Raw genomic sequence first — 56079 nt, 5'->3', positions numbered from 1 at the left:
TTCCATCCCCTGTGTTAACCCGAAAGTCCCCGTAGGAAGTAGACCACGTATCAACGCGGGATCAGAGTTTTCTGACCAGCGCGTGGGGCCTCAGCAGCGAATGTGACCGACGCTCATTGCCGGTTGGTTGCCCCGGTGCTGTTACACACGCGCCGCACTGGCGGCCAATTCCTGCCGGGTCTGCCGTTCCGCCACATCCAGCTCGCGACCCAGTGAGTCGGCCGCCTCCTGGAAACTACGTGACAACAGCTGTGCGTGAACCCAATACGAGTACCAGGGATAGGCCAGTGCCACCATCAGGAAGACCACAAGCCCGACCCAGAAACGGGGGTCGGCGTTGTCGTCCGGCGACCCGTCGGGGGTGCGGCTACTGCGGCGGAACCGAACGTTGCCCCAGTCACGCTCTTTGGCGGGTTCGTCCACGACTTCTCCCCGAATCAATAACGCATGAGTTAAGCGACCTGCTTGAACGAATTGCTAGGCCTTGCCAAAGTAGAAATGATCAATGCCGACGACCAAACTGACAACCAGAGACGCCACCACGTAGCATAGGAATTGGTCACGGAATGAAAGTTTCAATCGACGGCTTGCCAAATAGGTGAGCATGAAAAGCGTGGCGACCACAAGCGTTGGAATGGTCCATAGACCAAGGCCAAGGTCTGAGCTGACCCGAGCCTCATCGTTTGCGTTGAAGATGCTGACGATGGCGGCGAGAAAACGCATAAAGAACGCGATATAAAGCAGTGCGAAGCCAAACAAAAGCCGTCGATTATAGACAAGAATGAATCCGATCACGCCTTGCACAATCGTTACTATCGGTCCCGCAGCTGAAATGAGGATCGCATCCGCATGTGTAAGGTCGCCCTTCGGCCAAGCATGATTCGGACCGACCATCATTTCGTATCCTAGGGCGACTCCAGTTATCCAATGCGCGAACTCATGAACTGCGAAAGTTGCTATGCCCACCGCAAAGAGCACGAGAGAGAACCGAACGTCTAATGTGCTTTTTTTGAGTCGCATCGAAGTCCCCTGTAAGGCCTAACTATGGTTATCAATAGGTTCCGCCTCATAACGCAACTCAAGCGGCCCCGATCGTCCCATCCTGTTCCGGTGCCAGCCCTAGCGCGTTCAGCATCTCAACCATTTTCGGCAGCCGCTTTTTCCAAGCCCCCCCGCGGTAAACCTTGTCGTAATCTCATCAAGTGAGAGCGGAACGGGACTGTTGGCGAGGACGTCGGCGACGGCGCGGGCCTGGCCTACGGGCCAGTGTGGCGGGTCGATGAAGGCATCGGCGGCGGCGTTGTCAGAAGATCGGTTATCTGCGTCGTCGGCCACGATGGGTCCCCTGCCCTGCGGTTTTGTAATGCAGTTAGCAGGATACGCGTTTGTTTCAGCCACCAGCCAACAACGCCGTATCAAGTTCCGCGGCACGTTGGAACGCCGGTCGGGCTTTCGCGCGCTCGATGTACTGCTTGATCACCGGGCTCTCCGGCACCAGGCCAAAGCCGGTCGTCCAAGACAACGCGACGCCCCAGAGCACGTCGGCGGCGCTGAAGTTCTCGCCCAGCATCCAGGGACCGCGGGCGAGCTGCGCTTCCAGCACCGCCAACATCGAGTCGTAGTCGCGGTACGGCGACATCATCGCCGCCGCGGCTTCACGCTTCATTGAGCGATCCACCACGGCAGGCTCGAAGCACGATGCGTAATACACCATCCAGCGCAGGTAGCTGCCGCGCTCGGGGTCGCCAATGGCCGGTGCCAGTCCCGCCTGCGGGAAGCGGTCCGCCAGGTGCAGGTAGATCGCGACCTGCTCGGTCACCACCGTGTCGCCGTCAACCAGCGTCGGCAGTTTGCCCAGCGGATTGAGCGCGAGGAATTCCGGCCGGCGCTGTTCACCGGCCTGCAGGTTCACCAGCTCGATCCGGTAGTCGACGCCCAACTCCTCCAGCATCACGCGGACGCCGGCGGAACGGGAGTGTGGATGGTGGTAGAGGGTCAATGCGGGGGCGATGGTCATGCCGTGCTCCTTTGATGGTTTAAGCCTCCAGCGCGATGGTAACCGCGACCAGGTCACCGGTGTTCTAGCCGATCAACGCCGCGCCACTTAACTCAATCGGCAACCTGCTCAAGCTCATGCCCGTTTACCCGGAGGAGCGGCTCACGCGGGCCTCGTGCGCCCCTGTGGATCCACACGCCATCGGTCTCGGTCGTCGAAAGATATGAGCGCGTCCCACCCGGGGAGTCGGCCCCCGCGATGCCGCCAAATACCCGATGTCGACGCAGTCGCGGCACGGGCACGCCGGCTGGCTCCACATCATGTCTCGACACCTTGTAGACATACGTCTTCCGTCGCTCCGGCCCGCACCCTTTGTAGCTTGTTCGGAAACCCGATTCACAACCGGTCATCTTCAGGTAGACATCGTCACCCTTCCAGCCCAGCAGCCAAGTCTCGAGCGCGGTCATGCTCCTCTCCCCTGGCGGATCGACCGCGTGCTTGTACAGGATCTTCCCCGACGTCAGGTCGACGACATACACATCCACCATCTGGGCGGTGATTTTTGCGAAGCCGCCGCTGGGGAGTGCAGAAATTCCGGTGGCCCGCTGCACAACATAGCGCTCTGCCGATATGGCTACCTTCGACTCGTCATCGGCAATGGCGTAGTCAAGCTCGAGCCTGCTTGTCGGCTCCCCGTACGTGCACGACGTCAAGACGAGGAAGGCCGCGATGGTGATTGCAGTTTTCATGGCTGGTCAGACTCTCCGATCAACGCGCCATGCAGCGCCGGTAACGGTCATCCACGCGGTTCGCAAACCACGCGGTGGTCAGCTCGCGGGTGATCTTGGGGCTGTCCAGCGTAATGCCGGGGATCATCGCACGTGGCAGCGGCTTGCCGGCGCGGGCCTCGGCGAGCGCAAACACCCGCTCGAATAGCGTGGTGCTGTTGAAGTCCAGCCGGTCGCCGTGCTCCAGCGCGTCGCGGATGGCGTGGTCGTCCATGCCGAGTTGACCGCCCAGCGCACGCACCGCGCGCTCGGTCTCGCCCGGCCGGTCCAGCGACGCGCCCGGTATCAGCAGGTCGCCGTCCAGCGCCAAGGATTGCCCGCTCGCCAGCGCCACCGCGTTCTGGAATGCGGCGTTGCGGCTGGCGTACCAGCCGGCGTTGAAGTCGGCGAAGCGGTGCACCTTGCGTGTGTACGGGGTGGCGTAACCAAGCAAGTGGTCGATGCCGAAATACAGGCCGCCGCGACGGGTGAATACCTCGTCGCGGATGCTGCCGCCGGTCGGGTACGGATAGCCGTCAGCGCGCGACTCGGCGAACGGGATCGACACCTGCATCGGGCCGCCCGTCTGCACCGGGTTGAAGCCGTCGAACAACCGCTCGCCCAGCGGCACGCGACCGGTCAGGTCTTCGTAAAGCTCGCTCAGCTGGCGTTCGGTGCGCGCCGCGCGCAGCCGCTCGTCGTAGCTGCGGCCGTCCGACGAGTCCAGTTTAAGCGCGGCCGTGACCATGAATTTCGGCACGTGCACCGCCGCGGCACGCCGTACGATCTCGGCACGCGCAATCGCCGGCAGGTTGGCCACCGGCGGGTCGGCCTGGTAGCCGGATTCCTGCTCGATCACCGCCAACACCGCGCAGATGTTCTCCTCGATCGGATCGATCTCCTGCGCCGCGAATGCCGCTTGGATGTCGGCCGCCCAGCCGGCGCGGTCGTCGACCTTGGCCGGGATCCGCCGGGCGATATCGGCACGCACCACATCGGCCGCGGGCCCGGTGAGCCGCGGCGCAGTCACGCAACCGGCCAGCACCAGCAGCAATCCGAGGGTGGCACCCCAGCGCAGGCGCCTCAAAACACCGACAGCCCGGTCATGTAAGCAAAGCGGTGCAGCGCATAGCCGCCCAGCAATGAGTTGCCCTTCTCGTCCAGTCCCGGGTACCAGACGCACAGGCTCATCACGTGCGGCACCACCGCGACGATGCCGCCACCGACGCCGCTCTTGGCCGGTAGGCCGACGTAGAACGCGAAGTCGCCGGCGGCGTCGTAGGTGCCGGCGGTCATCATCAACGAGTTGATCCGGGTGGACAGTTGATCGGTCACCACCCGCGTCCCGGAGATGCCGCAATGACCGCGTCGGGCCAGGTACTGCACGCTGCGCGCCAGATCCACGCAGTTCATCCGCAGCGAGCATTGCAGGAAGTAGAAGTCGAGCACGGCGTCAACATCATTGACGATGTTGTCGTAGCTGCGGATGAAATTGGCCGTGGCGATATTGCGGAAACCGCTCTCGCGCTCGGACCTGATGACCACCTCGTCAGCGCCCACTTCGACGCTGCCCGAGCGTGCCCGCATGAACTCCAGAAGCGCCTGCTCGGGGTGCGCGTAATTGGACAGGATGACGTCGGCCACCACCAGCGCGCCGGCGTTCATGAACGGATTGCGCGGGATGCCCATCTCGTATTCGAGCTGGATCAACGAGTTGAACGGGTCGCCGGACGGCTCCCGATCCACGCGGTCCCACAGCGCATCGCCGACCGCCTCCAGCGCCATGGTCAACGTGTGGACCTTGGAAACGCTCTGGATCGAGAAACGCTCGCGCGCGTCGCCGACCTCGTGCACGTTGCCGTCGCGGGTCACCAGTGCCATGCCGAAGCGGTCCATCGGCACGTTGGCCAGCGCGTCGATGTAGTCGGCCTGCTTGCCTTCGCCGAAACGGGCGCGAACCTCCTCATTAATGGTGCCAAGGATGTCCGGCAGGTCGAGCTCACTGAGATCGAACTGGGTCTGGATGGGTTCGTGCATGGTGGTGATTCAACTCCGGTGGCCGACCATGATGACGCCGGCGGGTGGACAGGCCAACCGCCGGCGCAACGGACTCACCGGTTTGCCGTGCAGCGGCTTACCAGATCCTGACGCGATCGGCCGGCGCGATCCACAGTGCGTCGTCCTCGGTGACATCGAACGCGGTGTACCAGGCGTCGATGTTGCGCAGCGGGGCAAAGGCGCGAATCTGGCCCGGTGAGTGGGTGCCGTTGGCCAGTTGCTGGCGCAGGGCGTCGTCGCGCCACAGGGTGCGCCAGACCTGCGCCCAGCCCATGAACAGGCGCTGCTCGCCGGTGAAGCCGTCGATCTCCGGTGCCGCGTTGCCGTCGAGCGAACGGCGGTAGGCCTCCAGCGCGATGGTCAGGCCGCCGAGGTCACCGATGTTCTCGCCCATCGCGACCTTGCCGTTGATGTGCATGTCCGGCAGTTGCGGAAACTCGTAGGCCTCGTACTGGGCGCCGAGCCGCTCGGCCTGGACGTCGAACTGGGCCGCATCATCGGCCGTCCACCAGTCGCGCAGCAGGCCATTGCCGTCGGACTTGCGGCCCTGGTCATCAAAGCCATGGATGATCTCGTGGCCGATCACCGCGCCGATGCCGCCGTAGTTCACCGCCGGGTCGGCATCGGGGTCAAAGAACGGCGGCTGCAGGATGGCGGCCGGGAACACGATCTCGTTCTTCACCGACGAGTAGTAGGCGTTGACGGTCTGCGGGGTCATGCCCCATTCGCCCTTGTCGACCGGCTTGCCGATGCGCACGCGGTCGTGCTCCCACTCGAAGGCGTAGGAACGTTCGGCATTGCCGAACACATCGTCGTTGGCGACCTGCAATGCGGCGTAGTCGCGCCAGGTGTCGGGGTGGCCGATCTTCAGCCCGAAGTTGGCGAGCTTCTTGTGGGCCTCGGCCTTGGTCGCGGGGCTCATCCACGCCAGCTGGTCCAATCGCGCACCCATCGCCGCCTTCACGTTGGCGACCAGGTCGTCCATCTTGGCCTTGGCGTCGGCCGGGAAGTACAGCTCGACATAGTCCCGACCGATCGCCTCGCCCATCGCCGACTCGGCGAAGGCGACGGCACGCTTCCAGCGCTCGCGCTGCTCAGGCTGGCCGGACAGGAACTTGCTGCGGAAGCCGAACTCGGCATCGACAAACGCCTTCGACAGCAGCGGCGCGGCGTTGTCGGTGGTCTGGAACGCCTGCCAGGCGTTGAGGGTGGCCAGGTCAGTGTCGGCGAAGATCCGCGCGATCACCGGGAACGCGGTGTCCTGACGGATCACGGCGCGATCGGCATAGTCGACGCCGGCGGCCTTGAAGAACGTCGCCCACGGGAAGCCCGGCGCAGTGGCGTCGATGTCGGCCAGCATCACCGGGTTGTAGGTCTTGTCGCGGTTGCGACTCTCGGCGCGGGTCCAGTGCGCCTCGGCGATCCTGGTCTCCATTGCCATGATGGCGTCGGCGTTGGCCTGCGGTTGCTCCCAACCGGCCAGTTCCAGCATCTGCGCGATGTACTCGACGTAGCGCTCACGCTGCGGCGCGAACTTCTCATCCAGGTACATCTGACGGTCGCCCAGGCCCAGACCGGATTGGCTGAGATAGAGCGCGTAGGTGTCGGGGCTCTTCTGGTCGTCGGAGACGTAAGCGCCAAAGAAGCTGCCGCCAAAGCCGGCGTTGCGCTGGCCCATCAGGGCGGCAATGGCGTCCTTGTCATTGGCGGCGCGGATGGCGTCCAGGTGCGGCTGCAGTGGCGCGGCGCCAAGCGCCTCGATCGCCGTCTCGTCCATGAAACCGCGGTACAGCGCGGCGACCTTGGCCGCATCGCCGCCGGTGGCCGGGTCGCCGAGCGCGTAGCCCTCGACCAGCTGGCGCAGACGCGCCTCCGACAAGTCGCGCAGCACCAGGAAGGAACCGTAGCTTGACCGATCGGACGGGATTGGCGTGTTCTGCGCCCAGTTGCCGCTGACGTAACCGAAGAAGTCCGCTCCCGGGTCGACGCTGGTATCCATGCCGGCCAGGTCGATACCCCAGGTGCCAAAACGCGTCGCGGCAATGGCCGCATCACCACCACCGGTGTTATCGCTGGCCTCGAACAGGGTCTGGATTTCGCAACCGTCATCGACGCAGCGGTCCTGGGCGGCCAGTGGTGCAGCCATCGTCAGCGCGACCGCGGTCGCGACACAAAGCAGGGTCTTGTTCAATGTGGTTTCTCTTTGGAATGAGCGGGCGGCCCTGGGCCGACCTGATGTTCTACCTTAGCCGGGAGCATGCCGGGCAGTGCCAAGAGTTGGCCCGTGGCAAACGTGAGGTGTCCTACCCGCGGAAGGTCTGCAGGTGCACGCTGGTCTCGCTGGCGCTGATGCCGGGGATCTTGCGGATGCGCTCGAGCACCTTCGACAGCTCGGCCAGGTCGCCCACGCGCAGCTCGGCCAGCAGGTCCCAGCGCCCGTTGGTGTCGTGCAGCTCGGCCACGCCCGGCTCGCCCAGCAGCGCACGTATCACCGAATGCTGGTTGCCCTTCACCGCGATGCTGGTCCAGCTGCGGATCTCCTCGGGCGCGGCATCCGGCCGCAGCCGGACGGTGTAGCCGACGACCACACCGTCGCGTTCCAGCCGTGCCATGCGGTTGGTAACGGTGCCGCGCGAGACGCCAAGCACTTGCGCGAGCTGCGCGACCGGGGTGCGGGCATCGTGGCGCAGCAGGGCAATCAAGCGGTGGTCGAGGTCGTCCATATACGCATAGTGTCAGATTATTATGACGAATTGCTATAAATATGGCGTAAAGCGTACGTTATTGCCGTTTCGCTCTGACGCCGAAGTCCGGACAATGGATCGGGTCAGGACGCCGTGCGTCCCCCTGCTCAATCCCACATGTCCAAGAGGAGTCTCCATGACCACCCTGCTCACCACCCACGATGTCGCCAGGATTGTCGCCACCCACGGCCTGCCGACGATGCTCGGTCGCATGGTCGAGTACATCGAAGCCGACTTCGGCCGCTGGAACGACTTCGACAAGACCGCGCGCACCGCTGCCCACTCCGAGGTCGGCGTGATCGAGTTGATGCCGGTCGCCGACGACAAGGAGTACAGCTTCAAGTACGTCAACGGACACCCGGGCAACTACCAGCACGGTTTGTCGACGGTGATGGCGTTCGGCGCCCTGGCCGATGTCGACACCGGCATGCCCACCGTGCTCAGCGAGCTGACCTTGACCACCGCGATCCGCACCGCCGCGACTTCGGTGATGGCCGCCAAGCGGCTGGCCCGCAAGAACTCGAAGGTGATGGCACTGATCGGCAACGGCGCCCAGAGCGAGTTCCAGGCGCTGGCCTTCCACCACCTGCTGGGTATCGAGGAAGTGCGTCTGTTCGATGTCGACCCGGGCGCCATCGACAAGCTCGCCGCCAACCTCGCCAGCGCCGCACCCGGCCTGCGTGTGGTCCGCTGCAGCAGCACCGCCGAGGCCGTGCGCGGCGCCGACATCGTCACCACCGTCACCGCCGACAAGAAGAACGCCACCATCCTGAGCGCGGCGATGATCGAGCCGGGCATGCATGTAAACGCCGTCGGCGGCGACTGCCCGGGCAAGACCGAGCTGGATCCGCAGATCCTGCTGCGCGACGACGCACGCACCTATGTGGAGTTCGAACCGCAAAGCCGCATCGAAGGCGAGTTGCAGCACATGACCGAGGACTTCCGGGTCACCGAGTTCTGGCGCGTGGTCGGAGGCGAAGCCGAGGGCCGCACCAGCGACGCCGATGTCACCATCTTCGACTCGGTCGGCTTCGCGCTGGAGGATTACGCCTCCTTGCGCCTGATGCGCGATTGCGCCGTCGAGCTGGAGCTGGGCCGCAAGATTGACCTGGTGCCGGTGATGGAAGACCCGAAGGACCTGTTCGGCCACCTGGTGGGGACGGCGCTGGCGCAGGAAGCTAAAGCAGCCTGACAAATCGCCACAAACGTTGCGGCAGTATTAAAAAACAACCTTACGAAACATCAGTCCGCGGACGCGTAGACACGCGCGTCCGCGGATGGCTTGCCGGGTAATCAGGCAGCCGAGGCCACGTGCCCGTTGTTCAACTCTTCCTCGGTCGCTTCCCTCACTTCAACCACATCGACCGCGAAGTGCAGCTGCTGGCCGGCGAGCGGGTGATTGCCATCGACGACCACTTCTTCAGGGTCCACCTTGGTCACGGTCACCAGCAGCGGGCCTTTCTCGGTACGTGCCTCGAACTGCATGCCGGGCTGCACCGACTCCACGCCTTCAAACGCACTGCGCGGCACGGTCTGGATCAGCCCCTCGTGGCGTGGGCCATAGGCCTCTTCGGGCGCGACATCGGCGGTGAGGCTGTCACCGGTCTTCTTGCCCAGCAAGGCTTTTTCCAGGCCCGGGACAATATTGCCGGCACCATGCAAATAGGCCAGAGGCGTATCCGTGGCGGATTTGTCGATCACCTCGCCAGCGTCATTGGTCAGGGTGTAATGAAAAGCGGCAACGCGTCGTTCTTCGATTTCCATGGGAAACCTCTCTTAGGGATAGTCAGGGGATGTGCCGGTCGATTCACGGCGAGAGTGGGTGCTACCCCACCAGCCTAGAAAAGATGCACCGCAAGTGCAACCCGTCGCCACCTGTATCCGCAACACGCCTACTCGCGCATCGCCTCCAGCCGACGCGTTGGTCAGTGGCCGGATCATCCTGCGGAATCGACGCTTCGGCGCACGCGCTTCCAGATATCGGCTGTCGCATGCTGCCGGGGTTCAACCGACGCCAGCATCGCCAGCGCATGCGTCTCATCCATTCGGCCGTGCTTGCACAGCAGGGCAAGCGCGCCGACCAGTCTCCCGAACCGCAATGACCGACCCAGCGAGTCAGACGTAATCCCATGGCGAGAGTGATCCAACGCCTGACAAACCCGTGGCGGCAGCTCCCACGTCCCTGAAACCCGAAACGCCGCCGGAGCCGCCCATGCATCCAGCAGTGCGGTGACCACATCCGCATCCGGAACCAACCCCGGTTGCCGGTTGTACTGGTCACGTACCACCCTGCCGACGATGATCAAGCCCAGCCCCTGCAACAGGCCCAGCAGTTGCGCGGCGAACGCATCGTCACGCTCGACCAGCTTTGCGTGATCGGTCGCCGCGGCCGCCGACAGCAACGTGTACTCCCAGATCAGGTCCGCGAAGGCAGCAAACGCGCCAACGTCGCTCGTCCCCATCACCGGTTGCATCACCGCCGCCGCGATCAGGTGGCGGATGCCATCGGTGCCAACCATCGCCACGGCATGGGTAAAGTCCTCCACCGGCCGGGACTGCACGCAATACAGCGGGCTGCTGGCGATGCGCAAAAGGTTCCCGGCCAGTACCGGATCCTTGCCGATGATGTCCGCCATCATCCGTCCTGAGGATTTGGGATCATTGACGGTGCGCATCAACTGCGGCAGCACCTGCGGCCGGCGGGGCGTGTAGCGCGGTTGTGTCTCGATCTTCTGTAGCAGCGATACCGATCGCGCCACCACAGCGGCGTGTGCAGAGCCGGCCACCACCGCGCCGCGGCTGAACGTCGTGGCGTCGAAGGCAATGGCGTAAAGCTGATGGAGTACCTCACGGTCCTCGGGATAGCCCCTGCCAGGCACCCCGATGCGTTCATCAGCGCCCTCCTCAGCGCCCATATCGGGCCGGTTGCCTGCGTGCTCAACATCCGTCCTGATCGATTCCGACACAGGCGCCGCTGCTGCCCGCCGGCGGACCGCCCATAGCGCAAAGCCGGCGACAAGCACCACGGCAAGACCCGCAAGCAGAAGCAATGGCGTTGGCATCATGGACAGGAAAAATCGGAACCAACCGCATCTTACCGTCAACAACCCCCGAGTTCGCCCGTCCTCAGCGCACGTCATCGTCCCCTCGGAGCTCTGGTGCCGCCTATCGCGCGCCGACGATCATCCAGCGGTCGTGACGGGCGCGCAGACCCAGCGTGACCAACCGCGCACCAAGAAAGCCGAAGACAAATGCCGCCATCAGCCACGCCAGCCCCGACGCACCCGACGGCGCGGCCACCAGGACGGCAGCGGCCAGCGGCACGAACACCGCCAGGTTGATGACCCCGGCGATGGCCAGGTAACGAAGGTCACCGGCGCCAATGAGAACCCCATCCAGCACCCACACAACGGCGCCCAGCGGAACCGAGATGCCGAGAATGATCAGGGTCGGCGGCAGCAATGACGAGACCTCCTCCGCATTGGTAAAAACGCGGCCCAGCACACCGCTGGTGGCAATCAGCAGTACCCCGAGCACGACGCCCGCGAGCACGCCCCACTCCAGGCAGCGGCGCAGGATCGCCTTGACGCTGGCGACATCGCCCGCCCCCAGACTTCGACCCACCAATGCCTGGGCGGCAATCGCCAGTGCATCCAGCGCGAAGGCAAGCGTTGCGAAAATCGTCATCGCGACCTGGAAGGCCGCCAGCTGCGGGGACCCAAGGCCGGTCGCCACGTATACCGCCAGCACCATCGCGATGCGCATGGTGACCGTGCGCAGGAAGAGCCAGCCACCCGAGGTCGCACCCAGCAGGATCCCAGCGCGCTTGGGCCAGACGCTGGCACCCTCACGTCTCGCGTGGCGGCCGATCACCACCAGGTAGACCGCCGCCATCGCCCATTGCGCGACCACGGAGCCGACGGCGGAACCTGCAATGCCCTGGTCAAGGCCGTAGATGAACCAGTAATTGAGCACGATATTGGCGGCAAACCCGCCCCCCGCCACGATCAGCGGTGTGCGCGTGTCCTGCAGTCCGCGCAGCAGGCCGGTGCCGGCAAACACCAGCAGCATTGCCGGGATACCGGCCATAGAGATGCCCAGATAGGTCACCGCCGCAGCATTGACACCAGCGTCGGCACCAAATGCGGCCACCAGACCGGGCGTTGCAGCCCAACCCGCGCCCGCCAGGACGATGCCAAGGCCCAACGCGAACCACAACCCGTCGATGCCCACCGCCACCGCACGCTGTATGTCGCCGATGCCCAACCATCGGGCCACCGCAGGGGTGGTGCTGTAAGCGAGGAACACCATGAGGCCGATGATGGTTTGCAGAATGACGCTCGCCAACCCGAGACCGGCCAATGGCACCTCGCCCAGATGCCCCACCATCGCCGAATCCGCCAGCAGGAACATCGGCTCGGCCACCAGCGCACCAAACGCGGGAACGGCAAGGCGCAGGATCTCGCGATCCATCGGTTGACGGCTAAGGATTCGGATGTGTCACGCCTTGCTTTTTGATCGGCCGGTTCGCGCCATCTTGGGTTTTTTGGGTCATCTGGGCCAGTGCTACAGTGCCTTGCCTTCTTTAGCCATCGCGAAATGAGCACCATGACGAAGACCCCCGCACCCTATCCGATCGGCACGCCAGGACAGCCCTGGGGCCCTGCCGAAGTGGCGACCTGGCTGTCGCAGCAGACCCCCAAGCGCAGCTATGAAGCGGACGTACTGAGCGTCATCGAGACCCTGCGGACACGCTTCGACGTGGTGCACTACGGCCAGCTTGACTACCACCCCGACAAATTCCCGCTGTTTGCGGTCAAGACCCGCAACTGGAGCGACGAACTCCCGTGCGCGCTGGTCACCGGCGGCGTGCACGGCTACGAAACCAGCGGCGTGCATGGCGCGTTGCAGTTTCTCGACCAACATGCCGCCAGCTATGAGGGCCGCGTCAACCTTGTCGTCGCCCCATGCGTCAGCCCCTGGGCCTACGAGATGATCCACCGCTGGAACAAGGATGCGATCGACCCGAACCGCTCGTTCCGCGACGACAGCCCGGCGCAGGAATCGGCCGCGCTCATGGATTTGGTCGCGCCCTTCCGCGACCGGTTCCTGGTGCATATCGACCTGCATGAAACCACCGATACCGACGAGTCCGAGTTCCGCCCGGCGCTGGCCGCCCGCGACGGGATAACCATTGAGCCGGGCGAGATCCCCGACGGTTTTTACCTGGTCGACGACAGCGATAACCCGCAACCCGAGTTCCAGCAGGCCGTGATCGATGCGGTAGCGAAAGTCACCCACATCGCCCCGGCGGACAGCAACGGCCAACTCATCGGCTCGCCCATGGTCGGCCCGGGAGTTATCGCCTACCCACTCAAGCAACTCGGGTTATGCGCCAGCGTCACCAACGCGCCGTACAAGACCACCACCGAGGTCTACCCCGACAGTCCACAGGCAACGGCGGCACAATGCAACGCCGCGCAGGTGGCGGCCGTTCGTGCGGCGATCGATTTCGCGCTGGCGCAGTAATTTTCGCCGAACTTAGGCGAACATAACTTCTTGTTCACAGACGTTTCTGTATGATGCGCCTTCCCTCCTCCTCTTGCCCTTATCACTGGGCCTTGTCGCACGCCTCAGCCGTGCCGGGGAAGGAAGTAAGTCATCGATCCGCGATGGGCGTCGAACGCCCTTCGCCGAACGTCACGCCGTGGCGCGCCAGATGCCTGCCACGGCGGACCCGCACAAGGAGTAGCAATGTCCAGCCAGAACGCCGGCAAGTCCAATAATCCGTCACACCTGTTCGCTTCCAGCAGCGGCAAGAACCAGAACCGCAGCATCACCAGTGACCATATCGCCGACCAGCTCGCGGCCTTCAAGAAACGCGGTGGCCGCATCGAAGTCCTCGGCAATACGCCGCTTCGAGCCAACGTCACCGCATTCCGCTCCAAGGGCAATGCCCCGCGCAAGCCAAGCGCCACCGCCGACAAGGCCGCAAGCAAGGCCGTTGGCTGACCGATCCATGCCGGGCAGTTATTCAAGCCCGCGCCCTGCCGTTACCCAGTTGCGATATCAATCGCGGCAACCCTAAAGAATCCTCCGGCACGGCCGATAGAACATGCGCACCGGCATTCCCGACCGGTCACGGATGTCCCATGTTCGACAGTTGGTTTCCAGGCACGTTGCCGGGGGCCGCCGGTAACGCGGCGGACTGGCGGACACGCATGGTGGAAGCCGTGACCGTGCTGGAAGTGGCATCGGTGCTGGTCGGACGGGCCGGCAGCCTGCCTGGCGTCCGCCGCGCAAGGCTGTTTTGGGAGCTCGATTTCTCGCAGCCGATGGTCGACCAAGTGCCCGCCCCCGATCCGCGGGAGCTCGCACTGATGGATGACGCGGGCGCGACGGGAGCGCCCAGCACCAGTGCAGATGGCCGCCACCTTGCGATTCCCCTGCCCGCAAGTACCGCGGTGATGCTGCTGGAACTGGCGCCCAGCGTCGACATCGGCGCCATCACGGCGCAGCTGGCCTCGGCACTGCGGGTTGTCGACCGCAAGCTCGATAGGCGGTTGCGGATGTCCGAGCTGGAGGGCGAAGTGGTCCGGCTGCAATTGTCCGAGCAGGTCCAGCGGGCGTTGTTCGCGATCTCCGAGCTCGCCGGGTCCGACCGCGACATGGCCGAGGTGCTGCGGGGTATCCATCGCATTGTCGGCACGTTGATGCATGCCGAGAATTTCTTCATCGTCATGCGCGACCTGGAACTCGATACCCTGCGCTTGATCTACTTCGCGGACGTCAAGGATCCACAGCCGTTCGATGAGCTCCCCCTGGACGAAGTCAAGCATTCCGCGACCTGGTACGTCATTCGTGATCGAAAGGCGCTGCGTGGAGACAATGAGCGTCTCAGGGCCCAGGCCAGCGGACCGATGCGGTTGGTCGGCTCCGACAGCCCGGCCTGGTTGGGGGTGCCAATGCTGCGCGAGGGCGTCGCCCATGGCGCCATCGTGGTCCAGAGCTACCAGCAGGGTATCGGGTATAGCGAGGCCAACCAAACCCTGCTGGAATTCGTCGCCAGTCACATCCTGACCACGCTGGAACGAAAAAGCAGCACAGAGCTTCTCGAGCGCAGCGTCAAACTGCGGACCCAGGAGCTGGCGCAGGCCAACTGCGACCTGCAGTTCGAAGTGGCCGAGCGCGAGCGCACCCAGCAACTGCAGACGGCCTTGTTCCAGATCGCCCAACTCGCCGTCGATGACATCGACGAGAATCAGTTCTACCGGCGCATCCACGGCATCATCGGACAGCTGCTCAACGCCGAAAACCTCTTCATAGCATTGTTGTCCGACGACGGCTCGATGCTCGAGTTTCCCTATCACGTCGACCCGCATTCCAAAGACTGGTCGATGAGCAGACCACTGGCGCGCGGACTGAGCGAGTACGTGCTGCGTACCCGCCAGCCGTTGCTGGCGACGGCGACGTTGCTACGCGAGCTCGAGCACAGGGGCGAAATCGAGCACCATCCCGGCTTTGGCTTCCCGTCGGAAAGCTGGCTTGGCGTACCGCTGATTTCCGGCGACGAGACCATCGGCCTGGTCGCGGTACAGAGTTACGATCCGGCGGTTTCCTATAACCTGCCCGACCAGGAGCTGCTGGGCTTTGTTGCCTCCCAGATCGCCAATAGCCTGCATCGTCGCCGCGTTGCCCGGTTCCGCCAGCAAGCCTACGAACAGTTGGAAGACCGGGTCGATGAACGCACCGTCGAGTTGCGAGAGCAGATTCGCGAGCGCGAGCGGATCCAGCAGCAATTGCGTCACGAGGTCATGCACGATGCCCTGACGGGACTGCCCAACCGCAGCCATTTGCGCGAACGGATCGAGGCGGCGCTGGCCCAGATGGCGGGCCAGCCCAAGCGTCGTTGCGCCCTGCTGTACCTCGATGTCGACCGCTTCAAGGTCATCAACGATAGTCTCGGACACTTGGCCGGGGACGCGTTCCTGCGCGAGATCGCGTGCCGGCTGCAGGCATCGGTACGCAAGCCGGATCTGGTGGCGCGGCTGTCGGGAGACGAGTTTGCGGTGCTGTTGAATGACATCCCGCCCGATGGCGGGAGTCCGCGGTCGACGCCGACGGCCGTCGCCCAGCGGGTACTGGACCTGATCACCGCGCCGATGGAGATCGCCGGCCGCACATTGGAACCGTCGGCCAGTATCGGGATCGCGATCGGCAACAAAAATCACACCCAGGCCGATGAGCTGATACGCGACGCCGACGCCGCCCTGTATCGCGCCAAGGCGCTGGGTCGCAAGCGCTGGCAGATGTTCGACGATTCGCTGCAGCGGTCGGCCGTCGACGTGTTGACGATCGAAGCCGAGCTGCGCCAGGCGCTGCTGCTGGATCAACTGGAGCCCTACCTGCAACCGATCGTGCGTTTGACCGATGGCAAGGTGGTCGGCCACGAAGCATTGCTGCGCTGGAACCATCCGCGGCGCGGCGTCCTGTGTCCGGGCGACTTCCTTCAGGTCGCCGAGGACAGCGGCCTGATCCAGGCAATCGACTGGCGCGTGTTCAAACGCAGCATGGTGCACATGGCGGCGATGGACGATGACACCTATCTGACCATCAACGTTGCCCCGCGCCACCTGCGCCAAAAGGACTTCGCCAAACGTCTATTGCGGCTGGTCTCGCATACCGGCATGTCACCGACGCGTCTGGTGATCGAGATCACCGAGGGTTCGCTGCTCGACGACCCTGAACACATGCGGGCAGTACTGGATCACCTGTTGGCTTCGGGAGTCCGAACCGCGCTGGACGACTTCGGTACCGGATACTCATCGCTGAGCTACCTGCACACCTTCCCGCTGCGAATGCTCAAGATCGATCGGACATTCCTCGCCGCACTCGGTAAGCAGAGCAACACCGCGCCGGTGGTGTCGGCGGTCATCGCACTGGCCCGGGCGTTGGACATGGTGGTAGTCGCCGAGGGCGTAGAAACCGAAGAACAGCACCGGATCTTGATCGCACTGGGTTGCGAGCTCGGGCAAGGCTACCTGCTGGGTCGCCCGTCGTCGTTCGCCGATGACCTGCCGGATCCGTCCGACGCCCAGCACGCCGTAGCCAAGGCGTAGGGTCGTGAGCATGCAGCGGCCGCATGACTAAAGGCCGGCGAGCATGGAAGCGTGGCCCACTAAACTTCAACCCTTCAATGTCGCGCCAACTCTTTGGGGAATGAAGTGATCAATCGCTGCCTGTTGCCGATATGCGTGTTGTTGATGGGTTTGGGAATCAACGGCGTAACCGTGGCCCAGGAGCCGGTGGACCTGGACATGGTCAACCGCATCCGACAGGAGGCATTCCACCGTTCGCAGGTGATGGCGACCTTCAGCCACTTGACCGAAACCATCGGCCCGCGGCTCACCAATTCCCCGCAGATGGCCCAGGCCAATGCCTGGACCCGCGAGCAGTTCACCGACTGGGGCCTGGCTGACGTCCACGACGAAGCCTTCGATGACTTCGGCCGTGGCTGGGAGTTCAACAACGCCAGCGTGCAGATGCTCAGTCCGCGCACGCTGCCACTGCATGCGCTGCCTGAGGCGTGGACCCCGGGCACCGACGGACCGGTCGACGGCGAGGTGATGGCCGTCACCATCAAGAAGCTGGCCGACCTGGACAAGTACAAGGGAAAGCTGGCGGGCAAGATCCTGCTGCTGGATGAAGCACGCGACTACAAACGCGGCGACAAGCCCGATTCGAGCCGCCACGAGGACAGCGGTCTGGTCGAGCTGGAGGTATTCGCCGTACCCAAGGACAAGAAGGAAGATCGCGCCGAGCGGATCAAGAAGTACACCGAACGCCTGGCACTGAGCAAGGCCAGCAACAAGTTCTTTGTCGACGAAGGCGTGCTGGCCACCTTGAGCATCAGCAGCCGGGACAACGGCATCATTCGTGCCACCGGCGGTGGCTCTCGCAAGGCCGGCGAATCGGTCGGCGTGCCGGCACTGGTGATGGTGGCCGAGCACTACAACCAGCTCGCGCGCGCGGCCGAGCGCGAACAGCCGGTCAGGTTGCGGGTCAACGTAGAGGCGCGCTTCACCGACGAGACCGACCAGCCCGGTTACAACACCATTGCCTCGATCCCGGGCACCGGCCGCAAGGCCAATGAAATCGTGATGCTCGGTGCCCATATGGACTCGTGGCACACCGGAACCGGCGCGGCCGACAATGCGGCCGGAGTCGCGGTGATGATGGAAGCCATGCGCATCCTCAAGGCCGTCGACGCGAAGCCCGACCGCACCATCCGCGTCGCATTGTGGAGCGGCGAGGAGCAAGGGCTGGTGGGGTCGCGGGCTTACGTCACCGACCATTTCGCCGCCTACCCCGAGCCCACCGACCCGGGGCAGAAAGCCCTGCCGACGTCGCTGCGGGACCCGACCGGCGCCCTGCAGAAGACGCGCGACTACGATCGTTTCTCCTCCTACTTCAACATGGACAATGGCTCGGGTCGCTTCCGCGGCATCTACGCTCAGGAAAACCTGGCGGCGGTGCCGATCTTCCAGGCCTGGCTGGCACCATTCCAGGACGTCGGCGCCACCACAGTGACCACGCGCAATACCGGCAGCACCGACCACATATCCTTCGATCACGTCGGCCTGCCCGGCTTCCAGTTCATCCAGGACCATCTGGACTACTTCAGCAACGTCCATCACACCGACCTGGACACCTGGGACCACGTCGAGCCGGAGGATCTGAAGCAGGCCGCGGCCATCGTCGCGTCATTCGTTTACCACGCCGCCATGCGCGAGGAGCGACTGCCGCGCAAGCCACTGCTGGAGAACAACTAGTATCGTTGTGCCCAAGCACTCCGCGAGGGAATCAACCATGTGTTTTCGCCTGTTTGTCGTTGCCTTGCTGCTGTCTGCATGGACGCCCGCAGATGCGCAACAGAAAAACCTGCGCGCGTACGGAATCACCATCGGGGTGCTGCAGCCGGGGCAGTGGAACGCGATCACCGACGTGCCGGGCGTCGAGGTCGGCCACAAGACGCTGGTGAGTGGCGACGATGTCCGCACCGGCGTCACCGCAGTGCTGCCGCACGCCGGCAATATCTTCCAGGGCAAGGTTCCCGCCGCCGTGTACGTGGGCAACGGATTCGGCAAGTTGGCCGGGACGACGCAGATCGAGGAGCTCGGCACCCTCGAGACACCGATCATCCTGACCAATACCCTCAGCGTGCCGGTCGCGGCCGATGCGCTGATCGACCACGTATTTTCCTTCCCCGACAACGGCAACGTGCGCTCGGTCAACCCAGTAGTCGGGGAAACCAACGACGGCTACCTCAACGACATCCGCGGACGCCATGTCACCAGGCGCGACGTACTGGAGGCGATCGAGTCAGCCGCCAGCGGTCCGGTCGCGCAAGGCAACGTCGGTGCCGGCACCGGGACGGTCGCATTCGGCTTCAAGGGCGGCATCGGTACGTCGTCGCGGAAGCTGCCCGAGAACCTCGGTGGCCATACCGTCGGTGTACTCGCGCAAACCAACTTCGGCGGCGTGCTGAGTGTCGATGGCGTGCAGATCGGCAAGTCGCTGGGCAAGTACTACCTGAGCGACGAACTCAACGACTCGCCCGACGGCTCCTGCATGATCATCGTCGCCACCGACGCGCCGCTGGACGCACGCAACCTGGAGCGGCTGGCCAAGCGCGCGATGCTCGGTTTGGCCCGGACCGGCGGCATCGCGTCCAATGGCAGCGGCGACTACGTGATCGCGTTCTCGGCCAACGAATCGGTGCGCGTGCCCTACCAATCCGACAGCCCGCTGCGCGAGATCGCTGTCCTGCGCAACGACGCCATGTCGCCGCTGTTCATGGCTGCCATTGAAGCGACCGAGGAAGCCATCCTCAACTCGCTGTTCCACGCCGAGACGATGACCGGCCGCGACGGCCATGAGGTCGGCGCGTTGCCGGCCGACGAGGTGCTGCAGATCATGCAGGAGCGCGGGTACCCGGTTACTCGACCGCGATAACGCCCTTCATGACCGCCGAGTGGCCAGGAAAGCTGCAGAAGAACTCGTACGGGCCGTCGCCCTGCAGCTTGCTCACCGGAAAGCTCACCGAGGTGATTTCACCGCCACCGACCACGTCAGTGTGCGCGATGACGCGCTCATCGCCCGGCTTCAGGTAGTCGGCCTCCACGCCGGCACCCATGCCGTCGGCGGCAACCGCCTGCATATCGGCTGCAGCAGTGATCACGACGTTATGGCCCATTGCGGCGACCGGCATCTGGCCGGTGTGCTTCAGCGTGATCTTGAACTCGCTGCACGAGGCGGGAATGGTGATGGAGCCGACGTTGTACTGCATCGCGTCATTGCCCTCTATCACGGTCGCGCAGTCGCTGACCACGGCGGCAGGCTTGTCGCTGCCCGGCGCAGCCGCGGCCGGGGTCGGCGCTGCGCCGGCAGTCTCGGCCGGTGGCGGCGTGTTGGCCGGCGCGGTTTCCACCGCAGCAGGCGTATCGGCGGTGATATCGGCCGTGGTGTCGGTGGTGCTGGGCGCCTTGTCGCCGCAGGCCACCAGAGCCAGTGCGCAAGCGGCTGTCAGAAAAGTGATCCGGGTATTCATGTGGACGCTCCGTGTGGGGAATTTTCCGCCCATTGTTCGACGCCCGCCGTTGCCATGAGATGAATTCCGCAACAAGCCTGATCGTTCCCGCTTCAGGGGCCGCACGTCAGCGTACCGTCATAGCTCCGCTCGGCGCCGTCGGCCCGCTGCACCTTGAGGGTGGCAACATGCTGCGTCGCCTCGTTGCCGGTGGGCTGTGAATCGCCGCGCTGGAGCTCCACCACAAGGCCCTTGCCGGACAGGGTGATGCCATCAGCCAGGTCGTTGAATCCACCCGCCCGGCCGTTGCCCAGCATCTCCACATACCCATTGTTGTTCAGCACGCCGCGAACCATCCCGTCGGGAACCACGTCCGCACGCGCCAACAGCAGCATCGCGCCGCCGGCATCGGCAAAACTGCAGGCCAGCTCGCCTGGCAGATCGACGCCGTCCAACTGGTCGGCGCTCAACGGCTGCAACGCGATCTGCGAGCCGTCGCCGCCACGCGTCGGCCCCTCCGTGGCCGGGACCACCGGCGCGTCCGCTGTCGGCTGCACGTCTGGGCCGGTCTCGTCTGCCGCATCGTCCGCAACAGCGACGGCTTCACCGCCGGGACTGCCACCGTCCGGCAGACTGCGTTGATCGCTGCAGGACACCAGCGCGGGCACGAACAGGCACAGCAGGAGGAGTGCATTTCGCAGGGGCATGAGCTAATTCCACAACAGGAAGACAGGGGTAAGGATGCACATCGCACGACAACGCCAGGTGACAAGCTTGCCGGATCGGGATTGCGCAAAGTCCATGGATCCCCGCCTTCGCGGGGATGACGAGCACAGTGCGGGGGACGAGCACAGTGCGGGGATGACGAGCACAGTGCGGGAATGACGACGCAAAAGCGCAGGGATGACGAGCAAACGCAGGGTTGTTCAGATCTTTCCCTGATTCCGATGCGCGACAAACAGCGTGATGTCGTCGAACGGGGCGACGTTGCGCGCATGCGCCTGCACGGCGTTGCGGATGTGTTCGACGGTGGCCTGTGCGGAACCGGGTGGCGGTGACAACAGCGCCAACAGCCGCGGTTCCGAAAACATCACACCGCTGGCATCGCGTGAATCGGTGACGCCGTCGGTGAATGCGACCAGCGTTTCGCCTGCGGCCAGTGTTTCGCGCCGCGCGTGGAACGTCATCGCCGGGAACATGCCCGCGGCCGGGCCGGTCGGTGCCAATCGTGCGCGGACGCCAGCAGGTCCGCATACAACGGGCGCCTCGTGTCCGCAATTGACGTACACCAGCTCGCCGCTGGCCGGGTCGAGGGTGCCGAGGAACAGCGTGGCAAACATGTTCGCGCTGCTGTGGGTGCGGGCGATGTAGTCGTTGACGCTGTCGACCAGTTGCCGCAACTCGATCATCGGGTCGCCGTCGACGCTGAGCATGCGTTCGGCCAGCGCGCGCACCAGACTGCGGAACAGGGCCATGAACAACGCCGCCCCCACGCCCTTGTCGCACACGTCGGCCACCACGATCGCGATACGGCGGCCACCGTGCAGTTCGAAGGCGTCGTAGAAGTCGCCACCCACGCGCCGCGCCGGCTGGAACCACGCCGCAAGATCCCAGTCGGCGGTGGCCGGCAACCGTTCGGGCAGGAAGCCGGCCTGGATGTCGCGCGCGATGTCCATCTCGCGCTCCAGGCTGCGGGCATGCATCTGCTCGCGGTCGTGCAGGCGTTTCCTGGCCAGGCTGGCCCCCACCCGCGCGCGCAGGATGTGCGGGTTGAATGGTTTGGGCAGGTGGTCGTCGGCGCCCATGGCGATGCCCTTGACCATGCTGTCGGTATCGTCGAGCGCCGAGATGAGGATCACCGGCAGGTGCCGCAGCACCTCGTCCGCCTTGAGGTGCTCGAGCAGCTCGTAGCCGCTCATGACCGGCATCATGATGTCGAGCAGCACCAGGTCGAACGCGCGTACCCGGAGCATGTCCAGCGCCTCGCGACCGTCGGCGGCCATCTCCGTGCTGTGCCCCTGGCGGTGCAAACGTCGTACCAGCAGGTCGCGGTTGGCCTCGTTGTCGTCGACCACCAGGATGTGCGCCGGCTCGACGGCAGCCGGCAACACTGCGGTCACGATGCACCCCGCGCCACGCTGCCCGCCGCCAGCAGGCGGCGCAGGTACGGCAGTTGCGCCTCGGTGACACGCTCGCCCTGTTCGATGAGGTGCGGGATCAGGTGGGTGTCGTTGATATGCACGGGCTGATCGAAACTGGGCATCAGCGGAATGATCTCCGCGTGGTGCGCGGCGCTATAGAACGCATAGGTGGCACGCAGCAGGTGATTGACGGTGATGGAGATCGACTGCCCTCCGACCCCGAGCAGCGAGTTCAGGCGCTCGGTCGGTGGCGTCTCGAACCCCATCGCCAGGATGATCTCGGCCCCTTCCCGGATCGCGATGCTGACCGGCAATGGATCGGACAGGCCGCCGTCGACCAGCAAGCGTCCGCCGACCGGCCAGGGCCGCAGCAGCAGCGGGATGGCGATACTGGCACGGACGGCATCACCGATGTACCCGGTATTGAGGGCGACGCGCTCGCCGCTGTGCAGGTCGGTCGCCGCCAGGTGCAGCGGCATTTGCGTGTCGGCGAAGGTGGCATCGCCAAACAGCGTGCGCATGGCGTCGCCCACCGCGCGGTCGTTGACCAGGCCCGAGCGCTCGTTGAAGCCGAACCAGCTCGGCAGCACGCTGCGTACCAGCGAGCGGTAGTGCAGTTGTTTGAACAGCCCGCCCCACAACCCAAGGCTGTACTCCTCGGCTTCGGCGATGGACATGCCCAGCGCCATCGTCGCGTTGTAGAGGGCGCCGCCGCTGCAGCCGACCGCGATGTCGACATCGATGCCTTCGCGACGCAGCACCTTCCACATACCGATCGCGGCCACGCACTTGATGCCGCCGGAACCGACCACCACCGCCAGCCGCGGCCGTCGCGCCGCGCCGGCAGCCGGCACGCTGCGGACCACCGACTCAGGCATCGGCCCGATCCAGCACCTTGCGCAGGTAGCCGAGTTGCGCCTCGGCCGCGCGCTCCCCCTGCTCGATCACGTAGGGAAACTGGTCGGTGTCGAACAACCGTATCGGGCGGTCGAAGTCCGGCAGCATCGGGATGATCTCGGCGTGGTGCGCCAGGTTGTGGAAGGCGTAATTGGCGCGCAGCAGGTTGTTGGTATAGATGCTGTTGACCTGAAACGCGTAGCGCGTGGCCGAGCGGATGCGGCTCGGATACGGGCTCTCGAAGCCCATCGCCAGGATGACGTCGGCGCCCTCGCGGATGGCGATGTCGATCGGCAGCGGGTCGGACATGCAGCCATCCAGCAACCAGCGCCCGTCGATGCACATCGGCTTCCATATGTACGGGATGGCGATGCTGGCGCGCACCGCGTCGCGGACGCTGCCCTTGCTCAGGACCACGCGCTCGCCATTGTCCAGGGCGGTCGCGGCGATGTGCAGCGGTATCGTCGCGTCGGCGAAGTCACGGCCGCCGAACGGTCGCTCCAGCGCACGCATCATTGGCTCGCCATGGACCATGCCGAAGTGGCCGTCGAAGCCGAACAGGCCCGGCATGAAGGCGCCCAGGATGGAGCGCATGTCGCGGCGCTTGGTGATCGCCGGGGTCCACAGTTCGCGCGTCAGCCGCTCGCTGGTCTCCACGTCGTAGCCCAGCGCCATCGTCGCCGCGTACAGACTGCCGCCGCTGCAGCCCACCAGCATGTCGATGTCGATGCCTTCGCGCTTGAGCACTTTCCACAAGCCCAGCGCGGCGGCGCACTTGACGCTGCCGGCACCGATCACCAGTGCAACACGCTTCTTCCTGGTTGTTGTTGCGTCCATGGCCTCCCCCACCCCTTGGTGAACTGTCCCGGCTACTGCGGAGCCAGCGCTGCGTAACTGTCCACCGCAGCGTCCACGCTGTCGTACAGCTTCAGGATGGTGGTGAAACCGCTCAGTTCCAGCACTTTGAATACCTGCGCATTGATGTCGGCCAGACGCAGGTCGCCGCCGCTGCTGCGCGCTTCCTTGACCGTCGCCAGCAGCGCGCGCAAGCCGGCGCTGCTGGTGTACTCGACCGCGCTGAGATCGGCGACCAGGTAGGCATTGCCCGCGCTGACATGCTCGTGCAATGCGGCCAGCAACGTCTCGGCGGTCAGGCTGTCGACGCTGCCGCTGATGGCGACGACCGAGACATGATCCCGCCGCTGGATATCGATTTCCACAGACCTGCTCCCATTACCGGGCATCCGCGCCCGGAAAGAATTTGACCATCACCAAAACGTTACCACGCGCCCCATTGGGCGAATGCGCGACTTCGTCCATGAATTGATACACCAGATGCCAGCCAAGGCCGCCGATTTCGCGCTCATCCAGCGAGGCCTTCAGATCCGCTGCCGGCGCGTCTGCTGGATCGAACAGCGGTGCCTGGTCGACCAGAGTGACGGCAAGGCGCCGCGCATCGGCATCGATACTGACCGCGACCGGGCCCTCCTGGCCGCCATAACCGTGCGTGATGATGTTCGAAAACGCCTCCTCGACCGCTAGCCGCACCGCAAACTGCATGTCGTCATTGGCACCGGCATCGCGGCAGGCGCGGTCGACGAATTCCATCAGCCCGGCGAGGTCGGCCATTCCCGAGGCATGGAACACGGACGCATCAGTGGGCGGCGGCGAGGTTGTCATGGCGGCATCGCGGAACCGGCCAGCGCCTCGATCTTGCCGACCAGCCGTTCCAGGTCGACCGGCTTGGTATCGAAATCGTCGCAGCCGGCGGCCAGTGCGCGCTCGCGGTCTTCCATCATCGCGTGCGCGGTCAACGCGATGATCGGGATGTTTGCGGTGCGCGGGTCGGCCTTCATGCGCCGCGTGGTTTCCCAGCCGTCCAGCACCGGCAGGCTCATGTCCATCAACACCAGTTGCGGCATCTCGCTGGCTACCTCGTCCAGCGCGGCCTGGCCATCGATGGCGATGGCCACTTCGTAGCCGCGACGCTTGAGACGCCGCGACAGCATGTCGCGATTCATTTCGTTGTCTTCAACCAGCAGGATCTTCATCGTCGGCACAATCCAATGGTGTGGAGGAGGGCTACGGGTTAACCGGGTGCGACTCGATGGCGCGACGCACTTCCTGCTCCAGCTCGCTCTGCGTGTAGCTGCCTTTCTCGATCACAGCCTGCACGTGGCCGGCCAGGTGCTGCTGCTCGGCGCGGGTCAGCTCCTTGGCGGTCAGCACCACCACCGGCACGCTGCCGCTCAGCCCCTGCTCGTGCAGCGCGTCGAGGAAGCCGAAGCCGTCAACCTCCGGCATCATCAAATCCAGCAGTACCACGGCCGGACGCACCTCCTGGAGTTTGGCCAGGCCATCGCGTCCGTTGACCGCCTCGACCACTTTCCAGTCCTGGCGCTCCAGTAACCGGCGCAACATGCTGCGCGTGGTCTCGTCGTCGTCGATCACCAGGATCGGACGGCCGGGACTGCCGGCCAGGTGCTTGTGCAGGGCACGCACCAGGGTTTTCTGATCGACCGGCTTGACCAGATAGTCCACCGCGCCGAGCGCGAAGCCGAGACTCTTGTCACGGGTGACGGAGATCATGATCACCGGGATCCGAGCCAGCGCCGGGTCGGCCTTCAGCTGCGACAGCACGCTCCAGCCGTCAGCGTTGGGCATCAGCACGTCGAGCAGGATCAGGTCCGGCTGCAGTTCACGCGCCAGCCGTAGACCGTCCTCGCCATTGCCGACCGGCACCGCGCGGTAACCCTCGCGCGTCAGCATGCGGCCGATGACTTCGGCGCCGGCGCCGTCGTCATCGATGATCAGGACGGTGCCGGCACTCGCCGCCGTCGTCGAACCGGGCGATACAAGGGACGTCTCGTCGTCCGGCCCCGCCACAGCCACCTCAGCACTCGCCGGAATACGCACGGTGAACGTAGTCCCGACGCCCTCGCTGCTGCGCATACCGATGCTGCCGCCGAGCATTTCGGCAAAGCGGCGGGTCAGCGCCAGGCCCAGGCCGGTGCCCCCGTACTTGCGCGAGGTCGACGCATCGGCCTGCGCGAACGGCTCGAACACCCGCGACTGCTGCTCCGGCGTCATGCCGATGCCGGTGTCCTCGACCTCGAACACGATCCAGTCGCGCGACGAACCCGGCTCACGACGTGCGCGCAAATGGATGGTGCCATCCTCGGTGAACTTGCCGGCATTACCGAGCAGGTTGAACAGGATCTGCCGCACCTTGGTGACGTCGGTCAGCATGCTGCCCAACTCGCCGGCCTCGACCACCAGGCGGTTGTGCTTCTGGTGTACCAGCGGTTCAGTGGTGTTCTTCACGTCCTCGATCATCGGGCCGATCTCCACCTGTTCCAGCGACAGCTCCATCTTGCCGGCCTCGACCTTGGACAGATCCAGCACCTCGTTGATCAGGCCCAGCAGGTGCTTGCCGGCGATATGGATCTTGTCCAGGTCCGGGATCAGCGCATCGTTGCCGATGTCGGTAGCCTCCTCCACCAGCAGTTCGCTGTAACCGATGATCGCGTTCAGCGGCGTGCGCAACTCATGACTCATGTTGGCCAGGAACACACTCTTGGAGCGGTTCGCCTCTTCCGCCTCCTCCTTGGCCTGGGCCAGCTGCCGGCTCTTCTCCTCCATCACCAGGTTCTGCTCTTCCAGCAACTTGCGGCTACGCACGAAGCGCTTGCTCTGCAGGTACGAGTGGAAGGCGAACACCGAACTGGTGAGGAAGATGCCGACAATGCTCGCTGCGGTCGGCAGCGGCGGCGCATCGAAATTGAACTCGAACCCGAACGACAGCCCGCAACCGATGATCCCCACCGCGATGCCGGCCCAGCCCCGAATCGCGAGCCGTGCGCCACCCACGCCCAGGTTGCCCAGGTTGACCGCCGTCAGCAGCATCACGCACGGCCACAGGCTGAAATGCATGCCCGCGGCCCACGCCCCGGTAAACACCGAGTCGATGAGCATGTTGCGGTGTTCGGCGCGTTTGGAATCGCGGCTGAAACGCGCCAGCAGGTACGCCACCTGCGGCCACACCAGCCCCCACAGCGCGAGCAGGATGATCAGGTTTTGGCTGGATCGCCCGCTGGCATGGAACACCGCGTAGAAGATCGCGATCAACGGCGGGAAGCACGATAAGCGGACGATGTAGTCGAGCCGGACGATCGGGTGCAGCTTGCGCTTGACCTTGGGTTTGATCATGAGTGTCGGGTTCCATCCAGTGCCATCGACCATTCCCCTTGGACTGCGGTGACTGGAATGCTAACAATTTCGGCCTGGCGCGGTTGCGGCCGATGTCGAATCACGGCGCTCCCGTTCGTCGCACAGGTAATCCCACCCGAAAGAGGCACTACCGATGAAAACCAACCCCATCGTCTGGTTCGAGATCTACGTGCAGGACATGGCCCGCGCGCAGCGGTTCTACGAAGCCGTGCTGCAGGTGAAACTGGCGCCGCTGGGCGACCCGAACGACTCGACGATCGAGATGAAGGCCTTCCCGGCAGAGATGGACCGCATGGGCGCAGGAGGCACGCTGGTGAAGATGGACGGCGCCCCGTCCGGTGGCAACAGCACGCTGGTCTACTTCGACTGCGAGGACGTCGCCCAGGAGGAAAGCCGCGTCGAGGCTGCCGGCGGCCGCATCCAGCGCAGGAAGATGTCGATTGGCGAGTACGGCAACATCTCGCTGGTATTTGATACCGAGGGCAACCTGTTCGGGTTGCACTCGATGAAGTAGCTTTTCCTCGCGCCGTCAGAACCGGACTTCGGCGCCGAACATCAATGTGTCGGCGCGGTTGGCGTCGTAGTAGAACTCGCCGTCATCCCAGTAGTAATCGTTGAAGTACACGTGGTTGGTGTACGTAACGCTCACGTTGAAGTTGCGGGTGATGTCGACACCCAGACCGACGCCGAAGTAGCCGCCATCGACATCCATGCCGTAATTGTTGTCAGCCGTCCAATAGCCGGCGCGGACCAAGCCGTAGATCGGGTTGGTGGCGCCGAAGTTGAAACGGGCAGTCGCGCCGATGCTGGTGTACTCGACCTTGCTGTAGCTCCAACCATCGTGCCGGGTTTCGTCCAGCCGGCCGTGTGCCGCCTCGATCCCCACCAGCGTCACTGCGCCGGCCTGCCAGCGGTAGCCGGCATTGACCGCAAGCGCGGACTGGTCGACATCGTCAACCACCCAACCCTTGCCGCCCCGCACGCCGAGGAAGAAGCCGCCACGGTCTTCCTGGTAGCGCGCAGGTGCCGGTGGAGCAGCGTTGTACGGCTGCGGCTGCACGACGGAAGACTGCGGCAAGGCCATCGGCTGCGACGCCTCTTCCGTGGTGGGCACCGGCTGCGCCGCTTGCGGCACGCGCTTGGCCGGATCCGGCTCCTCGTGCTGCGGTGGCTGCCAAACCTGGAGCGGCTTGGTCTGGGCGTGCGCGCCGGCAGATGCCAGGACGGCCCCCGCGGTGACAGCGGCCATGGCCGCCATCAGTCTGGTCTTCTTCATGTTTTCCCCTGTTTGGAATCGACCGTTCGTGTGGCTGGATGCCAGCCCGATTATGTGACGGACGTCTCGATCGGCTCGTAGCGTGAGGTTGGCGTTCGCAAGTGTCAAGAACGGCGATCGCGCGTGACCGCGCGTCGCCGTCATTCCAGCGGAAGGGCTTTTGGCGGATCCAGGCTCCCCGGGTCAACCATCCCGCCGCAACATCCGCCCTGCCCGTCCCACCGGCTCGCCACCCTCCAAGGCTGGCTGGCCGTTCACCACCACCAGATCGAACCCTTCGGCCATCGCAGTCGGCTTCACGTAGTCCGCGTGCGCCCGCACCTTGGCCGGGTCGAACAGCACCAGGTCGGCCTTCGCTCCCGTGCGAATCACGCCGCGGTCGGTCAGGCCAAGGATCGATGCCGGGAAGGCGGTCGCCTTGCGCACCGCTTCCTCCAGCGGCACCCGCGACGTGCCGACCGCGAAGTCCTCGATCCACTTGGCGAACGTGCCGGCACCGCGCGGGTGGCTGCCGCCGGGCGAGCCGTCGGACGCCACTGCCACCATCGGATCCAGCAGCAGACGGTTCTGCAGGGCGCGGTCCATCACGAAGTGCGCGGCCTGGCCGCCTCCGGGGCCGATTTCCATCAGCGCGTCGGCGAACGGCAGGTCGCGCTGCGCCGCAACCTGGTCCAGCGTGCGCCCGGCATGCGGCCCGGTGCCGAACAGCAGCGCCGACGCGCCGCCGCGCTTTTCCATGCGCTGCTGCAGGTACGCGCGCAGCTCATCACGACGGGTCTGCAGCACGGCGGCGTAGTCGGTCGGTGGCAGCGCCCATTCGGGGAACAGGATCGAGACGCCGGTGTAGCTGGCCTCGTACGGGTAGGAATCGGCGGTCAGCGGCTGCCCCGCTCCGCGCACGGTGCGCAGGAAGGCGAGCAGTTCTTCCGCAGCGGCCTCGCCCTTGCCGTAGACCATCTTCAGGTGCGAGACGTGGGCGCGCGCCGGGCCGGCGGCGGCGACCAGCTCGCGGATGGAGTCGCGCACGTCGTCGGCATCCTCTGAGCGCATGTGGCTCATCGCCACGCCGTCATGGCGGGCGATCACTGGGCCCAGGCTGGCGAGCTCGCGCGTCTCCGCATAAAGACCGGGAACGTACTCCAGCCCGGTGGACAGGCCGAAGGCGCCGGCACGCAGGTCGTGCTCGAGGATCGCCTGCATTCTCGCCAGTTGCTTGTCCGACGGCCGGCGCGTGCCGTCGTCGATGCCGGCGCGGCGGCGCAGCGCGCCATGGCCGGACAGGGTCGCGATGTTGATGTCGGGCGTGGCGCGGCCCACCGCGCCCATCCATGACGACAGGCTGTCAGCGGCTGTGCCCTTGTCCTCCAGCGACGGGCTGCCGCCGTCCTGGCCGAGCACCACGGTGGTCACGCCCATCGCGAGGTACGGCGTGTACGCCTTCTCCAGCGGGTCGCCGTGGGTGTGCAGGTCGATGAAGCCCGGCGCGAGGACGCGGCCGCCGCCTTCGATGACGCGCACACCGCGCAGCTCGCGGGCGGTGAGCGTGCCGATGTGTTCGATGCGGTCGCCGCGGATGAGGACATCAGCGGCGCGACCGGAAGCACCGGTGCCGTCGACCAGGAGGGTGTCGCGGAAGAGCAAGCCGCTTGCCTGCGATGCGGGCTGCGCACCCACGACTGGCGGAACCGCCGCGTAGGCAGCGCCCGCGACCATTGCAGCCAATACCTCACGTCTGGACCAACCCTGGTTCATGGCACCCCCTCGAATCTCCAAGTTGGGACTTACGGTACCCCCATCCGCAGCAAGCGCGCCGCATCGGCGCGCCCGGGATACGCCTGCCGGTCACAACGTGCTGGTCAGAACATGCTTGCAGGGTGATCGGTGCTTGCGGCTGATAGCTCCCAGGGCAGGCGCTCAGGCCGCAATACGATCGATCCGTGCAAGCGTCTTGCCCAGCGCGCGGTGCGCTTCCTCAAGGTCGTAATCGGACTGCAGGCCAAGCCAGAAACGCTCGCTGGTACCCAGTGCGGCTGCAAGGCGAACGGCGGTATCGGCGGTCACCCTGCGCTTGCCCAGGACTATCTCGTTGATGCGACGCGGCGGGACGGCCGCAGCACGCGCCAAGGCGTTCTGGCTGATGCCCAGCGGAGTGAGAAGCTCTTCCAGCAGGACTTCGCCGGGGTGGATGTTGGGTAGGGTCTTCATGGCCGACTCCGTTGTGTCAGTGGTAATCGACGATCTCCACGTCATGCGCGTCGCCATCCTTCCAGCGGAAGCAGACACGCCATTGGTCCTTGATCCGGATGCTGTGCTGCCCTATAGGAAAATCAATCCCGATACAATGCGACTGATCGCCGGGACACGCCCATGACTTCACTCCTGACCCTTGATGGCAGCCGCATCCATGACATCCCGTCCTTCTATGACGAGATCAACCGCGTCTTCATGACAGGCGTCGACTGGACGCTCGGCCACAGTCTGGATGCACTGGACGACCTGTTGTACGGCAGCTACGGCGCACTCGACGGTAGCGCCCCGGTCACGCTGGTCTGGACGGAGTTCGGGAAGAACCGGCGTGACCTCGGCATCGGGGCGACGCGCGCCTTCCTGCAGGCGAAACTCGATGTACCGGGGCGTTACGACGATGCACGCATCCAGCGCGACCTCGATGCGCTGGACGCCGGCACGGGCCAAACGTTCTTCGACATCGTGCAGGAGATCATCGCCACGCACCCGAACATCACCCTGGCATCGCGTTGAAACGGCGCGAGCGGACAAGGACGCGTCCACCTGCTGGTGATTAAGCCCTACCCAGCCTGGAACACCGGCTCCAGCATCCGGAACGCGCCAGCATCGGCATCCATCTCCACCTGCCCGCCAACCGGCACGATGAACTGCTCCCGGATGTGCCCGATCATCGCGCCGCGGTAGGCGGGGATGCCGAGCGGCTTGATGTGGTCGTCGAAAATCTGGTCCAGCGTCAGCGAGCCGTAGCCCTCGCCGGGGTCGCAGTCGGTGCATTCACCGAAGATGAAGCCGGCGACCCTATCCAGAGCGCCCATCAGCTTCAACGTGGTGAGCATGCGGTCGATGCGGTACGGCGCCTCCTCCACGTCCTCCAGGAACAGGATCTTGCCGTCGAAGTCCGATAGATACGGCGACCCGGCCAGCGCCACCAGTACCGACAGGTTGCCGCCGATCAGCTCGCCCCGCGCCTTGCCACCGGTGATGGTGAGCGTGCGGTTCTTGCGCGACACCAACCCGTCGCCGGCATCGACCGCGTTGCGGTACTGCATCAGCTCGCGCTCGAAGAACATGCTCCGGAACTGGCTGGCGTTGAACTCGTTCCAGCGGCTCGACCCGTTGGGTCCGTGGAACGTCACCAGCCCGGTCTGCGCATGGATGCCGTTATGCAGCGCGGTGATGTCGGAAAAGCCGAGCACCACCTTGGGATTGGCGCGAATGGCGTCGTAGTCGAGCAGCGGCAACAGGCGCGCCGCGCCGGACCCGCCACGCAAGCAGATCACAGCATTCACCGCGTCGTCGGCAAACATCCTGTTGATGTCGCCGGCACGCTCGGCGTCGGTGCCCGCCAGGCCGCCGTAGCGCGACGCATAGTGCGCACCGGTTTTCACCTTGAAGCCCAGCGCCTGCATCGCCTCCTGCGACAACTGCAGGCTGAGCCTTTCGGCCGTGGCCGACGACGGGCTGACCAGCCCAACAGTGTCGCCCGGCTTGAGCGGCACCGGCAGCAACCGCCCGCGCGGCGCCGCGATCGCACTGCCGCCGCTGCCCACCAATGGCAGCAGCGCCGCCAGCGCCGCGCTCTGGATGAAATCTCGTCTTTGCATGCTGTCACTCGTCGAACGGGATACGGCCAAGGTTAGCGCACCGTCACCCGCTTCACTCCCCCAGCAGACGCGCCATCTCCACATCCTTCTCCTGCCACACCCCGTTCATCCATTGCTGGAACCGGACACGGAAGGCGCGGTCGTTGCGGTAGTCGCCGTGCAGCAGCTCATCGGGAATCGGGCGCTGGCGCACGTGCACGTGGATCGCGGGGATGCGGTCGGCCACCAGATCCATCATCGACGGTCGCCCGCCTGGATAGGCGATGGTGACATCGAGGATCGCGTGCAGGCCCGTGCCCATCGCATCCAGCACGAATGCCACACCGCCCGACTTGGGCTTTAGCAGGTGCCGGTACGGTGCTTCCTGCCTCGCGTGCTTGGCCGGCGTGAACCGCGTGCCCTCGACGAAATTCATGATCGCCACCGGGATCTCGCGGAATTTCTCGCAGGCACGGCGGGTGGCTTCGATATCGCGCCCGGCCAACTCGGGACGCCGCGCGATCTGCTTGGGTGTGTGGCGGCCCATGAACGGGAAGTCCAACGCCCACCACGCCAGCCCCAGCAGCGGCACCCAAAACAGCTGCCGCTTCAGGAAGAAACGCAGCAGCGGGATGCGCCGGTTGAACACCTTCTGCAACACCAGGATGTCCACCCAGCTCTGGTGGTTGGCCAGCACCAGGTAATGACCATCCTTCTGCAGTGCCACGTCCTGCTGCACATCGACGCGCGCGCCGAAGAAGCGGTCCCATATCCAGTTGTTCACCCCGATCCAGCTTTCCGCCAACCCGGTCAGCACCGGGTTACTGGCCTTGCGCAGGCGTGCGAACGGGAGCAGCGCCTTGACCACCGCCACCACCAGCAGCGGCACCACGTGCAACACGGTGCTGGCCGCAAACAGCAGGGAGATCAGCGTCACGCGCAATGAGGGCATGGGAGTGCGAAAGTCTCAACGGGATGGGTATTGTCGCGGAAATCGGACCGGGCTCCAGCAGGGGTCGACCGCGAGGCGCAAAACGGGCATGTTCATGCAGGTTCATCCGGAGCTGGATTGCCACCCCATGACCAAAATCACCTTCCTCGCCGCGCTGCTCTTCGCCGCCACATCCCTCGCCCACGCCACCGAGCCGGTCGCCACCGTGCGGGTCACCTTCGACCACGACGGCATCACGTCAACCCACGTCCACGGCATCGCCGACAAGACGACCGGGCGCAAGGTCACCGCGGGCGACCCGGTGCGGATCGCTTCGATCTCCAAGCTGGTGACAGCCATCGGGGTGATGCGGCTGGTCGAGGACGGCACGCTCGACCTCGACGCCGACGTGGGCGATCTGCTCGGTTGGCCGCTGCGCAACCCGGCGTTCCCGGACACACCGATCACGCTGCGCCTGCTGATGTCGCACCGCTCCAGCCTCACCGATGCGGCCGGCTACTGGCAGACGCCGCTGGGCGGGCAACTGCACGACATACTCGACGATCCCAGCGCGTGGGACACCGCGCATGCGCCGGGCACGTATTTCCGCTACACCAATCTCAACTTCCCCTTGGTGGCGCAGGTGATGGAGCGTGCCACTGGCGAGCGCTTCGACCGCCTGATGGGCCGACTGGTGCTGCAACCGCTCGGCATCGAGGGCTGTTTCAACTGGGCCGCCTGCAACGATGCGGCCGCCGCGCGCGCCGTGGTGATCTACAACGGCGAGGGCGAGCCGAACAAGGACGATGACCTGCGCGGCCACAAGCCCGCCTGCCCGGTGTCACCCGCGCAGGACGGAAGTTGCGACCTGGCGCAGTGGCGCGCGGGCGATAACGGTGCGCTGTTTGCGCCGCAGGGTGGGCTGCGGATCTCGGCCAACGGGCTGGCGCGGATCGGACGGATGCTGCTGGCCGAAGGCGAGTTGGACGGCGTGCGCGTGCTGACGCCGGCCTCGGTGCAGGCGCTGGCGACCCCGCAATGGCAATACACGCCCGGCGACGGCATGACCTATGAAGAGGACACCGGCGACGTCGGCGAAGGGTTCTTCTGCCGCTATGGGTTGGCAATGCAGACGCTGGCCACACCGGTGCAGGGCTGCCGCGACGACCCGTTCGGCGACGGCGTACCGCGCGTGGGCCACTCCGGGTCGGCGTACGGATTGCAGTCGGGCCTGTGGCTCGACCGCGCGGGCGGCACCGGCGTGGTGTGGTTCGTCACCGGCATGCCGGGCGACCGGCTCGGCGGGCAGTCGGCGTTCAGTGCGGTGGAGGAGGCGCTGGCGCAGGGCGCAGAACGGGGTCAGGTTCACTTTCCCGCCGAACGCGGCCAAATCGAGAAGTGAACCTGACCCCGTTTTTGCTGGTAGGGAAGCTCACCGATTCCCTGGCGTCCAGGAGCTAGAGCATCGGCGCACCGGCCACGCCAGGCGTGATGTCGGTCAGGCCCTTGCCCTGGTAGCCGTCATCGGTCGAGTTCACGTTGAAATGGCCGACCACCTTCTCGCGAGCCAGCGGGGTATTGCATCGGCCGCCATACCTGTCCTCCGGCCAGCGGACGACATCGAACTCGAACGTCCCCGCGATCCGGCCCTGTTCGGCAGCCTCCAGCGTGAGCTTGCCGGCCGAGCAGACGACGGGTGGGCAGCTGGCCGAGCCAAGTCGCTGGGCTCTCTGCTGCTCGGCGTGGTTCATGGTGCAGACCTCCCAGTCGCCGCGACGCGGCTCAAGGGGATGGAACAGTGGCATCCCCGCGCGCATGGCCCGCAGCGACCTGTTGGGGTGAACACGAACCGAGAACTCCGGCGCCTCATCGGTGGGATACAGGCTTTCATCGACCGCCCCGGCCACCACCTGTGCCCCGCCCTCGCGCCCTTCCAGCCTCGCGCCGACCGTCACCTGACACTCGCCGTCACCGCTCTGTCCGACGAAAGTCGCGGCTAGAGTGGTCGTCTTCCGGGCACGCGCCCGGTCGGCGGCACCGCTGATAATCGGCTTAATCTGTTCCCGGGCAGCGGCGACCGCTTCCTCCATCTGGCGACGGAAGGCGGCGAATTCCTCGCTCGTCGCGCCTGGCGTACCGCGCGCCTTGTCCGCCTGGTCGCGCATTTTCTCCACGTTGTTCAGCCAGTCTTCGGTGTTGCGCTCGGCTTGGGGCATCGACCGGTCCAGGTTGCGCGCCGCCTCGTCGGGGGTCCGCACCTCGAAGATGCCGCGCGAATTCTTGTTGCCGCCACACGACCACGGGTACGGCCCGCGGACATTGAAGCCCGGCGGGAGTTCGCCGGCGCTGGCCAGGTCATTGCCGTAGAAGCCGTCGACCTCTACACGCAGCGAGAACTGGGCGTCGGCAGTCTCCGACGCCATCTCGGCCACGTTGGCGACGCGGACGAGGTACTCGATCGCACCGTCGGCAGCCGGTGTAGTGAGGTCGGTCCGCTGGACGTCCGCGTACAGCGAAGTCGGATCCACCGGTCTGTTGACGACGCGCTCATCCACGATCAGATGGAGGGCGTCGCGGTCGGTCCCATGCGGCGCGTTCAAGGTGAAACGGACGTTGTACGGAATCGAGCTGGCGTTCCGCGGAAGCATGACGCGGAAACGCCACGCGCGCGTCGCCAATGACCCGAGTGGCCCACCCGTTTCTGCGCTTGTTGTCTCGAACAGGGCCGGCGTGCCCAGCTCGACCTCCTCAAGCTTGCCGTAGAAGCGGTCCTCTGTGAGGTACTGCGCCACGAACTGGGGGTACAGGTCGTAGAGGCCGTCGCGATATACCTGGATCGCGTCGTAGTCCTCGGCAGCCTGTTTCAGTCCGGCATCGACGTTGGCAATGCCGCCGTCGTCCCATGGCTCTTCCCCTGCGAAGAGGTATTGGGTGTAGGCAATCTTGTCCCGCTCGTTACGCCCGATCATCTCGCCGACGGCGTACCAGAAGTACCAGGCGCCGTAGTCGCAGAACCACGAGGACGTTTCACTCGTCGAGAACTGGGACCACTCCTTGGGGACCCGGTGCTCAGGCGGAAGGGAGCCTTCGTGGAGCGGCTGGTCGAAATGACGGACCCAGCTGGCACGGTGCGATCCCTTGAACGGATGCCCCCACGAATCGCCATGCTTCCCCTCCAGCCAGCGGACTTGGACCATCGCCGCGGTCCCCTCACCGAGCCAGTCGATATTGGTATCACCGGGGCAACCGGGGAGCTCGGGCGACCCGCTGCCGTTCCACGCCCGCAGCGAGGGACTCATGCTCTTCTGGATGCCGTGGTAGATCTCGTGGACAGCCGAAACCTCCATCAGGTCCCAGCGCGGTGTGCCGGCGGTGAGGAACTCGGGGTGGGTCGTCAGCGTCATGAGCCCATCGATGGAATGGCTCGAACCCTTCTCCGTCGGATCCGTGTCGAGAATGCCGAGATAGGCCTCACCAGGATCTACCGTCAGGTTTTCATCTTCCGTCCACTGCAGCGGGGCCGGGAAACCGTGCGACTGGTACCAGATGCTCGCGGCCTCCAGGAACCTCTCGTGCTTCTCCGCGATTTCCCTCCGCTCTCCACTCGGCCGGCTGGGTAGGCCCTCTTTCCCGACCATACCCCTTGCCTGGTTCATGAACGTGTCTTGCCGACCCTCCATCACGACCCATTCGGTTGTCGGCCAACTCCCCGACTTCGTTGATTGCGCCCAAGCAGACGCGGCGAGCCCGAGCGCGGCCGCGAACAAAACCAGCGACAGGATGTGCGCGACACGGAGATGAGCGATGGAGTCGATGAGTGGCTTCATTGGCTATCCATGGCAAATAGCTTCTAGAGGATGGGAGCGCCCGGCGTGATCGGCGAACCGCTGCCGATTCCGACACCGAGTCCGCCCAGGCTGTTGTCATCCTTGCTATCGTCGGTCGAGTGCGCGCTGAAATATCCCGTCACGTTTTCCCGCCCGAGAAGCTTGCGGCATTGACCGGAGCCCCGCTCGCCCCAGCGGACGACCTCGAACTGGAACGACCCCGCGATCCGGCCCTGTTCGGCCGCTTCCAGCGTGAGCCGGCCGGGACTACAAATGACGACCGGGCAATCATCGGTGGCCGCCCTCTGCCTGGCGTCCTCGCGCTCCGTATCGTTCATGGAACAGGCCTGCCAGCCATCGAGAGGATCAGGGCCGGGTCTGGGTGAACGCATCACCTCGAGCGCCTTGGCGGAGTAGACGCCGACGTCGAATGACGGTGCCGGATCTTCGGAAGTCCGGCCCTCGTTGACGGATCGGGGAAGTATCTGGGCACCGCCATCGCGGCCTGCCAGCGTGGCGCCGAGAATCATCTGGCATTCGGCACCGGCGTTCTGTCCAACGAAGGTGGCAGCGATGGTCGAGGTACGACCGCTGCGCACCTTGTCAGCGGCAGCATCGGCTTTTGGCTGGATCATGGGGCGGGCAGCGGCGAGCGCGCCGTCGGCTTTCTTGCGGATGAGTGCGAGTTGGTCCTGTGTCACCCCGCCTGTCGGGACACCGGCCTTCTTCATTCGCTTGAGCATGATCGCCACTTTGTCCAAGTTGTTCTTCGTGGAGCTGGCCAACCCGGGCAAGAGCCGGCCCACGTCGCGGCCGAGTTCATCCGGCGTGACAAAGTCGAAGACGGCGCGCGACTTGTCGTTTCCGGTGCACGTCCATGGCCCCGGTCCGCGCACGGAAAAGCCGGGCGGGAGCTCGCCACTGACGGCATCGATGTCCCCGGCTGTCAACTCGGTGGACACGTCATTGCCGTAGAAGCCATCGACCTCGACGCGCAGCGAGAAGCCCGCGTCGGCCGTTTCGGTGGCCTCCTCGGCCACGTTGGCAACGCGGACGAGGTATTCGACGGCGCCATCGACGGCCGGAGTGGCCGAATAGATCCGCTGGACGTCGGCATACGGCGCAGTCGGGTCGACCGGTCGCGGAACCACGTGTTCGTCGACGATGAGATGGAGATCGTCGCGGCCGGTCCCTTCCAGCGCGTCCACGGTGAAGCGTACGTTGTGGGGCGCCCGGATCGCGTCCCGTGGCAGCGGCACGCGTACGCGCCAGGCGCGCGTCGCCAGTGGCCCGAGCGGTCCCCCGGATTGCGCGCTCGAGGTCCGGTACAGGCCCGGTGTACCGAGCTCCACCTCTTCAAGCTTCCCGTAGAACCGATCGTCGGTGAGGTACTGCGCCACGAACTGCGGGTACAGGTCGTAGAGGCCGCCGCGGTATGGCCGGATCGCGTCGTAATCCGATGCCGTCTCCTTCAGCCCGGCGTCGACGTTGGCGATCCCGCCGTCATCCCATGGCTGGGCACCGTCGGTGAACAGATAGCGGGTGTAGGCGATCCTTTCCGTCTCGTCGCGGCCGATCATCTCGCCGATGGCGTACCAGAAATACCAGGTGCCGTAATCGCAGGCCCACGAAGCCGTCTCGCTCTTCGCCCGATGCTCGGGTGGGATCGCGCCCCTGTGGAGCGGCTGGTCGAAATGGCGGACCCACGCGATCCGATGCGATCCCTTGAACGGATGCCCCCACGACCCGCGGCCCCTTCCCTCCAGCCAGCGGATCTGGATCATCGCCGCGGTTCCTTCGCTGAGCCAGTCGGTGGGGCCATCGCCGCGGCACTCGGGGTTTCCGGCACGCGTGGTCTCACTCCACGCCGTGAGCGACGGGCTCATGTTTTGCTGGATGCCGTGGTAGATCTCGTGCACTGCCGAGGCCTCCATCAGCTTCCACTTCGGCGTGTCGGCGGCGAGGAAGCCGGCGTTCGACGTCAGTTTCATGAAGCCGTCGGACGTATGGCCCGAGCTGGTGTCCGTCGCGTCCTCCTTGAGCGTGGCCATATAGGCCTCGCCGGGTTCCACGTGCAGATCCCAACTCTCCGTCCACTGGACCGGGGCCGGGAAGCCGCGCGACTTGTACCAGATGCTCGCGGCCTCCAGTATCTTCTTGTGCTTCGCCGCGATTCTCCCGCGCTCACCTCTCGGTGTCGAAAGCGGCGCTTCCCCGCCGAACATGCCTCTCGCCTGATTGACGAAGGTGTCCTTCGGGGGTCCCTTCACGACCCATTCGGTTGTCGGCCACTCCGACTTCGTTGATTGCGCCCAGGCAGACGCGGCGAGCGTCAGCACCGTCGCGAACAGCACGAACGACAGGATGTATGCGGTTCGGCGACGAGCGGCGGAGTCGATTGCCGGCTTCATACAAAAATTCCTCCTGACACCATTTTTATTCGACCGGGAAGTCCAGGCTGACGTCGGTAGTCTCGGCCGCGTTGACCGTCACGCCCTCGACAAAGCGGTCATCGGCCTCGATGCCGTCCGGCCGCACCTGGATGCGGTACTCGCCAACCGGGATGGTGTAACCGGCGAAGCCCTCGCCGTCGGTGCTGTCGCGACTGGCTTCCTTGTGACCCTCGGCGTACTGGATATAGGTGCGGGCCTTCAATGGCTTGCCGTTGGCGGTGACCTTGATCCGGACCGTCCCGCTGGGGATTTCCAGGCTCTTCGTCGTGGTTTTCCCCGCTTCCACCGTCACGCCGTCGATGAACTGGTCCGGTGCACTGATGCCATCGGGCCGGACCTGGATGCGGTATTCGCCGACCGGGATGGTGTAGCCGGCGAAGCCCTCGCTGTCGGTGCTGTCGCGGCTGGCTTCCTCGTGACCCTCGGCGTACTGGATATAGGTACGGGCCTTCAGCGGCTTGCCGTTGGTGGTGACCTTGATCCGGACCGTCCCGCTGGGGATTTCCAGGCTCTTCGTCGTGGTTTTCCCCGCTTCCACCGTCACGCCGTCGATGAACTGGTCCGGTGCACTGATGCCATCGGGCCTGACCTGGATGCGGTATTCGCCGACCGGGATGGTGTAGCTGGCGATGCCCTCGCCGTCGGTCCAATCGCGGCTGGCTTCCGCGTGACCGTCGGCGTACTGGATGTAGGTGCGGGCCTTCAGCGGCTTGCCGTTGGTGGTGACCGTGAGTTCAACGGTCCCGGTGGAAAAGTCCACGCTTCGCTCGGTGGTTTCACCGTTGCTGACGGGAATGTCTTCCAGCAGCTGATCCGGTGCGGAGATTCCCTCCGCGCGGACCCTGATGTCGTAGTCACCCGCGACCAGCTCGTACCGGGCCTTGCCCTCCTCCAGCGCGTGGTTTCGCGTGACCTCGTCCTCGGTGCCGGCGCTGTAGACATAGGTATAGGCGCCGATCGGCTCACCGTTTTTGGTGACGGTCAGCGCGATGGTCCCGGTGGTCTCCACCACTGGCTCAGGTTCGGGTTCGACCTGCACCGCTTCGTTCAGCGCGCCGGCCAGCTCGTCGGCGTTGCTGGCGCTGAAGAACCGGCCACCACCAGCCTCGGCCATGCACTGCAACTGCTCGGTATCGGTGTCACCAAGATCGAAACCGACCACGTGCAACTTGAAGTCGACACCCGACTGCTTCGCCGCCCTGACCGCTTCGCAGGGATCGCCGCCGCAGGACTCCAACCCGTCGGAGACGAGCACGACGCTGGCGGACTGCTCCGCTTGCCGCAGCTGTTCGATCGCCTGCTTCACCGATGCGGTGAGCGGTGTCATCCCCTTCGCGTTGAGACCTTCGATCTGCTTGATCATGGCGTCGCGGTCCAGCGGCCCCAGCGCCACCAGCGACTCGATATCCATGCAATCGCCCTTGCGGCGATGGCCGTAAGCGGTCAATCCCGCCTTGGCGTCCGCCGGCAACTGCCGGACCAGACTGGACATCACTTCCTTGGCGACGACGATCTTCGGCTCGCCATCGACGCGGCCCCACATGCTGCCCGAGGCATCGAGGACGAACAGCAGGTTGCTGCTCCGGGTTTCGGCCTTTGCGGCATCGTCGCCACTCTCCGAAGCAATGGCGGCCCATGACGCACTGGAAAGAAACAACAGCGTGCACAACAACGTCAGCATCTTGTTCATCGATCGTCTCCCCCGGTTACTGGCACGGTACCGCATGCGGCTCGAAGCCGAGCGCGTCGGTGGCCTGGCTCAGTGCGTCCACGTCCTTTTCCGTGCCGGCACCGGCAACCAGCGCCCAATTGCCCGAGGTCGACCAACGGACCTGATCTTTCAGGCCGAGCGTGCCGCACATCCCGGGGATCTTGTTCTGGTACATCTCGTCGCGAGCCGCCGAGTCCTTCCATTCGCTGGCAATCAGCTTCTGGTACTTGTCCTGGTTCGACCGACAATCGGCTACCTGGACGAACTTGTCCGGATGCCGTTCCTGCACTTCACAGGTGAACCCGGCTTTCTCGATGATCGCCGTGATCCGTGCGATGTCCGGCGCCGCGCCCTGCGCCGTGCTTTGCGCGATGTCCGGCGTCGCGCTCTGTCCGTCGAGTTGGTCAGTGGCGCCACAGGCGGCAACAAGCGCCAGCGCCACGGCTGCAGTGATGGCGGAAAGACAGGTTGCTCTCATCAGGTTCTCCAGTTCGGTGCATGAGGATGCTTGCGGCATGGCGCTCCCTGCGATATCTGCGCCACGGCTTTCCTTACATAACCGATTTCGGACGGAAAGCGGGACATGCGGGATCCGCAGGCGATAACGGGGATAACGGGGTCAGGTTGGACTGACCCCGTTTTCAGAGATCATTATTGCGTGGCTCAAGTCACCCGCTCCCCGGCCGCCGCGCGAGCGGGGGTCACATCAGTCGGTTCGGGATGGATGACCAGACGCAGCCGCCCTTCGTTTCTGCTCAGCCGCAGTTGGCGATACCTGACCAGATAGGCGACTGCCACCCCAGCCGCCGCAAGACCCGACAGCGCGCCAATCCCCATCGCCCAGCGCGCGCCGAAACGATCGACCACCCACCCGACCAGCGGGGCACCGAGCGGCGTGCCACCCATGACCACGGCAATACGCAACGCCAATACCCGGCCGCGCATCGTGCGCTCGGTGGTGAGCTGCATCATGGAGTTGCTGGCAGTCATGAAGGTGAGCGCGGCCAGGCCGACGAAGAACAGCACGGCGGCGTACAGCACCGGGCCGGGCATCACCGCAGCCACCGCCATACTGATACCGAAGGCCGCCGCCGATGCCGCCATCAGCACCATGCCGGGAACCGGTCGACGGGCCGAAAGCAGCGCCCCGGTCATGGTTCCCACCGCCATCGCCGAGGTCAGCAGGCCGAACTGGCTGGCGTCGCCATCGAACTCCATGACCGACATGGTGGAAATGAAGATGGCGAAGTTGAAGCCGAGCATCCCCAGCAGGAAAAGCATCACCAGCACGGCCATCAGATCCGGCCGTTGCCGCACATAACGGAATCCAGCCAGCAAGCTGCCGCGCGTACGCTCCGGCCGGGCTTCGGTAAACAACTCGTGCACCCGAAGAAACCACAGCGATACCAGCACCGCCACGTACGAGCCCGCGTTGATCAAGAACAGCCAGCCCTCCCCGACCGCCGCGATCAGAACACCGGCCACCGCCGGGCCAAGCATCCGTGCCGCGTTGAAGGAGGCAGAGTTCAGCGCCACCGCGTTGGCCAGGTCGTTATCGCTGACCAGATCCGATACGAACGTCTGCCGGGCCGGCGCGTCGAACGCGGTAACGCAACCCAACATCAAGGCAAACCCGTACACGTGCCAAAGCTGCACCGCACCGGCTAGGGTCAGCAGGCCCAGGCCCAGCGCCAGTAGCCCGGAGGCGGCCTGGGTGGCGAGCAGCAGCTTGCGACGATCCCAGTGATCCGCGGCGAAACCGGTCAGCGGCAACAACAGCAACGGCGGCCCGAACTGCAGCGCCATCACAGTACCCACCGCCATGGCGTTGTTATCGGTCAGCACGGTCAGCACCAGCCAGTCCTGCCCGATACGCTGCATCCATGTGCCCACGTTGGACACCAGCGCACCACCGGCCCATAACCGGTAGTTGTGGATCCTGAGCGAGTGGAACATACGGCTCAAATCGGTGCCTGATGCCCTGCGTAGAGTGTTGCCGCCAAGGCGCCCGGAGCCCGCGCGAAGATCATCGGCAGGCCGGGCAAGCACCGACCCGCGCCAGCGTGACGGTGCACGCTGACGCCTGTTTTCAGGCTTCCGGAAGCGCCCGGTATTCGCCTTGGCTTTGGGTAGCCAGGCTGACGAAATAGATGGCGGCCCACGCGGCGGCGAAGCCCGGGATGATTTCGTATACGCCTGATCCACCCATGAAACTCACATCCCAGCCCAGCAAGATCCAGCCCACCACGGTGGCCGCACCGACCACCAGGCCTGCGACCGCCCCGGTGCCGGTCATTCGCCGCCACGTCAGCGCCAGGACAATCAGCGGCCCGAAGGCAGCGCCGAACCCGGCCCACGCGTGGCTGACCAGGTCCAGCACCTTGGAGTCCGGATCCCAGGCAAGGACGGCGGCGACGATACCGACCAACATCACGCTGATGCGGCCCACCAATACGGTCTCTTTATCGCCGGCGTCCTTGCGCAGGAACAACCGGTAAAAATCCTCCGTCAACGAGGACGAGGCCACCAGCAGCTGGCTGGAAATGGTGCTCATCACGGCGGCGAGCAGTGCCGCGAACAGGAAGCCGGTCACCAGCGGGTGGAACAGCAGGTCGGCCAGCACGATGAAGATCGTCTCCGGGTCTTCGACCACCAGTCCGTTACGCACCGCATAGGCGCGCCCGAAGATGCCCAGGCTGATCGAGCCGATCACCGAGATGGCCATCCACGACATGCCGATGTTGCGGGCCCTGGGAACGTCCTTGACCGACCGTAGCGCCATGAAGCGCACGATGATGTGCGGTTGCCCGAAGTAGCCAAGGCCCCACGCTATGGCGGATAGAAAGCCGATGACCGACAGCCCGGAAAACCATGACAGATAGTCGGGACCCAGTGTTGCCAGCGTTTCCGTTGCCTGTGACAAGCCGCCGCCACCCGGCCCGAGAAGCACCACCGTGGGCATGATGATCAGGGCCAGCATCATGATCACGCCCTGGACGAAGTCGGTCAGGCTGACGGCAAGAAAACCGCCGATGACGGTGTACGCAAGCACCACCCCAAGCGTCAGCGACACGCCCGCCGCGTAATCGGTCATCCAGCTGAACTCGAGCACCGCGCTGAAAGCGCTTTGGGCAAGCTTGCCGCCCGCCACCAGGCCCGATGCGGTGTACACGGAAAAGAACACCACCACGATCAGCGCCGAGATGACGCGCAACGCCATTGCCCTGCTGGGGAATCGGTTGGAGAGGAATTGCGGAATGGTCAGGCTGTTGTCGTAGCGCTCGGTCTGCTCGCGCAGGCGCGGCGCGACCACGATCCAGTTCACCAGCGCACCCAAAGTCAGGCCGATGCCGATCCAGGCCGATACCAGGCCGCTGACGTACAGCGCGCCGGGCAGGCCCAGCAACAGCCAGCCGCTCATGTCGGAAGCCCCGGCAGACAGCGCCGCGACGGCGGGCCCCAGCTTGCGTCCGCCGAGGGTGTACTCCTCGGAAGACGAGGTCGAGTTGCGGTACGCGTAGAAGCCGATCCCCAGCATCAACGCGAAATAAAGGCCCAAACTGATCCACACACCAATCGCCATAAAACCCCACCTTCAACGGCTACGGGCTAACACCCATAACGTGGCAGTCAATCACATCGCGGTTCGCTGAAGCAAATGACATCAGCGCGCGGCGGTTCGTGTTGACATGACTCCTCCGTGATGGGCATCCCCTGCATCGGACTGAATGGCGGCCCGGCGTTCAAGCACGACGAGGCATTGGCGAGCGCAAGCGTGAATGGAAGCGCGGGTGCGATACGGGTCATGGGCAGTTCTCGCTGCGGTTGAGGTCAGCGGAGATTACGCCTTAGCTTTCCTGCCAGGCTTTCTTCGCACGCCCCGTAGCAAACCGCGCCTCGACAACAAGGCAAACGGGGTCAGTCCAACCTGACCCCGTTTTCGGAGATCTTCGGCGACGGCGGGGCTGCATCGGATGCCCCTACAACGTCTTGAGGTACTCGACCAGGTTCTCGCGTTCGTCCGCAGTCAAGCCAAGCGCCAGCGTCTCGTCGTAATGCTCGACCACCTCGCCGAGCGTGGCCGCGCTGCCGTCGTGGAAATACGGTGGGTGCTGCCAGAGGCCGCGCAGCGGCGTGGTGCGGTAGGCCTTGTTGGCGGTGCGCGCGGCGTACGCGCCGTCCATGCCGGTCTCCTCCGGCGCGTGCAATTTGCCGGAGTTGTTGTCGGTACGGGTCGCGCCGACGTGGCAGCCCATGCAGTTGCGCGCGAACACCGGGAAGCCGCGCCGCGCGGCGACGCGGTCATAGCTGCCCACCGGCGGCGGCGGTGCCTCGAGGCTGAGCTGGTACGCGCGCAGCGCCGGCAGTTTCGGGGTGACGAGGTCGGGCGTCTGGCGCACGTCGATGCCCAGGCGCGGATCGGAGAAGTTGCCCTGCCCGCCCATCTGGGTCACCGCGACGTAGGCGTTCCAGTACGACACCGTGCCGTCGCCGGTGAAGGTCTCGTTGCGGATGTGGCGCAGCCCGTAGGCCGGCGGCAGCACGATCGGCGTGTTGAGGCCGTCGATGTTGAAGCGGGGATCGTACTTGCCCGGCCCCCAGCTCATGTACACCGCCCTGTCCTCCGGCGACACCGCCGGCGACAGCGCGATGATGAAGCCCGGGTCGAGGTCGACGTTGGCCCAGCCGTCCATGCGGCGGCCGATGCCGGGCCCGACCGAATCGTCGACGCTGGAATGGCACAGCGCGCAGGTGATGCCGAGCCGGGTGATGCGGCCGTCGGCGTCGACGTCGGCCTTGATGCCGAGCACCGCGTCGAGACTCAGCAGCGCCGCGGTGGTGGCCGGATCGCTCAGGTCAGCGGTTTCGAGGATGCCCGGCGGCAGCGCCTCCGAATCGACTTTGAGCCCGACCGCAAGCGCGGTGATTGGATCGATCGTCGCAACCACCTCGTGCATACGCAGACGGTCGGTCCAGAGCTGCTCGTCGCCGAAGGTGTCGTAGCGGAAGATCTGCTGGCCTTCGGCAATGAGCGCCGGCGTCAGCGCCGGGTTCGCGGGGTGCTCGGCGGCCTGCGCCTGGCCCTCCGATGACAGGCCGCAACCGGCGCTCGCCGCGGCCGCGAGGGTGATGAGCAATCCAGGCAGGGCCGGGTGGATAACGACATTCGACATGACGCCTCTCCGATGGTCGCGAGGGCCGGACCGGCAGTGCGGAACGTCACTGCGCCGGCGTCGCGAGGTGGGGCTTTGAACGTTACCGGGCGTGTGTCGAAATGCGAGTAGGGTATGTGTAAAGGCGTGGCTGCAAGCGGAAACGGTGTCGAAGCGCGGCCCTACCGTGCGTATTTCCCGTTGGGTGCACCGGATCGGGATTGAAGCACCGTTTCACCGCCCCATTACTTCGGAGACGCGAGATGATCAGCAAAAACACGATTTGTCTTTGGTATAACGGCACCGCGCTCGATGCCGCGACGTTCTACGCCGAAACCTTCCCCGACAGTTCGGTGGACGCCGTCCACCAGGCGCCCGGCGACTTTCCGGACGGCAAGCAGGGCGACGTCCTGACCGTCGAGTTCACCGTGATGGGCATCCCCTGCGTCGGACTGAATGGTGGCCCGGCGTTCAAGCACGACGAGGCGTTCTCGTTCCAGGTCGCCACCGACGACCAGGAAGAAACCGACCGCCTGTGGAACGCGATCGTCGGCAACGGCGGCGAGGAAAGCGCCTGCGGCTGGTGCAAGGACAAGTGGGGCCTGTCGTGGCAGATCTCGCCGCGCGTTCTGATCGAGGCGATCACCGACCCCGACCCCGCGGCGGCCAAGCGCGCATTCGACGCCATGATGACGATGCGGAAGATCGATATCGCCACGATCGAGGCGGCACGGCGGGGCTGATCTTGAACCCCGTGATCACCGCCTTCGAACGCTCGCCGGATCGCGGCCGCGGCCTAGTTTGAGTAGGAGGAATGTCATGAAAGTATCAGCGACTCCGAGAATCGTTAGCCGTGACGAGTGGGAACAGGCTCGCGCTGAACTACTGGTCCGTGAGAAGGCGCACACTCGCGCCGGCGATGAACTAGCCGCCGCTCGGAGGCGTCTCCCGATGATGCGGATGGAACCGGTCATGGTCGTGGGTCCAGACGGCCCGGTCCATCTGCACGATGTGTTCGAAGAACGGCGCATGTTGATCGTCTATCACTTCATGTGGAACCCGGGCGCACCTCACCAAGGACAGTGTGAAGGCTGCACGCACAGTCAGACGGCAATGAACTCGGCCGTCCGCTCCTATCTGGCCGAACGCGACGTGAGCTACGCCGTATTCAGCAGTGGTCCGTGGGCCGAGATCGCTGCCTACCGAGATTTCATGGGTTGGACGACGCCGTGGTACTCGACAGCCGAGTCCGGAGATGTGCTGGCGACCCGAAACGGGGGCGACCTCCGCTGCTACGTTCGAGACGGCGAAGCGGTGTTCCAAACGTACGAAACGAAGTGGCGGGGGATTGAGGCCATGCTGCCCACTCTCCAACTGCTTGACCTCACTGCCTACGGTCGACAGGAGACGTGGGAGGACTCGCCTGTCGGCTGGCCGCAGCAGGACGAGGCCGGGTCGTGGTGGCGGCGTGACGGCCGCCCAATTGCTCAGTGGACGCGCACCAGCGCACAGGCCAAATAGAATCGCTGCTCCAACTCGTAGCTCGGTTCGCGCCCAGGCAACGCGAAGGCCCTAACGGGGTCAGGTTGGCAGCGGGGCGTACTGCATCGGCTCCAGACGGTGGGCCGCATCCTGGCACACCACCAACCCGCCCTCGCCCGCTGCGGCACCCACCGCCTGCACGCGCATGCCGACAGCCAGCGATTGCACGTCCACCGGTGGCGCCTTGCACAGGTTCCAACGGGCCGGGAGCCGCACCTGTACATCGCCGCGCCCGTCCGCGTCGACCTGCACGGTGGCGTTGCCGTCGTAGGTCCACGGCTGCAGGTCGATGGCGGTGATGGTGCCTTCGATCCGCAGCGGGCCATCCGCCGGCCCGGCAACGTCGGGCGTGGTGGTGGTGCAGGACGCGGTGGCCAGCGCCATGGCGAGCGCAAAGGTGAGCGGAAGCGCGGGGGCGGTATGGGTCATCGGGGTTCTCGCTGCGGTTGGATCAATCGCGCCTGAGGGCGCGCGCTGCGTCAGCCGCGGCCTGCAGGACGCGTACGTAATCGACACGGGTTTTCGGAGCGTTGCCTGCAGCGCTCTCCAGCCCATCGACAAACGCCTCCATCAACGCCGGCGCGTTGTACTGGTCGCCCAGCTCGCCCATCGTCTTGGCCACGGCAGCGCGCAGATGCCAATCCACGTTGACGCCCTTCTCGGCTTCATTGGCGAGGTCGACGACGCGCAGCAGATGCGGCGTCACGAGACCGACGACGGTGACTCTCATTTCTTCAACTCTGCGTTCGGAAGGATGGAAGATTAACCCGGCAGCATCATCGCCGAACCGAGCGCTCCACGACGATGCGCTCAGCCAGCCATTCGTTGTTGCCGATCCGCCGCGCCTCGATCCGCACCAGATCCCCGCGCTCAAGGTTCTCCGGGCGGTAGCGGCGACCCTGGTACTCGACCGTGGTGCGGCTGTCGTAGCGTAGTCGCGTCGCGTTGCCGTAGCCGCCACCGTCCAGGGCGATCACTCGCGCCCGCGGGTCGACAAAGGCGACCGGACCGCGCAGGTCCTGTCCGTAGCCGCCGCCATACCCGCCATCACGGACATTGCGCACGACCTCGATCGAGCGCGCCAAGAGTTCGCGCCCCGACGAGGCGACATCGACCCGGATGACGTCGCCCCGCTCCAAGCCCCCCACCGGGTGCTCGCGCCCCTGGTAGAACAGGCGGGTGCGCTGGTCGTACCGGACCTCTGTGCGCTCTGAGCGCCGGGTGCGCGGGTCGTCGACGACCAGCACGATGCGGCCGTAGCGTGTGTCGACGCCCTCCACGGTGCCCTGCAGCTGGCTGCCGTACTGCCCGGGGTAGCCCGGGTCGGACTGTCCGTATCCACCGGGGTAGCTGCCGTAACCGCCGGGGCTCACGCAACCGGCGAGGAGCAGGACGCTGATGGACAGCACGATGGCGATACCGCGGATCACGTGGTTCATGGCGTGCTCCCGTCAGTCGTCCAGGATGCTCGAGATCAGGCCCGTGGCCATCTGCACGAGGTAGTAGGTGTCATCGCCCTGATAGGGACGCACCCACCTGTACCCGTCCGGCGGCACGGCCAAGTCGTAGTCGCGATAGTCCCGCACGTAGTAGCGGTCGGCCAGGTAGTCGCGCGGGATGTATTCGCCACGCGCCCAGCGGCGGTGCTCGCGGACATCCTTGCGCCACTCGCGCTCGGCCTCCTGGCGATCCTTCCAGTACTCACGCTCGTCCTCGCGGCGATCCTTCGCGGCCTCCCGCATGTCCTCGCGGCGGTCTTTCTCGTACTCGCGGCGGTCCTTCTCGTACTCGCGGATGGCCTCGCGGCGGTCCTTCAAGTGCTCGCGCTGCGCCTCCTGGTACTCCTTTCGCGCCTCCTTGCCACGGTCATCGTCGGCAAAAGCGTTGCCGGAGAAGGCGACGGCGACGGCCGCCAGCGCACTCGCAATCAACAGCTTCTTCATTGGTGTGCTCCCGGGGAACTGAAACCCGACCGTAAGCGGCGCCGCCTGAACGCGGCCAAATCGCGAAGTTAACCTGACCCCGTTTTTGCATGCTGACGGCCGGCGGGAGGCTACCCCGGACAGTCCGCAGGATCTCAAGCAAACAAATAGCGACCCTGAAATATTTCAGAGTCGCCATCCAGGGAACCGCCGGTTGTCCAGGTCGTGTTACCAGTTTCTCAGCCGCTGCTCGAGGCCGCACCCATTGCCGGCCGGGACGGAATGCGATATTCGAGGCGAATCGGCTTCGCCTTCGCTACCCCGTCAGGCTGCCGGACTTCAGTTGCCGGGAAAATCTGGTCTGCATTGATCTCTATGAAAGCGCCACCCTTCAATTTTTTGGTGGACACTTCGATCCACCGTACCTTCCAGAGACCGTCCTCACCAACCGTCGTCCACTTGTTTGCAACGCGGTAGCTTGACCCATCATTGTTCAGATCAACCCTCACCTTAATCAGATGTCCTGGCACACCCTCGCCATGGATATCGAATTCACTCGAAGCCCATACGCTCGATCCATAGTTCTGCGCGCAGCACATGTTGGAGGTGTCCGTCGGGTCGGTTATTACCGGTCGCGACAGTTGCCCGGGAACAAGCTCCAGGTCGCCCCTGCGTGGTGCCCGTTGGAGCTTCTGAACCGGTTGGATCTGCTGAAGCTGTGGGTTGGCTGCTCGCATCACCGGACCCTCGGCCTGGGTCTGCTGCGCCGCATGAAGCGGCATCATCATGGCAACGGACAGTCCTATCGAAATGACAGCCATCGTCTTTGGTTGCATGGCATTTTCCTCGTTGAAAAAGCATGGAAGAGCTGTTGCTCCCTCTCTGTTACCGATATCCGGCGGGAAGCAGGACACGCCCTCATTGCCGAATCAGCGACGGGGTCAGCAATTCCGCCACCCAGTCCATGAATGCACGCACCCGACGCGCCAGGTTGCGTCGCTGCGGATACAGCAGCGTGACGGGCATTGGCTCGGCGCACAGTTGCGGCAGTATCTCCACCAGGCTTCCGTCCTCCAGGTGGGTAGCGACGCCGGCGCGCGGCGCCTGGATTATCCCGAGTCCGGCAAGGCATGCGGCGACGTAGGCGTCTGCGCGGTTGACTGTCAGTGCGCCGGGCATGGTCAGGGTGCGGTAGCGGTCGCCTGCCGCATATTCGAAACCCGGCGAGCGCGCCCCCAACGTCGGCACGTAATGCACCAGCCGGTGGCCATCCAGATCGTCCAACGTATGCGGCGTGCCGTAGCGCGCGAGATAGCCGGGGCTGACGAACAGAACGGGGTAACAGAACGGGGTTAGGTTCACTTTCCCGCATTTTCCGGCCGAACGCGGCCAGATCGCGAAATTAACCTGACCCCGTTTTTGCCATCACCCACGCCGTCAACGGATTCGCCGGATCCGCCAGCAACTTGACCGTCAACGCCAACGCCATCACCACCAGCAGCGGCCGGATCACCTTGCCGCCGACGCGCAGCGCCAGGCGCGCGCCGACCTGTCCGCCGGCGACGCTCGACACCGCCATCAGCAAGCCGATCGCCCACAGCACGTGGCCACCGATCGTCAGCGTGATCAGCGCCGCGATGTTGCTGGACAGGTTGAGGAACTTGGTATGCGCGGTGGCGGAGACCAGCCCCATGCCGAACAGCGCGACCAACGCGGTGGCCAGGAACGACCCCGCGCCCGGGCCGAAGAAGCCGTCGTAAAAACCGATCGCCGTGGCGAGCCCGACCAGCGCGCCGGTGCCGAACCGACTGTGGCGGTCCTCTTCCGAAGCCTTAGGCGCGACAGTGAAGTAGATCACCATCAGGATCAGCAGCACCGGGATCAGCCCGGCCAGGAACGCGGGATCGATGCGCTGCAGCGTCCACGCGCCCAGCGTCGACCCGACAAATGCACCGACCGCCGGCTTGGCGAAGCGCTTGAAGTCGATGCGCCCCTTGCGCGCGAATGCATGCACCGCGCTCGCGGTGCCGAAGGTGCTCTGCAGCTTGTTGGTGGCGATCGCCTGGACCGGCGGCACGCCGGCCGCCATCAGCGCCGGGATGGTCAGCAGCCCGCCGCCGCCCGCGATCGCGTCGATGATGCCTGCGATGAAGGCAACGCCCATCAGCAGGGCGATGGCCTCGATTCCGAATTCCATGGGGGATCCACTCTGGTGAGCCGACCCCTTTACGCCGAGGTATCGACATCTACAACAGCGCTCGGTAAGCGCCCCGGGGAGTTTAACCGGGGGCGCGCGACCCGTCAGCGGGCTCGGAACCCGACAGACGACATCGCCGAACCCCGTTTCCCTCACAATTCAGTACGGCGGCGCCCGACGCACCTTCTGCAAACGCGCGGCCTCGGCCCACCACGTCAGATCATCCGCGAAGCGGGCAAAGCTGCGTTCGAGCGACTTGCCGGCCGCTTCCAGAGGTTGGCCCTGGTCGTCCAGGGTCTTTGCAATCGGCCCGGCCTCCACCGTGCTGGAGATCACCACCATGCCCATTTCCGACAGGGTGCCGTGCCAGGCGGTATTCGCGCGCGCACCGCCCAGGCGCCCGGCTGAATAGCTGACGATACCGGCGGGACGCCAGAACCACTCCTCCAGGAAGTGGTCGGTCAGGTTCTTCAGGCCCGGCTGCATGCCCCAGTTGTACTCGCCGGTGACGAACACGAAGCCATCGGCAACGCGGATCTTGCCGGCCAGCGCTTCCATTGCCTCCGGTGCCTGGCCCTCCGGATACTCCTTGTACATGCGGTCCAGCATCGGCAGGCCGACCGCCCTGGCATCGATCAACTCGGCGTCGATGCCGCGCGCCTGAAGCGTGCGCACGCAATAGTCGGCCAGGCGGATGCCCATGCGGTCGGAACGATAGGAACCGTAGAACACCAGGATGCGTTGGGACATGACCTTGCCTTCGAGGGGAACGGTGTCTGCGCTGGATCATCGCATTTCGGGCGCCACGAAGACGGGCAACGGCAGTTCCGCCAGCCCCAGCGCAGCGCTGCCCAATGCCTGGTCCGGTACGGATTGTGAGGAATCGGGTCGGCCAGCACATTCCCGCCGGGATCGACCTGACCAACGTGCTGACCGGAGGCGGCGTGGACAGTGCCGGCGACGAGGTTCCCTTCACCAGCTACGGTCGCCTCGCTGGCAGGTTCCTGATCCCCGGCCATGAGGCCATCGTCATCGTACTGACCGAAGTGACCACCTCCAGCGGCTACGAAGAGACCGCAAACGGGGCCACCTCAGCCTGACCCCAGTCTTTGAACCCCGTTTTTGCAGGTCCGTTCCTCCTATCCCGGCCCGCCGCCGGCGCGATCGCGGCATATCGGGCGACCGGCGTGGCTGCGCGGACACTGGACGCGCTGTGCCAGCGCACCGCACTCTCTCCAGTCAAACAACCACCTGCCCCACGGAGCCACATATGCGCCAATGGATGCTTGCCGCCGTACTTCTCTCGCTGGCTCCCGCCGCCGCCATCGCCGGCACCCCTCTGCCTGACGCGCCACACGTCGTCGTGCAGGGCGAAGGCGAGGTCAGCGTGGCACCGGACGCGGCGATCATCTCCATGGTGGCGCGTCACCGTGCCTCAAACCCCGGCGAGGCCAAGCGCGTGGTCGACCGCGCGGTGGACGCGCTGCTGAAAGCCGCACCGGGATTCGATGTGCACTCCGACGACATCACCACCTCGGACCTCGCACTGCGCGAGGACATCGATTACGACGACAACGACCGGCCGCTGCCCCCAGCCCACGTCGCGAGCCGCGAAGTGAAGGTCAGGCTCGACGACCTCGACACACTCGGGGCCTACATGGATGCGGCACTGGCCGCCGGTTTCACAGACATCGCGGACGTGACCTTCAAGTCCAGCAAGGAGGCCAGCCTGCGTGAAGAAGCACGCGCCCACGCCGTCGCCGATGCCAGGGAGAAGGCGACCGGCCTCGCCAACGCCTTCGGCGGCAACCTCGGGCCGGTGTACAGCATCAACAGCGTGAACTCGGTGCAGGCGCACGGCTACGGCAACACCACGCTGGACCGCATCCAGGTCACCGGAACACGCATGGACAGCGGGCGCTACCTGCAACCGACCATCGACTTCACCGAGCGGGTATCGGCGGTGTTCGAGATCTCGCGCTGAGCCTAACGGCCCCGCCAGCGGGGTCGGAACCCGGCAGACGATATCGCCGACTTGGAGCACGGGGTCTGGGATGTTCCGGTCGGGATGTTCGGCTATCGCCGTTTGGGCAGTGGTAGCAAGCAGCGTTCCGCCGGCATCGTGAGCCGGCCTGCCGCGACAGCTATACAGCCGACTTCTTCGACTCCAACTGCTCACGTACCGCGCGCGTAACGCGCTCGCGGAGCCCGAACGTAACCTGCATTGGGCGTTCGCCTTCCGCTGCTATGAAATCAGCCGCGCCTAGATACACCGCCTTACTGTGAGAGGCCGGCTGCACGAAGAGGTGCACCGTTCTGTTGTCGTGCTGATGCTCCACGATGTCGCGGCCCGATCCACTTTCCCGTGTCTGCTGATTCTGGCTCGTCCACACGAACCGCGAGTCATCTTTGAGGTAGTTGGTGTACTGATGCTGATCCACGGCACCGCTCGTATCGAGTTTGGTGATGATCACGATGTGGTCGCCGGCGCACTCGAAGCGAAGCACTCCGGTGTTGTGACGTGCCGGATCGTATTGGGAACCGAAGTAGTTGACGATCTCTGGCCGGGTGTAGCTCCGGTGCAAGCCAAGATCACTCGGACGTCGCAATACACCGCCGTGACGCAACCGGTAGTCCTTCTCCAACGTGTACTGGATGCGCCCTTCGATCTCGTCGAGCAGCCTTTCGCGAGGTATCGCTTGCAACGCCGCGGCGGCGAGATTCGTACCGTCGAAAACTGCCCCTAGCTTCCGCTTCAGCGTCTCGACGACCTTCGACTCTGAGTATGGCTTGTACTCGGTATGCCAACGCGGAAAACGCTCGTAGAAAGCCTCATACCCGGCTATCGGATCCTCCGGGTTGGCACACATGCCCCACAGCGCCGCGTACGGGTACACGCGTTGCGCCTGCCAGTCTTTCTCCGCTGCCAGCAGCAGGTCGAAGGCTAGTCCACCGCCAGCGATCGCGTCCTCCCACGGCTCGGCATCGCCTGCGGCTCGCTTCAATCCCAGCCAGCTTCCAAACGCGGATCGAACGTCGGTTGGGGTTGGCATCTCTGCGTCAGACAGAAGGTCGACCGGGCGAGGCCGCGCGATATCGAACTCCTGTTTCAACCGGCGATAGGTCGCCAGGCAGATGTCCTTTCTGGACGGTGCGAAGCTGCGAACCTTCTCGAGAATCTCCACCGTTCGGGAGTCGAGCACGATCTCGCAACCGGCAGGTGGCGTGAGGTCGAGCTGCGGCACGGTCGTGGGTCCGCGTGGAGCGCTCGTGTCGTTCAATGCTTCGATTGCCAGCCACGCAGAACGATGGTGGCCTACAAAATCGAGAACGGTGAGCACCTCCGAATCCGGGGTAAGCCGAAGCCCGCGACCAAGTTGCTGAATGAACACCGTTGCGGATTCGGTTGGGCGCAAGAACACAACGCAGTTGATCGCGGGTAGATCGACGCCCTCATTCAGAACGTCCGCCACAAACAGCCACTCCAGCGGGTCGGTTGGATCCTGGAGCCGGGCGTAGATGGCTTCACGCTCAGCGACACCGTCCTCACCCGTGACCGCCTCCGCAGTCAGACCTCGCTTCGTCAACGCGTCTGCCATAAAACGGGCGTGGCGAATCCCTGCGCAAAAACCCACCGTCACCCGCTTTAGCCCATCGAATCCGTGGAGTTGGCAGCGCCCCAGCATCGCCTGGACCCGCTCCTCGACCATCAGGGCGTTCTCTAACTGCGCTGGATCGAATGCACCGGAGCGCCATGGAATCGCGCCGTAGTCGACGCATTCGTCCGCGATGCCGAAGTAATGGAATGGCGTCAG

53 protein-coding genes and 2 pseudogenes (1 of these 55 only partly in view) are annotated in these 56079 nt (G+C 65.0%); 13 read left to right on the top strand and 42 right to left on the bottom strand.

The features are described from left to right. Positions 1-141 precede the first annotated feature (141 nt). From ACW5DN_RS02930 to ACW5DN_RS02895, 8 genes are all read right to left on the bottom strand, one after another. On the bottom strand, positions 142-423 hold the full coding sequence (locus ACW5DN_RS02930) for a hypothetical protein (protein WP_456961261.1): 282 nt from the start codon (positions 421-423) through the stop codon (positions 142-144). Between the two features lie 54 nt (positions 424-477). Further along, positions 478-897: a hypothetical protein gene (locus ACW5DN_RS02925; RefSeq protein WP_456961260.1), complete on the bottom strand. Its 420-nt coding sequence runs from the start codon at positions 895-897 to the stop codon at positions 478-480. Positions 898-1390: 493 nt separating this feature from the next. Continuing rightward, entirely contained in the window at positions 1391-2017 is a 627-nt protein-coding gene (locus ACW5DN_RS02920; RefSeq protein ID WP_456961259.1) for a glutathione S-transferase family protein, read from the bottom strand. Positions 2018-2109: 92 nt separating this feature from the next. Continuing rightward, positions 2110-2745 carry a hypothetical protein gene (locus ACW5DN_RS02915; protein ID WP_456961258.1) on the bottom strand — a complete coding sequence of 212 codons (636 nt, stop codon included), beginning with the start codon at positions 2743-2745 and terminating at the stop codon, positions 2110-2112. A 19-nt stretch (positions 2746-2764) separates the two neighbouring features. Then, on the bottom strand, positions 2765-3850 hold the full coding sequence (locus tag ACW5DN_RS02910) for a DUF1615 domain-containing protein (RefSeq protein ID WP_456961257.1): 1086 nt from the start codon (positions 3848-3850) through the stop codon (positions 2765-2767). Beyond that, positions 3847-4800 (bottom strand): glutaminase, encoded by a 954-nt coding sequence (locus ACW5DN_RS02905; protein WP_456961256.1) that lies wholly within the window; start codon positions 4798-4800, stop codon positions 3847-3849. Before ACW5DN_RS02905 ends, ACW5DN_RS02910 begins: the two co-directional genes overlap by 4 nt. Before the next feature lie 97 nt (positions 4801-4897). Further along, positions 4898-7012, bottom strand: coding sequence for a M13 family metallopeptidase (locus tag ACW5DN_RS02900; protein ID WP_456961255.1), 2115 nt, complete (start codon positions 7010-7012; stop codon positions 4898-4900). Positions 7013-7124: 112 nt separating this feature from the next. Further along, entirely contained in the window at positions 7125-7544 is a 420-nt protein-coding gene (locus ACW5DN_RS02895) for an Lrp/AsnC family transcriptional regulator (protein ID WP_456961254.1), read from the bottom strand. Positions 7545-7701: 157 nt separating this feature from the next. Here ACW5DN_RS02895 and ACW5DN_RS02890 point away from each other — a divergent pair, with 157 nt between their 5' ends. Beyond that, positions 7702-8757 carry an ornithine cyclodeaminase gene (locus tag ACW5DN_RS02890; RefSeq protein WP_456961253.1) on the top strand — a complete coding sequence of 352 codons (1056 nt, stop codon included), beginning with the start codon at positions 7702-7704 and terminating at the stop codon, positions 8755-8757. A gap of 101 nt (positions 8758-8858) precedes the next feature. Here ACW5DN_RS02890 and ACW5DN_RS02885 read toward each other — a convergent pair whose 3' ends face one another. The 3 genes from ACW5DN_RS02885 to ACW5DN_RS02875 all read right to left on the bottom strand — a co-directional run bounded on the left by ACW5DN_RS02885 (position 8859) and on the right by ACW5DN_RS02875 (position 12038). Further along, positions 8859-9329 carry an FKBP-type peptidyl-prolyl cis-trans isomerase gene (locus ACW5DN_RS02885; RefSeq protein WP_456961252.1) on the bottom strand — a complete coding sequence of 157 codons (471 nt, stop codon included), beginning with the start codon at positions 9327-9329 and terminating at the stop codon, positions 8859-8861. Positions 9330-9502: 173 nt separating this feature from the next. Then, a complete protein-coding gene (locus ACW5DN_RS02880; RefSeq protein WP_456961251.1) occupies positions 9503-10480 on the bottom strand; it encodes an HDOD domain-containing protein in 978 nt (325 codons plus the stop codon). A gap of 250 nt (positions 10481-10730) precedes the next feature. After that, positions 10731-12038, bottom strand: a complete 1308-nt coding sequence (locus ACW5DN_RS02875; protein ID WP_456961250.1) for an MATE family efflux transporter — start codon at positions 12036-12038, stop codon at positions 10731-10733. A gap of 135 nt (positions 12039-12173) precedes the next feature. Between ACW5DN_RS02875 and ACW5DN_RS02870 the strand changes: the two genes are divergently transcribed. The 5 genes from ACW5DN_RS02870 to ACW5DN_RS02850 all read left to right on the top strand — a co-directional run bounded on the left by ACW5DN_RS02870 (position 12174) and on the right by ACW5DN_RS02850 (position 19580). Beyond that, positions 12174-13094: a M14 family metallopeptidase gene (locus ACW5DN_RS02870; protein WP_456961249.1), complete on the top strand. Its 921-nt coding sequence runs from the start codon at positions 12174-12176 to the stop codon at positions 13092-13094. Between the two features lie 225 nt (positions 13095-13319). Beyond that, positions 13320-13577, top strand: a complete 258-nt coding sequence (locus tag ACW5DN_RS02865) for a hypothetical protein (protein WP_456961248.1) — start codon at positions 13320-13322, stop codon at positions 13575-13577. A 140-nt stretch (positions 13578-13717) separates the two neighbouring features. Then, positions 13718-16684 (top strand): bifunctional diguanylate cyclase/phosphodiesterase, encoded by a 2967-nt coding sequence (locus tag ACW5DN_RS02860; protein WP_456961247.1) that lies wholly within the window; start codon positions 13718-13720, stop codon positions 16682-16684. Between the two features lie 144 nt (positions 16685-16828). Further along, entirely contained in the window at positions 16829-18397 is a 1569-nt protein-coding gene (locus tag ACW5DN_RS02855) for a M20/M25/M40 family metallo-hydrolase (RefSeq protein ID WP_456962939.1), read from the top strand. A 37-nt stretch (positions 18398-18434) separates the two neighbouring features. Continuing rightward, entirely contained in the window at positions 18435-19580 is a 1146-nt protein-coding gene (locus tag ACW5DN_RS02850; protein ID WP_456961246.1) for a DmpA family aminopeptidase, read from the top strand. On the opposite strand, the gene azu is transcribed toward ACW5DN_RS02850, so the two are convergent. The 9 genes from azu to ACW5DN_RS02805 form a co-directional block, all read right to left on the bottom strand. After that, entirely contained in the window at positions 19564-20175 is a 612-nt protein-coding gene (gene azu, locus ACW5DN_RS02845; RefSeq protein WP_456961245.1) for an azurin, read from the bottom strand. The genes ACW5DN_RS02850 and azu overlap by 17 nt on opposite strands. A 92-nt stretch (positions 20176-20267) precedes the next feature. Then, complete coding sequence (locus ACW5DN_RS02840; protein WP_456961244.1) at positions 20268-20861, bottom strand: hypothetical protein; 594 nt, start codon at positions 20859-20861, stop codon at positions 20268-20270. Positions 20862-21080: 219 nt separating this feature from the next. Continuing rightward, entirely contained in the window at positions 21081-22274 is a 1194-nt protein-coding gene (locus ACW5DN_RS02835) for a PP2C family protein-serine/threonine phosphatase (RefSeq protein ID WP_456961243.1), read from the bottom strand. Beyond that, entirely contained in the window at positions 22271-23173 is a 903-nt protein-coding gene (locus tag ACW5DN_RS02830; RefSeq protein WP_456961242.1) for a patatin-like phospholipase family protein, read from the bottom strand. Before ACW5DN_RS02830 ends, ACW5DN_RS02835 begins: the two co-directional genes overlap by 4 nt. Next, complete coding sequence (locus tag ACW5DN_RS02825) at positions 23166-24029, bottom strand: patatin-like phospholipase family protein (RefSeq protein ID WP_456961241.1); 864 nt, start codon at positions 24027-24029, stop codon at positions 23166-23168. Before ACW5DN_RS02825 ends, ACW5DN_RS02830 begins: the two co-directional genes overlap by 8 nt. A 32-nt stretch (positions 24030-24061) precedes the next feature. Next, positions 24062-24412, bottom strand: coding sequence for an STAS domain-containing protein (locus ACW5DN_RS02820; protein WP_456961240.1), 351 nt, complete (start codon positions 24410-24412; stop codon positions 24062-24064). A 13-nt stretch (positions 24413-24425) separates the two neighbouring features. After that, positions 24426-24872, bottom strand: a complete 447-nt coding sequence (locus ACW5DN_RS02815; protein ID WP_456961239.1) for an ATP-binding protein — start codon at positions 24870-24872, stop codon at positions 24426-24428. Continuing rightward, entirely contained in the window at positions 24869-25243 is a 375-nt protein-coding gene (locus ACW5DN_RS02810; RefSeq protein WP_456961238.1) for a response regulator, read from the bottom strand. The genes ACW5DN_RS02815 and ACW5DN_RS02810 overlap by 4 nt, the downstream gene beginning before the upstream one ends. Positions 25244-25274: 31 nt before the next feature. Next, positions 25275-27401: a response regulator gene (locus tag ACW5DN_RS02805; protein WP_456961237.1), complete on the bottom strand. Its 2127-nt coding sequence runs from the start codon at positions 27399-27401 to the stop codon at positions 25275-25277. Positions 27402-27555: 154 nt separating this feature from the next. Between ACW5DN_RS02805 and ACW5DN_RS02800 the strand changes: the two genes are divergently transcribed. Beyond that, positions 27556-27936, top strand: coding sequence for a VOC family protein (locus tag ACW5DN_RS02800; protein WP_456961236.1), 381 nt, complete (start codon positions 27556-27558; stop codon positions 27934-27936). A 15-nt stretch (positions 27937-27951) separates the two neighbouring features. Here the strand turns inward: ACW5DN_RS02800 and ACW5DN_RS02795 are convergent, their stop codons facing one another. The 4 genes and pseudogenes from ACW5DN_RS02795 to ACW5DN_RS02780 form a co-directional block, all read right to left on the bottom strand. Further along, positions 27952-28698 (bottom strand): hypothetical protein, encoded by a 747-nt coding sequence (locus tag ACW5DN_RS02795; RefSeq protein WP_456961235.1) that lies wholly within the window; start codon positions 28696-28698, stop codon positions 27952-27954. A 183-nt stretch (positions 28699-28881) separates the two neighbouring features. Further along, positions 28882-30450 carry an N-acyl-D-amino-acid deacylase family protein gene (locus ACW5DN_RS02790; protein ID WP_456961234.1) on the bottom strand — a complete coding sequence of 523 codons (1569 nt, stop codon included), beginning with the start codon at positions 30448-30450 and terminating at the stop codon, positions 28882-28884. A 162-nt stretch (positions 30451-30612) separates the two neighbouring features. Further along, the gene (locus ACW5DN_RS02785; protein ID WP_456961233.1) at positions 30613-30903 is read right to left on the bottom strand and encodes a HigA family addiction module antitoxin; all 291 of its coding nucleotides are present in this window, start codon (positions 30901-30903) and stop codon (positions 30613-30615) included. A gap of 16 nt (positions 30904-30919) precedes the next feature. Continuing rightward, positions 30920-31015 (bottom strand): annotated as a pseudogene (locus ACW5DN_RS02780) (type II toxin-antitoxin system RelE/ParE family toxin); the annotation flags it as partial. 50 nt (positions 31016-31065) lie between these two features. Between ACW5DN_RS02780 and ACW5DN_RS02775 the strand changes: the two are divergent. Further along, positions 31066-31458: a barstar family protein gene (locus tag ACW5DN_RS02775; protein ID WP_456961232.1), complete on the top strand. Its 393-nt coding sequence runs from the start codon at positions 31066-31068 to the stop codon at positions 31456-31458. Between the two features lie 47 nt (positions 31459-31505). On the opposite strand, the gene ACW5DN_RS02770 is transcribed toward ACW5DN_RS02775, so the two are convergent. Both ACW5DN_RS02770 and ACW5DN_RS02765 read right to left on the bottom strand, forming a co-directional pair. Next, positions 31506-32549, bottom strand: a complete 1044-nt coding sequence (locus ACW5DN_RS02770) for a S66 peptidase family protein (protein WP_456961231.1) — start codon at positions 32547-32549, stop codon at positions 31506-31508. A gap of 52 nt (positions 32550-32601) precedes the next feature. After that, positions 32602-33480: an acyltransferase gene (locus tag ACW5DN_RS02765; protein WP_456961230.1), complete on the bottom strand. Its 879-nt coding sequence runs from the start codon at positions 33478-33480 to the stop codon at positions 32602-32604. Positions 33481-33607: 127 nt separating this feature from the next. On the opposite strand from ACW5DN_RS02765, the gene ACW5DN_RS02760 reads away from it, so the two are divergent. After that, positions 33608-34861 (top strand): serine hydrolase domain-containing protein, encoded by a 1254-nt coding sequence (locus ACW5DN_RS02760; protein WP_456961229.1) that lies wholly within the window; start codon positions 33608-33610, stop codon positions 34859-34861. Positions 34862-34916: 55 nt separating this feature from the next. Here ACW5DN_RS02760 and ACW5DN_RS02755 read toward each other — a convergent pair whose 3' ends face one another. The 7 genes from ACW5DN_RS02755 to ACW5DN_RS02725 form a co-directional block, all read right to left on the bottom strand. Continuing rightward, a complete protein-coding gene (locus ACW5DN_RS02755) occupies positions 34917-37286 on the bottom strand; it encodes a hypothetical protein (protein ID WP_456961228.1) in 2370 nt (789 codons plus the stop codon). Between the two features lie 23 nt (positions 37287-37309). Continuing rightward, positions 37310-39697, bottom strand: coding sequence for a hypothetical protein (locus ACW5DN_RS02750; RefSeq protein ID WP_456961227.1), 2388 nt, complete (start codon positions 39695-39697; stop codon positions 37310-37312). 25 nt (positions 39698-39722) lie between these two features. Next, positions 39723-41429, bottom strand: a complete 1707-nt coding sequence (locus ACW5DN_RS02745; RefSeq protein WP_456961226.1) for a VWA domain-containing protein — start codon at positions 41427-41429, stop codon at positions 39723-39725. 16 nt (positions 41430-41445) lie between these two features. Then, positions 41446-41928 carry a hypothetical protein gene (locus ACW5DN_RS02740; protein WP_456961225.1) on the bottom strand — a complete coding sequence of 161 codons (483 nt, stop codon included), beginning with the start codon at positions 41926-41928 and terminating at the stop codon, positions 41446-41448. A 185-nt stretch (positions 41929-42113) separates the two neighbouring features. Continuing rightward, positions 42114-43406, bottom strand: coding sequence for an MFS transporter (locus ACW5DN_RS02735; RefSeq protein WP_456962938.1), 1293 nt, complete (start codon positions 43404-43406; stop codon positions 42114-42116). 133 nt (positions 43407-43539) lie between these two features. After that, complete coding sequence (putP, locus tag ACW5DN_RS02730; RefSeq protein ID WP_456961224.1) at positions 43540-45033, bottom strand: sodium/proline symporter PutP; 1494 nt, start codon at positions 45031-45033, stop codon at positions 43540-43542. Between the two features lie 397 nt (positions 45034-45430). Beyond that, positions 45431-46624 carry a c-type cytochrome gene (locus ACW5DN_RS02725; RefSeq protein WP_456961223.1) on the bottom strand — a complete coding sequence of 398 codons (1194 nt, stop codon included), beginning with the start codon at positions 46622-46624 and terminating at the stop codon, positions 45431-45433. Between the two features lie 242 nt (positions 46625-46866). Here ACW5DN_RS02725 and ACW5DN_RS02720 point away from each other — a divergent pair, with 242 nt between their 5' ends. Together ACW5DN_RS02720 and ACW5DN_RS02715 are read left to right on the top strand one after the other, a co-directional pair. Further along, positions 46867-47346: a VOC family protein gene (locus tag ACW5DN_RS02720; protein ID WP_456961222.1), complete on the top strand. Its 480-nt coding sequence runs from the start codon at positions 46867-46869 to the stop codon at positions 47344-47346. 76 nt (positions 47347-47422) lie between these two features. Next, the gene (locus tag ACW5DN_RS02715; RefSeq protein WP_456961221.1) at positions 47423-48124 is read left to right on the top strand and encodes a DUF899 family protein; all 702 of its coding nucleotides are present in this window, start codon (positions 47423-47425) and stop codon (positions 48122-48124) included. Between the two features lie 60 nt (positions 48125-48184). Here the strand turns inward: ACW5DN_RS02715 and ACW5DN_RS02710 are convergent, their stop codons facing one another. From ACW5DN_RS02710 to ACW5DN_RS02675, 8 genes and pseudogenes are all read right to left on the bottom strand, one after another. Then, complete coding sequence (locus tag ACW5DN_RS02710; RefSeq protein ID WP_456961220.1) at positions 48185-48574, bottom strand: hypothetical protein; 390 nt, start codon at positions 48572-48574, stop codon at positions 48185-48187. 22 nt (positions 48575-48596) lie between these two features. Beyond that, positions 48597-48875 (bottom strand): hypothetical protein, encoded by a 279-nt coding sequence (locus ACW5DN_RS02705; RefSeq protein WP_456961219.1) that lies wholly within the window; start codon positions 48873-48875, stop codon positions 48597-48599. 46 nt (positions 48876-48921) lie between these two features. Further along, positions 48922-49584, bottom strand: coding sequence for a DUF5666 domain-containing protein (locus tag ACW5DN_RS02700; protein ID WP_456961218.1), 663 nt, complete (start codon positions 49582-49584; stop codon positions 48922-48924). Between the two features lie 12 nt (positions 49585-49596). After that, entirely contained in the window at positions 49597-50088 is a 492-nt protein-coding gene (locus tag ACW5DN_RS02695; protein WP_456961217.1) for an RcnB family protein, read from the bottom strand. A 218-nt stretch (positions 50089-50306) separates the two neighbouring features. After that, positions 50307-50903: a hypothetical protein gene (locus ACW5DN_RS02690; RefSeq protein WP_456961216.1), complete on the bottom strand. Its 597-nt coding sequence runs from the start codon at positions 50901-50903 to the stop codon at positions 50307-50309. An 82-nt stretch (positions 50904-50985) separates the two neighbouring features. Continuing rightward, positions 50986-51390: pseudogene (locus ACW5DN_RS02685) on the bottom strand (LysR substrate-binding domain-containing protein); the annotation flags it as partial. 79 nt (positions 51391-51469) lie between these two features. Beyond that, complete coding sequence (locus tag ACW5DN_RS02680) at positions 51470-52264, bottom strand: TSUP family transporter (RefSeq protein ID WP_456961215.1); 795 nt, start codon at positions 52262-52264, stop codon at positions 51470-51472. 159 nt (positions 52265-52423) lie between these two features. Continuing rightward, positions 52424-53014 carry an NADPH-dependent FMN reductase gene (locus ACW5DN_RS02675; RefSeq protein ID WP_456961214.1) on the bottom strand — a complete coding sequence of 197 codons (591 nt, stop codon included), beginning with the start codon at positions 53012-53014 and terminating at the stop codon, positions 52424-52426. A 125-nt stretch (positions 53015-53139) separates the two neighbouring features. Here ACW5DN_RS02675 and ACW5DN_RS02670 point away from each other — a divergent pair, with 125 nt between their 5' ends. After that, on the top strand, positions 53140-53364 hold the full coding sequence (locus ACW5DN_RS02670; RefSeq protein ID WP_456961213.1) for a hypothetical protein: 225 nt from the start codon (positions 53140-53142) through the stop codon (positions 53362-53364). Positions 53365-53534: 170 nt separating this feature from the next. Continuing rightward, a complete protein-coding gene (locus ACW5DN_RS02665; RefSeq protein ID WP_456961212.1) occupies positions 53535-54248 on the top strand; it encodes an SIMPL domain-containing protein in 714 nt (237 codons plus the stop codon). Between the two features lie 160 nt (positions 54249-54408). On the opposite strand, the gene ACW5DN_RS02660 is transcribed toward ACW5DN_RS02665, so the two are convergent. Continuing rightward, positions 54409-56079 carry the 3' portion of a DUF3427 domain-containing protein gene (locus tag ACW5DN_RS02660; RefSeq protein ID WP_456961211.1) on the bottom strand. The gene runs 1125 nt beyond the window's last position, so only the last 1671 of its 2796 coding nucleotides appear in the window; its start codon lies beyond the right edge, outside the window — the gene reads right to left on this strand; its stop codon occupies positions 54409-54411.

Source organism: Lysobacter sp. A289 (assembly GCF_054072675.1).
The sequence above is the reverse complement of the archived record's forward strand: the minus strand, read 5'-3'. Positions and strand labels throughout refer to the sequence as shown.

Coding starts and splice junctions, on each gene's coding strand:
- putP (WP_456961224.1), bottom strand. CDS start 45,033: ATGGCGATTGGTGTGTGGATCAGTTTGGGCCTTTATTTCGCGTTGATG.
- ACW5DN_RS02785 (WP_456961233.1), bottom strand. CDS start 30,903: ATGAAGACCCTACCCAACATCCACCCCGGCGAAGTCCTGCTGGAAGAG.
- ACW5DN_RS02840 (WP_456961244.1), bottom strand. CDS start 20,861: ATGCCCCTGCGAAATGCACTCCTCCTGCTGTGCCTGTTCGTGCCCGCG.
- ACW5DN_RS02775 (WP_456961232.1), top strand. CDS start 31,066: ATGACTTCACTCCTGACCCTTGATGGCAGCCGCATCCATGACATCCCG.
- ACW5DN_RS02905 (WP_456961256.1), bottom strand. CDS start 4,800: ATGCACGAACCCATCCAGACCCAGTTCGATCTCAGTGAGCTCGACCTG.
- ACW5DN_RS02795 (WP_456961235.1), bottom strand. CDS start 28,698: ATGAAGAAGACCAGACTGATGGCGGCCATGGCCGCTGTCACCGCGGGG.
- azu (WP_456961245.1), bottom strand. CDS start 20,175: ATGAATACCCGGATCACTTTTCTGACAGCCGCTTGCGCACTGGCTCTG.
- ACW5DN_RS02725 (WP_456961223.1), bottom strand. CDS start 46,624: ATGTCGAATGTCGTTATCCACCCGGCCCTGCCTGGATTGCTCATCACC.
- ACW5DN_RS02735 (WP_456962938.1), bottom strand. CDS start 43,406: ATGTTCCACTCGCTCAGGATCCACAACTACCGGTTATGGGCCGGTGGT.
- ACW5DN_RS02865 (WP_456961248.1), top strand. CDS start 13,320: ATGTCCAGCCAGAACGCCGGCAAGTCCAATAATCCGTCACACCTGTTC.
- ACW5DN_RS02705 (WP_456961219.1), bottom strand. CDS start 48,875: ATGAGAGTCACCGTCGTCGGTCTCGTGACGCCGCATCTGCTGCGCGTC.
- ACW5DN_RS02675 (WP_456961214.1), bottom strand. CDS start 53,014: ATGTCCCAACGCATCCTGGTGTTCTACGGTTCCTATCGTTCCGACCGC.
- ACW5DN_RS02925 (WP_456961260.1), bottom strand. CDS start 897: ATGATGGTCGGTCCGAATCATGCTTGGCCGAAGGGCGACCTTACACAT.
- ACW5DN_RS02920 (WP_456961259.1), bottom strand. CDS start 2,017: ATGACCATCGCCCCCGCATTGACCCTCTACCACCATCCACACTCCCGT.
- ACW5DN_RS02790 (WP_456961234.1), bottom strand. CDS start 30,450: ATGAACCAGGGTTGGTCCAGACGTGAGGTATTGGCTGCAATGGTCGCG.
- ACW5DN_RS02870 (WP_456961249.1), top strand. CDS start 12,174: ATGACGAAGACCCCCGCACCCTATCCGATCGGCACGCCAGGACAGCCC.
- ACW5DN_RS02665 (WP_456961212.1), top strand. CDS start 53,535: ATGCGCCAATGGATGCTTGCCGCCGTACTTCTCTCGCTGGCTCCCGCC.
- ACW5DN_RS02850 (WP_456961246.1), top strand. CDS start 18,435: ATGTGTTTTCGCCTGTTTGTCGTTGCCTTGCTGCTGTCTGCATGGACG.
- ACW5DN_RS02710 (WP_456961220.1), bottom strand. CDS start 48,574: ATGACCCATACCGCCCCCGCGCTTCCGCTCACCTTTGCGCTCGCCATG.
- ACW5DN_RS02800 (WP_456961236.1), top strand. CDS start 27,556: ATGAAAACCAACCCCATCGTCTGGTTCGAGATCTACGTGCAGGACATG.
- ACW5DN_RS02885 (WP_456961252.1), bottom strand. CDS start 9,329: ATGGAAATCGAAGAACGACGCGTTGCCGCTTTTCATTACACCCTGACC.
- ACW5DN_RS02805 (WP_456961237.1), bottom strand. CDS start 27,401: ATGATCAAACCCAAGGTCAAGCGCAAGCTGCACCCGATCGTCCGGCTC.
- ACW5DN_RS02750 (WP_456961227.1), bottom strand. CDS start 39,697: ATGAAGCCGGCAATCGACTCCGCCGCTCGTCGCCGAACCGCATACATC.
- ACW5DN_RS02855 (WP_456962939.1), top strand. CDS start 16,829: ATGGGTTTGGGAATCAACGGCGTAACCGTGGCCCAGGAGCCGGTGGAC.
- ACW5DN_RS02755 (WP_456961228.1), bottom strand. CDS start 37,286: ATGAAGCCACTCATCGACTCCATCGCTCATCTCCGTGTCGCGCACATC.
- ACW5DN_RS02895 (WP_456961254.1), bottom strand. CDS start 7,544: ATGGACGACCTCGACCACCGCTTGATTGCCCTGCTGCGCCACGATGCC.
- ACW5DN_RS02680 (WP_456961215.1), bottom strand. CDS start 52,264: ATGGAATTCGGAATCGAGGCCATCGCCCTGCTGATGGGCGTTGCCTTC.
- ACW5DN_RS02760 (WP_456961229.1), top strand. CDS start 33,608: ATGACCAAAATCACCTTCCTCGCCGCGCTGCTCTTCGCCGCCACATCC.
- ACW5DN_RS02810 (WP_456961238.1), bottom strand. CDS start 25,243: ATGAAGATCCTGCTGGTTGAAGACAACGAAATGAATCGCGACATGCTG.
- ACW5DN_RS02700 (WP_456961218.1), bottom strand. CDS start 49,584: ATGAACCACGTGATCCGCGGTATCGCCATCGTGCTGTCCATCAGCGTC.
- ACW5DN_RS02890 (WP_456961253.1), top strand. CDS start 7,702: ATGACCACCCTGCTCACCACCCACGATGTCGCCAGGATTGTCGCCACC.
- ACW5DN_RS02720 (WP_456961222.1), top strand. CDS start 46,867: ATGATCAGCAAAAACACGATTTGTCTTTGGTATAACGGCACCGCGCTC.
- ACW5DN_RS02830 (WP_456961242.1), bottom strand. CDS start 23,173: ATGCCTGAGTCGGTGGTCCGCAGCGTGCCGGCTGCCGGCGCGGCGCGA.
- ACW5DN_RS02860 (WP_456961247.1), top strand. CDS start 13,718: ATGTTCGACAGTTGGTTTCCAGGCACGTTGCCGGGGGCCGCCGGTAAC.
- ACW5DN_RS02690 (WP_456961216.1), bottom strand. CDS start 50,903: ATGCAACCAAAGACGATGGCTGTCATTTCGATAGGACTGTCCGTTGCC.
- ACW5DN_RS02875 (WP_456961250.1), bottom strand. CDS start 12,038: ATGGATCGCGAGATCCTGCGCCTTGCCGTTCCCGCGTTTGGTGCGCTG.
- ACW5DN_RS02815 (WP_456961239.1), bottom strand. CDS start 24,872: ATGACAACCTCGCCGCCGCCCACTGATGCGTCCGTGTTCCATGCCTCG.
- ACW5DN_RS02765 (WP_456961230.1), bottom strand. CDS start 33,480: ATGCCCTCATTGCGCGTGACGCTGATCTCCCTGCTGTTTGCGGCCAGC.
- ACW5DN_RS02915 (WP_456961258.1), bottom strand. CDS start 2,745: ATGAAAACTGCAATCACCATCGCGGCCTTCCTCGTCTTGACGTCGTGC.
- ACW5DN_RS02880 (WP_456961251.1), bottom strand. CDS start 10,480: ATGGGCGCTGAGGAGGGCGCTGATGAACGCATCGGGGTGCCTGGCAGG.
- ACW5DN_RS02770 (WP_456961231.1), bottom strand. CDS start 32,549: ATGCAAAGACGAGATTTCATCCAGAGCGCGGCGCTGGCGGCGCTGCTG.
- ACW5DN_RS02745 (WP_456961226.1), bottom strand. CDS start 41,429: ATGAACAAGATGCTGACGTTGTTGTGCACGCTGTTGTTTCTTTCCAGT.
- ACW5DN_RS02740 (WP_456961225.1), bottom strand. CDS start 41,928: ATGAGAGCAACCTGTCTTTCCGCCATCACTGCAGCCGTGGCGCTGGCG.
- ACW5DN_RS02715 (WP_456961221.1), top strand. CDS start 47,423: ATGAAAGTATCAGCGACTCCGAGAATCGTTAGCCGTGACGAGTGGGAA.
- ACW5DN_RS02825 (WP_456961241.1), bottom strand. CDS start 24,029: ATGGACGCAACAACAACCAGGAAGAAGCGTGTTGCACTGGTGATCGGT.
- ACW5DN_RS02695 (WP_456961217.1), bottom strand. CDS start 50,088: ATGAAGAAGCTGTTGATTGCGAGTGCGCTGGCGGCCGTCGCCGTCGCC.